The sequence below is a fragment of the Mycobacterium sp. NGS69 genome (assembly GCF_059812165.1).
Genome location: NZ_JCALCD010000004.1, coordinates 401,816 through 456,356, shown reverse-complemented (window position 1 = coordinate 456,356; position 54,541 = coordinate 401,816). Strand labels below are relative to the sequence as shown.

At 67.8% G+C, this 54,541-nt stretch carries 58 protein-coding genes, 1 tRNA gene and 1 pseudogene (1 of these 60 only partly in view); 29 read left to right on the top strand and 31 right to left on the bottom strand.

Going from position 1 to position 54,541, the window contains the following annotated elements; all coding sequences use genetic code 11:
* Positions 1-40: 40 nt before the first annotated feature.
* The 6 genes from AC5Y2S_RS14955 to AC5Y2S_RS14930 all read right to left on the bottom strand — a co-directional run bounded on the left by AC5Y2S_RS14955 (position 41) and on the right by AC5Y2S_RS14930 (position 6,166).
* Positions 41-373 carry a DUF732 domain-containing protein gene (locus AC5Y2S_RS14955; RefSeq protein ID WP_499956872.1) on the bottom strand — a complete coding sequence of 111 codons (333 nt, stop codon included), beginning with the start codon at positions 371-373 and terminating at the stop codon, positions 41-43.
* Positions 374-465: 92 nt separating this feature from the next.
* The gene (locus tag AC5Y2S_RS14950; RefSeq protein WP_499956870.1) at positions 466-1,599 is read right to left on the bottom strand and encodes a BTAD domain-containing putative transcriptional regulator; all 1,134 of its coding nucleotides are present in this window, start codon (positions 1,597-1,599) and stop codon (positions 466-468) included.
* 41 nt (positions 1,600-1,640) lie between these two features.
* Positions 1,641-2,321, bottom strand: coding sequence for a C39 family peptidase (locus AC5Y2S_RS14945; protein ID WP_499956869.1), 681 nt, complete (start codon positions 2,319-2,321; stop codon positions 1,641-1,643).
* Complete coding sequence (locus AC5Y2S_RS14940) at positions 2,318-2,479, bottom strand: hypothetical protein (RefSeq protein ID WP_499956868.1); 162 nt, start codon at positions 2,477-2,479, stop codon at positions 2,318-2,320. Before AC5Y2S_RS14940 ends, AC5Y2S_RS14945 begins: the two co-directional genes overlap by 4 nt.
* Before the next feature lie 55 nt (positions 2,480-2,534).
* On the bottom strand, positions 2,535-4,424 hold the full coding sequence (locus AC5Y2S_RS14935) for an ABC transporter ATP-binding protein (RefSeq protein ID WP_499956867.1): 1,890 nt from the start codon (positions 4,422-4,424) through the stop codon (positions 2,535-2,537).
* On the bottom strand, positions 4,421-6,166 hold the full coding sequence (locus AC5Y2S_RS14930) for an ABC transporter ATP-binding protein (protein ID WP_499956866.1): 1,746 nt from the start codon (positions 6,164-6,166) through the stop codon (positions 4,421-4,423). Before AC5Y2S_RS14930 ends, AC5Y2S_RS14935 begins: the two co-directional genes overlap by 4 nt.
* Before the next feature lie 110 nt (positions 6,167-6,276).
* On the opposite strand from AC5Y2S_RS14930, the gene AC5Y2S_RS14925 reads away from it, so the two are divergent.
* Both AC5Y2S_RS14925 and AC5Y2S_RS14920 read left to right on the top strand, forming a co-directional pair.
* Positions 6,277-6,843, top strand: a complete 567-nt coding sequence (locus AC5Y2S_RS14925; RefSeq protein ID WP_499956865.1) for a DUF3558 domain-containing protein — start codon at positions 6,277-6,279, stop codon at positions 6,841-6,843.
* Positions 6,840-7,397 (top strand): DUF3558 domain-containing protein, encoded by a 558-nt coding sequence (locus tag AC5Y2S_RS14920; RefSeq protein ID WP_499956864.1) that lies wholly within the window; start codon positions 6,840-6,842, stop codon positions 7,395-7,397. Before AC5Y2S_RS14925 ends, AC5Y2S_RS14920 begins: the two co-directional genes overlap by 4 nt.
* A 1-nt stretch (position 7,398) precedes the next feature.
* On the opposite strand, the gene AC5Y2S_RS14915 is transcribed toward AC5Y2S_RS14920, so the two are convergent.
* Entirely contained in the window at positions 7,399-7,911 is a 513-nt protein-coding gene (locus AC5Y2S_RS14915; RefSeq protein WP_499956863.1) for a SixA phosphatase family protein, read from the bottom strand.
* A 9-nt stretch (positions 7,912-7,920) separates the two neighbouring features.
* Positions 7,921-9,318 (bottom strand): HNH endonuclease signature motif containing protein, encoded by a 1,398-nt coding sequence (locus tag AC5Y2S_RS14910; RefSeq protein ID WP_499956862.1) that lies wholly within the window; start codon positions 9,316-9,318, stop codon positions 7,921-7,923.
* A 293-nt stretch (positions 9,319-9,611) separates the two neighbouring features.
* On the opposite strand from AC5Y2S_RS14910, the gene AC5Y2S_RS14905 reads away from it, so the two are divergent.
* The 4 genes from AC5Y2S_RS14905 (at position 9,612) to AC5Y2S_RS14890 (ending at position 15,561) form a co-directional block, all read left to right on the top strand.
* On the top strand, positions 9,612-10,406 hold the full coding sequence (locus AC5Y2S_RS14905) for a PD-(D/E)XK nuclease family protein (RefSeq protein ID WP_499956861.1): 795 nt from the start codon (positions 9,612-9,614) through the stop codon (positions 10,404-10,406).
* Between the two features lie 114 nt (positions 10,407-10,520).
* On the top strand, positions 10,521-11,654 hold the full coding sequence (locus AC5Y2S_RS14900) for a metallophosphoesterase family protein (protein WP_499956860.1): 1,134 nt from the start codon (positions 10,521-10,523) through the stop codon (positions 11,652-11,654).
* Positions 11,651-14,269 carry an AAA family ATPase gene (locus AC5Y2S_RS14895; protein ID WP_499956859.1) on the top strand — a complete coding sequence of 873 codons (2,619 nt, stop codon included), beginning with the start codon at positions 11,651-11,653 and terminating at the stop codon, positions 14,267-14,269. Before AC5Y2S_RS14900 ends, AC5Y2S_RS14895 begins: the two co-directional genes overlap by 4 nt.
* A gap of 38 nt (positions 14,270-14,307) precedes the next feature.
* Complete coding sequence (locus AC5Y2S_RS14890) at positions 14,308-15,561, top strand: alpha/beta hydrolase (RefSeq protein ID WP_499956858.1); 1,254 nt, start codon at positions 14,308-14,310, stop codon at positions 15,559-15,561.
* Here the strand turns inward: AC5Y2S_RS14890 and AC5Y2S_RS14885 are convergent.
* Genes AC5Y2S_RS14885 through AC5Y2S_RS14870 form a run of 4 tightly spaced genes read right to left on the bottom strand, consistent with a single transcriptional unit; the run spans position 15,548 to position 21,003 of the window.
* The gene (locus AC5Y2S_RS14885) at positions 15,548-17,284 is read right to left on the bottom strand and encodes an ABC transporter family substrate-binding protein (protein WP_499956857.1); all 1,737 of its coding nucleotides are present in this window, start codon (positions 17,282-17,284) and stop codon (positions 15,548-15,550) included. The two genes, AC5Y2S_RS14890 and AC5Y2S_RS14885, sit on opposite strands and share 14 nt — an antisense overlap.
* On the bottom strand, positions 17,277-19,118 hold the full coding sequence (locus tag AC5Y2S_RS14880) for a dipeptide ABC transporter ATP-binding protein (RefSeq protein ID WP_499956856.1): 1,842 nt from the start codon (positions 19,116-19,118) through the stop codon (positions 17,277-17,279). Before AC5Y2S_RS14880 ends, AC5Y2S_RS14885 begins: the two co-directional genes overlap by 8 nt.
* A complete protein-coding gene (locus AC5Y2S_RS14875; protein ID WP_499956855.1) occupies positions 19,115-20,029 on the bottom strand; it encodes an ABC transporter permease in 915 nt (304 codons plus the stop codon). The genes AC5Y2S_RS14880 and AC5Y2S_RS14875 overlap by 4 nt, the downstream gene beginning before the upstream one ends.
* A complete protein-coding gene (locus tag AC5Y2S_RS14870; protein WP_499956854.1) occupies positions 20,026-21,003 on the bottom strand; it encodes an ABC transporter permease in 978 nt (325 codons plus the stop codon). Before AC5Y2S_RS14870 ends, AC5Y2S_RS14875 begins: the two co-directional genes overlap by 4 nt.
* Before the next feature lie 136 nt (positions 21,004-21,139).
* Between AC5Y2S_RS14870 and AC5Y2S_RS14865 the strand changes: the two genes are divergently transcribed.
* The gene (locus AC5Y2S_RS14865) at positions 21,140-21,631 is read left to right on the top strand and encodes a beta-class carbonic anhydrase (RefSeq protein WP_499956852.1); all 492 of its coding nucleotides are present in this window, start codon (positions 21,140-21,142) and stop codon (positions 21,629-21,631) included.
* Positions 21,632-21,716: 85 nt separating this feature from the next.
* Here AC5Y2S_RS14865 and AC5Y2S_RS14860 read toward each other — a convergent pair whose 3' ends face one another.
* Positions 21,717-22,136: a PaaI family thioesterase gene (locus AC5Y2S_RS14860; protein ID WP_499956851.1), complete on the bottom strand. Its 420-nt coding sequence runs from the start codon at positions 22,134-22,136 to the stop codon at positions 21,717-21,719.
* Positions 22,137-22,278: 142 nt separating this feature from the next.
* On the opposite strand from AC5Y2S_RS14860, the gene cysD reads away from it, so the two are divergent.
* The 3 genes from cysD to AC5Y2S_RS14845 are packed head-to-tail and all read left to right on the top strand — an operon-like array spanning position 22,279 to position 25,564.
* Entirely contained in the window at positions 22,279-23,208 is a 930-nt protein-coding gene (cysD, locus tag AC5Y2S_RS14855; RefSeq protein WP_499956850.1) for a sulfate adenylyltransferase subunit CysD, read from the top strand.
* Positions 23,208-25,049 carry an adenylyl-sulfate kinase gene (cysC, locus tag AC5Y2S_RS14850; protein WP_499956849.1) on the top strand — a complete coding sequence of 614 codons (1,842 nt, stop codon included), beginning with the start codon at positions 23,208-23,210 and terminating at the stop codon, positions 25,047-25,049. Before cysD ends, cysC begins: the two co-directional genes overlap by 1 nt.
* Positions 25,050-25,081: 32 nt before the next feature.
* Positions 25,082-25,564, top strand: a complete 483-nt coding sequence (locus AC5Y2S_RS14845) for an Rrf2 family transcriptional regulator (RefSeq protein WP_499956848.1) — start codon at positions 25,082-25,084, stop codon at positions 25,562-25,564.
* Here AC5Y2S_RS14845 and AC5Y2S_RS14840 read toward each other — a convergent pair.
* Together AC5Y2S_RS14840 and AC5Y2S_RS14835 are read right to left on the bottom strand one after the other, a co-directional pair.
* On the bottom strand, positions 25,561-25,947 hold the full coding sequence (locus AC5Y2S_RS14840) for a VOC family protein (protein WP_499956847.1): 387 nt from the start codon (positions 25,945-25,947) through the stop codon (positions 25,561-25,563). The genes AC5Y2S_RS14845 and AC5Y2S_RS14840 overlap by 4 nt on opposite strands.
* 93 nt (positions 25,948-26,040) lie before the next feature.
* Positions 26,041-26,454, bottom strand: coding sequence for a VOC family protein (locus AC5Y2S_RS14835; RefSeq protein WP_499904522.1), 414 nt, complete (start codon positions 26,452-26,454; stop codon positions 26,041-26,043).
* A gap of 39 nt (positions 26,455-26,493) precedes the next feature.
* Between AC5Y2S_RS14835 and AC5Y2S_RS14830 the strand changes: the two genes are divergently transcribed.
* Entirely contained in the window at positions 26,494-27,372 is an 879-nt protein-coding gene (locus AC5Y2S_RS14830; RefSeq protein ID WP_499957058.1) for an LLM class flavin-dependent oxidoreductase, read from the top strand.
* On the opposite strand, the gene AC5Y2S_RS14825 is transcribed toward AC5Y2S_RS14830, so the two are convergent.
* Positions 27,369-29,084 carry an NAD-binding protein gene (locus AC5Y2S_RS14825; RefSeq protein ID WP_499957057.1) on the bottom strand — a complete coding sequence of 572 codons (1,716 nt, stop codon included), beginning with the start codon at positions 29,082-29,084 and terminating at the stop codon, positions 27,369-27,371. The two genes, AC5Y2S_RS14830 and AC5Y2S_RS14825, sit on opposite strands and share 4 nt — an antisense overlap.
* A 92-nt stretch (positions 29,085-29,176) precedes the next feature.
* Between AC5Y2S_RS14825 and AC5Y2S_RS14820 the strand changes: the two genes are divergently transcribed.
* Positions 29,177-29,647, top strand: a complete 471-nt coding sequence (locus AC5Y2S_RS14820) for an SRPBCC family protein (RefSeq protein ID WP_499956845.1) — start codon at positions 29,177-29,179, stop codon at positions 29,645-29,647.
* Here AC5Y2S_RS14820 and AC5Y2S_RS14815 read toward each other — a convergent pair.
* Positions 29,634-30,005, bottom strand: coding sequence for a nuclear transport factor 2 family protein (locus tag AC5Y2S_RS14815; RefSeq protein WP_499956844.1), 372 nt, complete (start codon positions 30,003-30,005; stop codon positions 29,634-29,636). The genes AC5Y2S_RS14820 and AC5Y2S_RS14815 overlap by 14 nt on opposite strands.
* Between AC5Y2S_RS14815 and AC5Y2S_RS14810 the strand changes: the two genes are divergently transcribed.
* Entirely contained in the window at positions 29,986-30,579 is a 594-nt protein-coding gene (locus AC5Y2S_RS14810; protein WP_499956843.1) for an NUDIX domain-containing protein, read from the top strand. The two genes, AC5Y2S_RS14815 and AC5Y2S_RS14810, sit on opposite strands and share 20 nt — an antisense overlap.
* Positions 30,580-30,609: 30 nt before the next feature.
* Positions 30,610-31,140, top strand: coding sequence for a DUF447 domain-containing protein (locus AC5Y2S_RS14805; RefSeq protein WP_499956842.1), 531 nt, complete (start codon positions 30,610-30,612; stop codon positions 31,138-31,140).
* 20 nt (positions 31,141-31,160) lie between these two features.
* Here AC5Y2S_RS14805 and AC5Y2S_RS14800 read toward each other — a convergent pair whose 3' ends face one another.
* Both AC5Y2S_RS14800 and AC5Y2S_RS14795 read right to left on the bottom strand, forming a co-directional pair.
* Complete coding sequence (locus AC5Y2S_RS14800) at positions 31,161-31,337, bottom strand: hypothetical protein (RefSeq protein ID WP_499956841.1); 177 nt, start codon at positions 31,335-31,337, stop codon at positions 31,161-31,163.
* An 11-nt stretch (positions 31,338-31,348) separates the two neighbouring features.
* Positions 31,349-32,803, bottom strand: coding sequence for an NAD(P)/FAD-dependent oxidoreductase (locus tag AC5Y2S_RS14795; RefSeq protein ID WP_499956840.1), 1,455 nt, complete (start codon positions 32,801-32,803; stop codon positions 31,349-31,351).
* Between the two features lie 274 nt (positions 32,804-33,077).
* Between AC5Y2S_RS14795 and AC5Y2S_RS14790 the strand changes: the two are divergent.
* The 3 genes and pseudogenes from AC5Y2S_RS14790 to AC5Y2S_RS14780 all read left to right on the top strand — a co-directional run.
* Positions 33,078-33,218: pseudogene (locus AC5Y2S_RS14790) on the top strand (thioredoxin family protein); the annotation flags it as partial.
* Positions 33,219-33,234: 16 nt separating this feature from the next.
* Complete coding sequence (locus AC5Y2S_RS14785; protein WP_499956838.1) at positions 33,235-33,411, top strand: DUF8730 family Cys-rich protein; 177 nt, start codon at positions 33,235-33,237, stop codon at positions 33,409-33,411.
* 114 nt (positions 33,412-33,525) lie between these two features.
* Positions 33,526-34,227: a peroxiredoxin gene (locus tag AC5Y2S_RS14780; protein WP_499957056.1), complete on the top strand. Its 702-nt coding sequence runs from the start codon at positions 33,526-33,528 to the stop codon at positions 34,225-34,227.
* A 26-nt stretch (positions 34,228-34,253) separates the two neighbouring features.
* Here the strand turns inward: AC5Y2S_RS14780 and AC5Y2S_RS14775 are convergent, their stop codons facing one another.
* Both AC5Y2S_RS14775 and AC5Y2S_RS14770 read right to left on the bottom strand, forming a co-directional pair.
* Positions 34,254-34,799: a TetR/AcrR family transcriptional regulator gene (locus AC5Y2S_RS14775; protein WP_499956837.1), complete on the bottom strand. Its 546-nt coding sequence runs from the start codon at positions 34,797-34,799 to the stop codon at positions 34,254-34,256.
* A gap of 11 nt (positions 34,800-34,810) precedes the next feature.
* Entirely contained in the window at positions 34,811-35,800 is a 990-nt protein-coding gene (locus AC5Y2S_RS14770) for an NAD-dependent epimerase/dehydratase family protein (protein ID WP_499956836.1), read from the bottom strand.
* 83 nt (positions 35,801-35,883) lie between these two features.
* Between AC5Y2S_RS14770 and AC5Y2S_RS14765 the strand changes: the two genes are divergently transcribed.
* Positions 35,884-36,696 carry an SDR family NAD(P)-dependent oxidoreductase gene (locus AC5Y2S_RS14765; protein WP_499956835.1) on the top strand — a complete coding sequence of 271 codons (813 nt, stop codon included), beginning with the start codon at positions 35,884-35,886 and terminating at the stop codon, positions 36,694-36,696.
* On the opposite strand, the gene AC5Y2S_RS14760 is transcribed toward AC5Y2S_RS14765, so the two are convergent.
* Positions 36,693-37,481, bottom strand: a complete 789-nt coding sequence (locus tag AC5Y2S_RS14760) for an SDR family NAD(P)-dependent oxidoreductase (protein WP_499956834.1) — start codon at positions 37,479-37,481, stop codon at positions 36,693-36,695. The two genes, AC5Y2S_RS14765 and AC5Y2S_RS14760, sit on opposite strands and share 4 nt — an antisense overlap.
* An 81-nt stretch (positions 37,482-37,562) precedes the next feature.
* Between AC5Y2S_RS14760 and AC5Y2S_RS14755 the strand changes: the two genes are divergently transcribed.
* Positions 37,563-38,105 (top strand): carboxymuconolactone decarboxylase family protein, encoded by a 543-nt coding sequence (locus AC5Y2S_RS14755; RefSeq protein WP_499956833.1) that lies wholly within the window; start codon positions 37,563-37,565, stop codon positions 38,103-38,105.
* A 1-nt stretch (position 38,106) separates the two neighbouring features.
* Here the strand turns inward: AC5Y2S_RS14755 and AC5Y2S_RS14750 are convergent, their stop codons facing one another.
* Positions 38,107-38,484 (bottom strand): DoxX family protein, encoded by a 378-nt coding sequence (locus AC5Y2S_RS14750; protein ID WP_499956832.1) that lies wholly within the window; start codon positions 38,482-38,484, stop codon positions 38,107-38,109.
* 118 nt (positions 38,485-38,602) lie between these two features.
* Here AC5Y2S_RS14750 and AC5Y2S_RS14745 point away from each other — a divergent pair, with 118 nt between their 5' ends.
* Complete coding sequence (locus tag AC5Y2S_RS14745; RefSeq protein WP_499956831.1) at positions 38,603-39,103, top strand: nitroreductase family deazaflavin-dependent oxidoreductase; 501 nt, start codon at positions 38,603-38,605, stop codon at positions 39,101-39,103.
* A 140-nt stretch (positions 39,104-39,243) separates the two neighbouring features.
* Entirely contained in the window at positions 39,244-39,675 is a 432-nt protein-coding gene (gene odhI / locus AC5Y2S_RS14740) for an oxoglutarate dehydrogenase inhibitor Odhl (RefSeq protein ID WP_499956830.1), read from the top strand.
* 5 nt (positions 39,676-39,680) lie between these two features.
* Here odhI and AC5Y2S_RS14735 read toward each other — a convergent pair whose 3' ends face one another.
* On the bottom strand, positions 39,681-39,908 hold the full coding sequence (locus tag AC5Y2S_RS14735; protein WP_499904487.1) for a hypothetical protein: 228 nt from the start codon (positions 39,906-39,908) through the stop codon (positions 39,681-39,683).
* Positions 39,909-40,258: 350 nt separating this feature from the next.
* Here AC5Y2S_RS14735 and AC5Y2S_RS14730 point away from each other — a divergent pair, with 350 nt between their 5' ends.
* Complete coding sequence (locus AC5Y2S_RS14730) at positions 40,259-40,564, top strand: DUF732 domain-containing protein (protein ID WP_499956829.1); 306 nt, start codon at positions 40,259-40,261, stop codon at positions 40,562-40,564.
* A gap of 325 nt (positions 40,565-40,889) precedes the next feature.
* Here the strand turns inward: AC5Y2S_RS14730 and AC5Y2S_RS14725 are convergent, their stop codons facing one another.
* A complete protein-coding gene (locus AC5Y2S_RS14725) occupies positions 40,890-41,429 on the bottom strand; it encodes a PE family protein (protein ID WP_499956828.1) in 540 nt (179 codons plus the stop codon).
* 200 nt (positions 41,430-41,629) lie between these two features.
* Positions 41,630-41,884 (bottom strand): excisionase family DNA-binding protein, encoded by a 255-nt coding sequence (locus AC5Y2S_RS14720; RefSeq protein ID WP_499956827.1) that lies wholly within the window; start codon positions 41,882-41,884, stop codon positions 41,630-41,632.
* A gap of 408 nt (positions 41,885-42,292) precedes the next feature.
* Here AC5Y2S_RS14720 and AC5Y2S_RS14715 point away from each other — a divergent pair, with 408 nt between their 5' ends.
* Positions 42,293-43,369, top strand: a complete 1,077-nt coding sequence (locus tag AC5Y2S_RS14715) for a PE family protein (protein ID WP_499956826.1) — start codon at positions 42,293-42,295, stop codon at positions 43,367-43,369.
* A 357-nt stretch (positions 43,370-43,726) separates the two neighbouring features.
* Here the strand turns inward: AC5Y2S_RS14715 and AC5Y2S_RS14710 are convergent, their stop codons facing one another.
* The 5 genes from AC5Y2S_RS14710 to AC5Y2S_RS14690 all read right to left on the bottom strand — a co-directional run bounded on the left by AC5Y2S_RS14710 (position 43,727) and on the right by AC5Y2S_RS14690 (position 48,353).
* Positions 43,727-44,368, bottom strand: coding sequence for a hypothetical protein (locus tag AC5Y2S_RS14710; RefSeq protein WP_499956825.1), 642 nt, complete (start codon positions 44,366-44,368; stop codon positions 43,727-43,729).
* A gap of 79 nt (positions 44,369-44,447) precedes the next feature.
* The gene (locus AC5Y2S_RS14705; RefSeq protein ID WP_499956824.1) at positions 44,448-45,401 is read right to left on the bottom strand and encodes a hypothetical protein; all 954 of its coding nucleotides are present in this window, start codon (positions 45,399-45,401) and stop codon (positions 44,448-44,450) included.
* A gap of 71 nt (positions 45,402-45,472) precedes the next feature.
* Positions 45,473-46,918, bottom strand: a complete 1,446-nt coding sequence (locus tag AC5Y2S_RS14700) for a PIN domain-containing protein (protein ID WP_499956823.1) — start codon at positions 46,916-46,918, stop codon at positions 45,473-45,475.
* Positions 46,919-47,237: 319 nt separating this feature from the next.
* A tRNA-Arg gene (locus AC5Y2S_RS14695) sits at positions 47,238-47,310 on the bottom strand.
* 74 nt (positions 47,311-47,384) lie between these two features.
* Positions 47,385-48,353, bottom strand: coding sequence for a GlxA family transcriptional regulator (locus AC5Y2S_RS14690; RefSeq protein ID WP_499956822.1), 969 nt, complete (start codon positions 48,351-48,353; stop codon positions 47,385-47,387).
* Between the two features lie 108 nt (positions 48,354-48,461).
* Between AC5Y2S_RS14690 and AC5Y2S_RS14685 the strand changes: the two genes are divergently transcribed.
* The 6 genes from AC5Y2S_RS14685 to thrC form a co-directional block, all read left to right on the top strand.
* Positions 48,462-48,905, top strand: a complete 444-nt coding sequence (locus AC5Y2S_RS14685; RefSeq protein WP_499956821.1) for a tautomerase family protein — start codon at positions 48,462-48,464, stop codon at positions 48,903-48,905.
* Between the two features lie 35 nt (positions 48,906-48,940).
* Positions 48,941-50,047 (top strand): alanine racemase, encoded by a 1,107-nt coding sequence (locus AC5Y2S_RS14680; protein ID WP_499956820.1) that lies wholly within the window; start codon positions 48,941-48,943, stop codon positions 50,045-50,047.
* An 81-nt stretch (positions 50,048-50,128) separates the two neighbouring features.
* Positions 50,129-51,781, top strand: a complete 1,653-nt coding sequence (gene argS / locus AC5Y2S_RS14675; RefSeq protein WP_499956819.1) for an arginine--tRNA ligase — start codon at positions 50,129-50,131, stop codon at positions 51,779-51,781.
* Positions 51,778-53,196 (top strand): diaminopimelate decarboxylase, encoded by a 1,419-nt coding sequence (lysA, locus tag AC5Y2S_RS14670; RefSeq protein WP_499956817.1) that lies wholly within the window; start codon positions 51,778-51,780, stop codon positions 53,194-53,196. The genes argS and lysA overlap by 4 nt, the downstream gene beginning before the upstream one ends.
* A gap of 3 nt (positions 53,197-53,199) precedes the next feature.
* Positions 53,200-54,525, top strand: coding sequence for a homoserine dehydrogenase (locus AC5Y2S_RS14665; protein ID WP_499904474.1), 1,326 nt, complete (start codon positions 53,200-53,202; stop codon positions 54,523-54,525).
* Positions 54,522-54,541 carry the beginning of a threonine synthase gene (gene thrC / locus AC5Y2S_RS14660; RefSeq protein WP_499956816.1) on the top strand. Its footprint extends 1,063 nt past the window's final position, so only the first 20 of its 1,083 coding nucleotides appear in the window; it begins with the start codon at positions 54,522-54,524; its stop codon lies off the right edge, out of view. Before AC5Y2S_RS14665 ends, thrC begins: the two co-directional genes overlap by 4 nt.

Genomic DNA, 54,541 nt, shown 5'->3' with positions numbered 1-54,541 from the left:
CCGGTGATCAGGATCCCTCATTCGGGCGGGGCAGGGTCGGCTACGTCAGCTGGGCGGACAGCTGCGGGCAGTAGACCTGGGCCGCGTCGACGACGAAGTAGGCGGCCTGCTTGGTGGTCAGGTTCGTCTGGCTCAGCACCTCCGTGGCGACGTCCGTCCCGGTCTTGCCGGCCGCCAGCTCCTTGCACACCTGGTGGCCTTCCTGGATGGCCTCCTGCGGCGTGGTGAAGGTGACGCCGAGGCCCCTCATCTCGGTGATGAAGGTGTCGTCGGCGGTGCTGGCACCGGCCGCCCCGGCCGTGGCGATCGCCAGCCCTGCGGCGGCGGCGCCGATGGCCGTGGTGACGACGGCGGTGATGCGGGGAGAGAACATTGTCGTGATCCTTTGCTGTGGGTTCGGCCCTGGATGCGTTCAGCTTCGGGCCGAACCCTTGGAGGATTCTCAACGAATTCTTGATGCCCGCGTTACCCCTGGGTGACCTCGAACGTGAACTCGTGCTCACCGATGCGGATGTGGTCGCCGTCGTGCAGCGGGGTGGCCGAGCGGATGCGCTCCTGTTGCACCTGCACGCCGTTGGAGGACCGCAGGTCGTTGATGACCCAACTGGTGCCCGTGTCGACGATGACGGCGTGGTGGCGGCTCACCTTGGGGGTGTCCAGGACGATGTCGTTGTCGCTGAGACGCCCGATGCGGGTCGCTGCCTCCTGCAGCGGATAGCTGCGCCCCGTGCTTTCGCGCAGATACGCGACGGCGTTGCGCTCGGAAACCCTGGTGTGCTGCTCCATGACCGTCTGCGTGACGGCGGCGGTGGTCACCGCGATCTTCTTGACGTCCAACGGCTCCTGCCGCAGGATCCGGTCGTTGAGCGCCCGCAGATTGGGCCCCGGGTCGATGCCCAGCTCGTCGGCGAGTGTCTGCTTGACGCGGCGATAGGCCGCCAGCGCGTCCGATTGGCGCTCGGTGAGGTAGTAGGCGGTGATCAACTGCGCCCACAGCGGCTCGCGGTAGGGGTGCTCGGCGATCAGGGCCTCGAGCTCGGTGATGACGGCAAAGGCGCGCCCGCAAGCGATTTCGGCCTCCGCCTTGGCCGTGTGGACCAGAATCTTCTCCTCGACGAGGGAGGTGGCGTAGGTCTCGACGAACTGAAAGTCGCGCAGGTCCTCGAGCACCGGCCCGCGCCACTCCGCCAGGGCCGCCGACAGGTGCTTGCTGGCCTGTTCGAACCGGGCGGCGGCGGCCGCGTGCACGCCCGCGGTCTTCTCGGCGATGAACCGCCCGATGTCGCAGGCGTTGTCGGCGATGCTGAGGCGGTAGCCCGGGGGCGCCGCGGCCAGCGCCACCCGCGGGTCGATCCCGACGCCGCTGAGCAGCTTCCGCAGGTTGGACACGTAGGAGTGAATGCTGGCCCTGGCCCCCGACGGAGGCGACTCTTCCCACAGGGCCGTGATGAGCCGGTCGACGCCGACCGGGCTGTTGCGGTTCATCAGCAGCATGGCCAGCACCGCCCGCTGTTTGGGCGTGCCCAGGGGCACCAGGGTGCCCTCGACGCTCATCTCCAGCGGGCCGAGTAGACCGAACTCGAGGCGTTTGTCCACCATCGCGCGTCACACCCTCCCGTCTTCCGCGGCGTTGCGTCTGCCTAGAGCGTAACGACCATCAACTCGTCGCTCGTCTCCCACGCGCGAGCGAAAAGCTCCATGGGAACCTGCTCGTCGCGGCCCTCGGCGATGCCGCTGTCGTTGAGGTGAACGATGTCGCGGGTCGCGTCGACACCGGTCACCACCACCGCGTGGTCGGATTCGGGGTTGCCGCTCTTGTCCTTCGCGTCGATGGGCTCGTGCCAGATGAGTTCCGCGTTGAGGCTGACGATCACCTTGTGACCGCCGCCCAGCGCCTGCTTGAGCCCCGCGATGCCCGGGCGGATTCCGTTCACGGCGCGGTCGTCCCGGTCGATGACCACGGCCGTCACCCGGTAGCGCGCGAGCAGCGCCGGGACGTCCTCGAGGCTGGCGCCGGCGCCCGAATTCGGGTCGTCCGGGTTGGCCGGCTTGGTGTAGATAGGGCCCCCGTGGGCCACGCTCGGAGTCGAGTGGGCCTGCTCGATGATGGCCGCCTCCGAGGGCGCCTCACCGGTTATCTGACCGATGACGTCGGCGCTGGACATGAGCACGCAGTCGTCGTATTGCTGCTGGTGCCAGTACCGGCCGGCGGCGACGGGGTCGCCGTACACGGCCTCCGAGGCGGCATTGGCCGGGGCGGCCAGCCCCAACGCGACGGCTCCGGCGAACAGTGCGAAAGCGATTGTCTTGGCTGCGTTCATGAGAAAGACGTTCCGGCACCGGCCTTGTCGTTCTCTCTGCGAATTCTTGGAGCGTCGACGACGAAGTGATCCGCCTGGGGGGCGCCCAGGTTGGTCTGGCTCAGCACCTGGCGGGCGATCTCGGGCCCGCTGTGGCCGGCGTTCAGCTCCAGGCACACTTCGGACGCCCCCTTGAGGGTTCCTCAACAAATCCTTGGTGCGAATCCTTGGTGGCTAGGCCTGGGTCATCGCGTAGTAGGCGCCGCGGCGGGCCAGCAGCTGGGTGTGGTTGCCCTGCTCCACAATTCGGCCGGCCTCCACCACCAGGATGCGGTCGGCGTCGCGGATGGTCGAAAGGCGGTGCGCGATAATGAAACTCGTGCGGCCCCGGCGAAGCTCGCGCATCGCGCGCTGAACCAGCACCTCGGTGTGGGTGTCCACCGAGCTGGTCGCCTCGTCCAGGATCAGCAGCTGCGGCCGGGCGAGGAACGCGCGGGCGATGGTGATGAGTTGGCGCTCACCGGCGCTGATGTTGGCGCCGCCGCCGCTGACCCGGGTCTGGTAGCCCGCCGGCAGCGTGCGCACGAACCGGTCCACGTACGCCGCCCTGGCGGCCTCGATCACCTCGTCTTCGCCTGCCTCCGGGCGCCCGTAGCCGATGTTCTCCGCGATCGTCCCGTCGAACAGCCAGGTGTCCTGCAGCACCATGCCGATTCGCGATCGCAGCGACTGCCTGCTCACCGCGGTGATGTCGACCCCGTCGATCAGTATCCGGCCCGAGTCGACGTCGTAGAACCGCATCAGCAGGTTCACCATCGTGGTCTTGCCCGCCCCGGTCGGTCCGACGATCGCCACCGTGCTGCCCGGCTCGGCCACCAGCGACAGGTCGTGGATCACCGGCGTGCCCGGCCGGTAGGCGAAGTTCACGTGCTGAAACTCGACGCGGCCGCCGTCGCGCGGGCCTTGCCCATTGGGGAGCGTTCGCGCGGAGTCCGGCGGCTCCTCGGGCTCGTCGAGCAGGTCGAACACCCGCTCGGCGCTGGCCACCCCGGATTGCAGGGTGTTGTACATCCCCGCCACCTGGCTCACCGGCGCGTTGAACTGCCGCAGGTATTGGATGAAGGCCTGGATGCTGCCCAGCGTGATCTGCCCGGTCGCCACCTGCAGGCCGCCGACCACCGCGACCGCGGCGTAGCCGACGTTGCCGATGAACCCCGTCGCCGGCGCCACCAGGCCGGAGAAGAACTGGGCGCCGAAGCTGGCGTGGTAGACGTCGTCGTTGAGACGGCGGAACTGCTCGCGCGCGGCGGCTTGATGGCCGAACGTCCGGACCACCGTGAAGCCGCTGTAGGTTTCCTCGATATGGGCGTTCAGGCGCCCGGTGCTGCGCCACTGGGCCACGAACAGGCGCTGGGAACGCCGCGCGATCGCCCGCGTTGCCAGCAGCGAGATGGGCACGGCCAGCAGCGTGATGCCCGCCAGCGGCGGAGAGATGGACACCATCATCGCCAGCACGGCCACTACTGTCAGGACCGCCGTCAGCAGCTGGCTGATCGTCATCGACAGCGACGACTGGACGTTGTCGATGTCGTTGGTGACCCGGCTCAGCAGCTCGCCGCGCTGCCGGCCGTCGAAGTAGGACAGCGGCAGCCGGTGGATCTTGTCCTCGACGTCGGCGCGCAGCGCGACCATGGTGCGCTGAATGGTGACGTTGAGCAACCGGACCTGCGCCCAAATCAGCAGCGCGGAAACAACATACAGGACCAACGCCAGCGCCAGCGTTCGGGCCACCGCCCCGAAGTCCACGCCCCGGCCCGGCACCAGGTTCATCCCGGACAGCAGGTCGGCGAAGGCGTTCTGGCCCCGGGCGCGGGCGGCGGCGACGGCCTGCGCCTTGCTGATCCCGGCGGGCAGCCCCCGCCCGATGACCCCGTTGAACAGCAGGTCGGTGGCGTGGCCCAGGATCCGGGGGACGACGACCCCGATCGCGGTGCCGGTGACGCCCAGCGCGATCACGGCGAGGCTCAACCGCCGTTGCGGCGCAAGCCGTTTCACCAGCCGGGCCGCCGAGGGCCAGAAGTCGCGGGAGCGCCCCGCCGCCGGTGCCACGGGCGCCACGGTCATTGCTCGCCCCCCACCCCGGCCCCCACCGACTGCGAGTCGGCGAATTCCGCGTAGACGGCGCAGTCGGCCAGCAGCGATTCGTGCGTGCCCGCGCCCAGCAGCTTGCCGTCGTCGACGACGATCACCTGGTCGACCTGGGCCGCGGTCGAAACGCGTTGCGTGACAACGATGATCGTCGCACCGCCGGACGCCCGGCCCAGCGACGCGCGCACCCGCGCGTCGGTGTGCACGTCGAGCGCGGCGAAGGAGTCGTCGAACAGGTAGATCGCCGGCCGGCGGATGACGGCCCGCGCGATCGCCAGCCGCTGCCGCTGGCCGCCGGAGAAGTTGATGCCGCCCTGGGCGACGCGCATCTGCAGCCCGTCGTCGTGGGCGCCCACGAACCCGTCGGCGTCGGCCACCCGCAACGCCTCCCACATCTCGTCGTCCGTCGCGTCCGCCTTGCCGTACCGCAGGTTTTCGGCCACGGTCCCGGAGAAGAGGTAGCCGCGCTGGGGGACCAGCCCGATCGCCGACCAGAGCCGCTCGCTGTGGTAGTCGCGGACGTCGACGCCGTCGACCAGGACGGCGCCGGAGGTGACGTCGTATAGCCGGCAGATCAGGGACACCAGCGTCGACTTGCCCGAGCCGGTGCCGCCGACGATCGCGGTCGTCGTCCCGGGCCGCGCGGTGAACGAAATGTCTTGCAGCACCGGGCGATCGGCGCCCGGATAGGTGAAGCTGGCGCCGTCCAACCGCACCACGCCCGTGATCCCGCCCGGCGGGAATTGCGGGTTCGGCGGGTCCGCGACCGCGGCGCGGGTGTCGAGCACCGCGGTGATCCGTTCGGCGCACACCGCCGCGCGCGGCAACACCACCAGCGTCATCGTGGCCATCAGCACCGCCATCAGGATCTGGGTGAAGTACACCAGGAACGCGGTCAGCGAACCGACCTGCATCTGGCCCCGATCGATCCGCAAGCCGCCGAACCAAATCAGCGCGACGCTGGAGACGTTGATGGTCAGCGTGGTCAGCGGCAGCATGAGCGCCTGCAGGTTGCCGGCGCTCAGCGCGGTGTTCGACAGCGCGGTGCTGGCGCGGGCGAACCGGTCGCGCTCGTATCCTTCGCGGGCGAACGCCCGGACCACCCGGACGCCGGACAGTTGGTCGCGCACCACGCGGTTTATGCCGTCGATCAGGCCCTGCATCCGGCGCAGCAGCGGCAGCATGCGCGACATGACGAAGTAGTTGGTCACGGCCATGACGGGAACGCTGACCAGCAGCAGCCAGGCCAACGCCGCCTCCTGGTGGATGGCCATGACGATCCCGCCCACGCACATGATCGGGGCGGTGATCAGCACGGTGCCGCTGATCTGGACCAGGTATTGGATCTGTCGGACGTCGTTGGTGCTGCGCGTCAACAGGGTTGGCGCGCCGAATCGGTCGGCCTCGCGCTCGGAGAAGGTGGTGACGTGTTCGAAGATGGCCTGGCGCAGGTCGCGGCCGAAGCCCATGCCCGCCCGCGAGCCGACGTAGACGGCCCCGACCGCGCACAGCACCTGCAGCCCGGTGACCGAAAGCATCACCATGCCGAGCCGGACGATGGTGGCGGTGTCGCCCTTGGCGACGCCCTCGTCGATGATCGCCGCGTTGACCGTGGGCAGGTACAGCGACGCCAGCGTGCTGGTCAACTGGAGCATCAGCAGCACCGCAACCAGCCGCCGGTACGGCCGGATGTACTGGCGCAGCAGTGCCAGGAGCATGTCGCTACTGTCGCACACGGTGCGCGCCGCGTCGGTCACCACCGCGCTGAAATGCCTGCTCAGGCGTTGCGTAGGCGGTTGGCCCCCGCGCTGCCGCTACAGTGCATCGTGTGACGAGCAGAAGGCGGGGCGCGCGGGCGCTGGCTCTCGTGGCGTCGGCCTTGGCGATTCTGGTCCCGACGATCGCGGGTTGCTCGGGTTCCGGCGACAACAAGCCGGGAGCGACGGCGTCGTCGACGCCGGGCAACGGGGAGGGCCACCACGGGCCGATGTTTCCGCAGTGCGGCGGCGTCAACGATCAGACCGTGTCGGAGCTGACCAAGGTGACCGGGCTGGTGAACACCGCCCGGAATTCGGTCGGCTGCCAATGGCTGGCGGGCGGCGGGATCCTCGGCCCGCACTTCTCCTTTTCCTGGTATCGCGGCAGCCCGATCGGCCGCGAACGCAAGACCGAGGAGCTGTCGCGCGCCAGCGTCGACGACATCAACATCAACGGCCACGGCGGCTTCATCGCCGTCGGCAACGAGCCCAACCTGGGCGACTCGCTCTGCGAGGTGGGCATCCAGTTCCAGGACGACTTCATCGAATGGTCGGTCAGCTTCAGCCAGAAGCCGTTCCCGCCGCCGTGCGACATAGCCAAGGAACTGGCCCGTCAGTCGATTGCGAACTCCAAATGAGCAGACGAACCGTTCGTGCCTGCGTGGCCCCAGTGCTGGCGACGGTGTTCGCCGCGCTGTTGGTGTTGACCGGATGTTCGAGGTCCATCGGGGGTAACGCCATCAAGGCGGGCGGCAACCCCCCGCGCAACAACAACTCTCAGCAGCAGTACCCGAACCTGCTCAAGGAGTGCGAGGTGTTGACCAGCGACATCCTGGCCAAGACGGTCGGCGCGGATCCGCTTGACATTCAAAGCACCTTCGTCGGAGCGATCTGCCGGTGGCAGGCGGCCAACCCGGCCGGGCTGATTGACATCACCCGGTTCTGGTTCGAGCAGGGCAGCCTGGGCGAAGAGCGCAAGGTGGCCGAGTTCCTGAAGTACAAGATCGAGAACCGTGCGATCGCGGGCATCGAGTCCATCGTGATGCGCCCCGACGACCCGAACGGCGCGTGCGGCGTGGCGAGCAACGCCGCGGGCGTGGTCGGCTGGTGGGTCAACCCCCAGGTGCCCGGGATCGATGCCTGTGGGCAGGCGCTCAAGCTGATGGAGCTGACGCTGTCCACCAACTCGTAAGCTAGCGAGGCACTTCGAAACCGGTCAGCGCGGCCCGGCCCGGTTCCAGCCCCTTCCACGCGCCCGGCACCGCCAGCACCGCGATCGCCGACGTCGGGAATTTCGCCGAAATGCGTTCCAGCACAGCGACGTCGGTGCCTTGGTCGCTTGGGTTGTCGGCCAGAGTGAGCGCCAGCCCCGACATCGTCGGCTCGTGACCGATGACCAGCAGCGTGCCGACGTCGTCGGCCGTCTCGTTGATCTCCTCGATCATCGTCCCCGGGGTGGCGCCGTACAGCCGCGCGCTGTAGCGGACCGGGGCGCCGATCCCGGTCCTGTCCAAGGTCTGCCGCGCCCGCGTCGCGGTGGAGCACAGCACCGCGTCGACGGCGGGGGCGTTGGCGCGCAGCCAGTCCCCGGCCAGCCCGGCCTCCCTGATGCCGCGCGGCGCCAACGGCCGGTCGTGGTCGGGTACGCCATCGGGGTAGTCGGATTTCGCGTGCCGCATCAGCAGCAGCGTGCGCCGTTCGCTCACGGGCTCACGCTACGCCGCATCGTCGTCGTCCTCGTCTTCTCCGTCGCCGTCGCCGGTGCCGAGGAGTTTTTCGGGGTGCCAGTAGTTGTTGGTCCGGGGTTGGCCTCTATCCAAATGCGGCGGCGGGATCCATTCGGTTTCGCCTTTGGTGTTTTTGCGGGTGGTCCAGCCGTCGGGGTCGAGCATGCGGTGTTGGGCGCCGCAGGCGAAGGTGAGGTTGTCGACGTCGGTGCACCCGCAGACGGTGTAGCCAACGACGTGGTGGACTTCGCTGTAGTAGCCGGGCACGGTGCACCCGGGTGCGGTGCAGCCGCGGTCCTTGGCGTACAGGACGATTCGTTGGCCGGGGGAGGCCAGGCGTTTGGTGCTGTACAGCGCCAGGGTTTTGCCTTTGTCGAAGATCGCCAGGTAGTGCCGGGCGTGGCGGGCCAGGCGGATCACGTCGCTCATCGGCAGGATGGTGCCCCCGCCGGTCAGGGCACGCCCGGCGGCGGCTTCCAGCTCGGCCAGCGTGGTGGTCGCGATGATGGAGACGGGAAGCCCGTTGTGCTGGCCCAGGTTTCCCGACGCCAGCAGGGCGCGCAGCGCAGCCAGCAGCGCGTCGTGGTTGCGTTGGGATGCCGAGCGGGCGTCTTTGTCGATGGCTTCTTGGGATGGTGGGCCGTCCACGCACGGCGCGTCGTCCAGGGGGTTGCACATGCCGGGGGCGGCCAGTTTGGCCAAGACGGCTTCGAGGGTGGCGCGCAGCTCGGGTGTGAGCCAGCCGCGCAGCTGCGACATGCCGTCGGCCTGCTGGTTACCCAGGGTCAGCCCGCGCCGGCGGGCGCGGTCGGCGTCGGTGTAATTCCCGTCGGGGTTGAGGCAGTCGGCCAGCGTATCGGCCAGCGCGCCCAGTTGTTCGGGGCGAAACCGGGTGCCCTCCTCGGCCAGCTTGGCTTCGACCTGCTCACGGGTGGCCTCATCGATCCAGCCGGGCAGCTCATGACAGAACCGCCGGATCACCGCGACCTGGCCGGTACCGAGTTCACCGTCGCGCTGGGCCGCGGCCGTAGCGGCCAGCACCGGCGCCATGCGCTCGCCGGTCAGGCCGTGGCGCGGTCCCAGATCGGCGGCCTCCTTGACGCGCCGCGACGCCTCGGCTCGGGTGATCAGCGTCACCTCGGCGATCGCATGCGACACCTTGCCGCCCAACTCCTCCGCGGTGGCCTGCCGGGCAACGGAATTGATGATTGGATGCTCCAGGGCCGGTATCCGCCGGCGCATCCTCTCAAAACGCTCGAGCAACGCCAGTTGCTCGCGGGTCGTCAACGCCTCGCAGTCAAACTTCGCGACCGCGTCGAAGTCGGCGTCCCAACGATCTAGGGCGGCCGACAACGCCTCCCGGTCAACGACGCCGTCCGAACTCATGCCCCCAAACTATCGAGGGGGTCCGACAAAAGACGGCCGCGCAGAAGCCCATGAAACCAAAGTGACAGAAGAGATTTGGCTGGGTGCGACCCGGGGACGAGTCGCGTCGGGCACGGAGTCCGGCGAACAGGGGCCGAATGGCCCTAGGCCGGGATCGCGCCAAGAGCGGAGTCTGTGAAGTCGAATACGCCGAGTCCCAACGCGTTGGCCGGGAGGAAGGTACCGACCCTCATGCCGCATTGCCCGAGCGCACCGGAGAACGGCGAACACCAGCATGGCCAATGCGGTGCACGGTGAAGGCGATTCGGATCTCCGCCAGCCGCCTGGGGGAAGCCATCACGACCGATCTCTGCGAACGCTGCTACTGGTTGAAACTTCATCTCAATCATCAGTTGCCGTTCCAGATATTTCCGAGCATCTTCAGTTCGATCGATTCGTACACAAAAGACGTCGTCCACTCCTGGTTTGATGCCCATGGAGTGCCGCCTCAGTGGCTCGCACCGCTGGGGCCGATTGTCGCCTACCAAGAACCCCGGCACTGGTCCGACTTTCATACCGTCGATCCGGAGTACGGCATCGAGCTAACCGGGGTTGCCGACGCGATTTTCAAGTATGCGGACGGTTCCTACGTAATCGTCGACTATAAGACGGCGCGCTTCAGGGACCGTGAGAACAGGAAGTTGATGCCGCGCTACAACGTGCAGCTCAACGCGTACGCCCGCATTGCCGCTGACCGCGGCCCGCGCCCGGTGTCGCATCTCGCGCTCGTTTACATGGAGCCCGCCACGAAGGGCCACGCCGTAAACCATTGCGGAAACTGTCGTGAAGATGGCTTCGTCATGGGCTTCCGGGCGCGCGTGGTCGAAATCCCGCTCGGTGATGGGTTATTGAAGGACGCGATGGCCAGGACGAGGCGGATTTTCGACCTGGCTGACGCACCCGATGGCGCTCCAGGATGCGGCGACTGCCCGCTCGTGCTCGACTTGGCCGAGACGCTCTGGCCTGGAATCAGCGACGTCGACTTGGTCGACAAGCTGCAGCGCATGCTCGCGGCTCACGAAAAAAGCGCCGCGGCACCGCGACGTTAGGTCGATTCCTCCCACTGGCCCGGAGACCTGCCGGTCCGCATCCCGCGCCTTGTCGGTCGGCAGACCTAGACTTCGCGGTGCCCTGACAGCCACGACTCGAAAGGGGTCCGCCGGATGCGATTCCTGCACACCGCCGACTGGCAATTGGGCATGACCCGGCACTTCCTCGCCGGCGACGCCCAGCCACGGTATTCGGCCGCGCGCCGCGACGCGGTGGCCGGGCTGGGCGCGCTGGCGGCGGAGGTGGGCGCCGAGTTCGTCGTCGTCGCCGGCGACGTCTTCGAGCACAATCAACTCGCGCCGCAGGTGATCGGGCAGTCCCTGGAAGCCATGCGCGCCATAGGGATTCCCGTCTACCTGCTCCCGGGCAACCACGACCCGCTCGACGCGTCGTCGGTGTACACCAGCGCGCTGTTCACCGCCGAGTGTCCCGACAACGTCACCGTCCTCGATCGGGCGGGTGTTCACGAAATCAGGCCCGGAATCGAGATCGTCGCCGCCCCATGGCGCTCCAAGGCCCCGACTACCGACCTGGTCGCCGAGGTCCTCGACGGGCTGAGCCCCGGCCCAACGACTCGCATCCTGGTCGCACACGGCGGCGTCGACGTCCTGGACCCCGACCGCGACAAACCGTCGCTGATCCGGCTGGCAAAACTCGAGAACGCGCTGCAGCAAGGCGCCGTCCACTATGTGGCGCTGGGGGACAAACATTCGCTCACCAAGGTCGCCGACAGGGTCTGGTACTCCGGTTCGCCCGAAGTCACCAACTTCGACGACGTCGAATCGGACCCCGGGCACGTCCTCGTCGTCGACGTCGACGACGACGGCGTCACCGTGGAGCCCCGCGACGTCGGGCGCTGGCGGTTCGTCACCCTGCACTGCCAGGTCGACACCAGCCGCGACATCGCCGACCTCGACCTGAACCTCGACCTCATGACCGACAAGGACCGCACCGTCGTGCGGTTGGCGCTGACCGGATCGCTGACGGTCACCGACCGCGCCGCGTTGGATGCGTGCCTGGACCGCTACGCGCGGCTGTTCGCCCACCTGCGGACGTGGGACAGCCACACCGATCTGGTGGTGGTCCCCGCCGACGGCGAGTTCACCGACCTCGGCATCGGCGGGTTCGCCGCCTCGGCCGTCGACGAGCTGGTGGCGACCGCGCGCGACGCAGGCTCCGAGGAGGCCGCCGACGCGCAGGCGGCGCTGGCCCTGCTGCTGCGCCTCGCCGATCGGGGCGCGGCGTGAAGCTGCACCGCCTCGTCCTGACCAACTACCGCGGCATCGCGCACCGCGAGATCGAGTTCCCCGACCACGGCGTGGTGGTGGTCTGCGGCGCCAACGAGATCGGCAAGTCCTCGATGATCGAGGCGCTCGACCTGCTGCTGGAATCCCGGGACCGCTCCACGAAGAAGGAAGTCAAGCAGGTCAAGCCGACGCACAGCGACGTCGGCTCCGAGGTGAGCGCCGAAATCAGCTGCGGCCCTTATCGTTTCGTCTACCGCAAGCGGTTCCACAAAAAGTGCGAGACGGAGCTGACGGTGCTGACCCCGCGCCGCGAACAGCTCACCGGCGACGAAGCCCACGAACGGGTCCGGGCGATGCTGGCCGAGACCGTCGACAACGACCTCTGGCACGCCCAACGGGTGCTGCAGGCCACGTCGACGGCCGCGGTGGACCTGTCCGGGTGCGACGCGCTGTCGCGCGCCCTCGACGTGGCCGCGGGTGACGCCGCCGCGCTGTCCGGCACCGAGCCCCTGCTCATCGAGCGGATCGACGCCGAATACGGCCGCTACTTCACCCCGACCGGACGCCCCACCGGCGAGTGGGCGACCGCGATCAAACACCTCAACGACGCCGAGGCCGCGGTCGCCGAATGGGCGGCGGCGATGGCCGAGGTCGACGACCGGGTGCGACGCCACGCGGAGCTGACGGAGCGGGTGGCCGAGCTGTCGCAGCAGCGCGCCGCCGCCGGCCCCCGGCTCGAGGCTGCTCAGCAAGCCGCCGAGCGGATCGCCGAGCTGATCAACCAGGCGCGCGAGGCCAGGCTGCTCGCCGACGCCGCGACCGCCACCAGTTCCGCGGCCAGCGCCGCCCACAGCGGACGGGTGCGCCTGCTCACCGAGATCGAGACCCGGACGGCGAGCGTCGCCGCCGCCGAGGCGGAAGCACAAGAGGCCGCAGAAGCGCGCAACATGGCGGCGGCTGGAGCGCAGGCCGCCCACGAAGACGTCGAGCAAGCCGCCCAGCTCCTGGCCGACCTGCAGCTCCGCGCCGAATCCGCGCGCTGCGCCGTCGACCAGCTCGCCGCCAGCGAGGAGGCCGACCGGCTCGCCGCCCGGTTGGCCAAGATCGCCGCCCTCCAGCGCGACCGCGCCCGCGTCTGCGCGGAGCTCGCCACGGTCAAAATCACCGAGGAATCACTACGGCGAATCGAGGACGCCGCAGCCGCAGTCGACCGCATCGGCGGGCAGCTGGCGTTGATCTCGGCCGCGGTGGAATTCACCGCCGTCGCCGACATCGAGCTCGGCACCGGCGACCAACGGGTGTCGCTCCCTGCCGGCCAGAGCTGGTCGCTCACCGCGACCGGCCCCACCACCGTCGAGGTGCCCGGCGTGCTGACCGCGCGAGTCACTCCCGGGGCGACGACGCTCGACATCCAGGCCAAATACGCTGCGGCACAAGACGAATTCACGAAAGCGTTGAAGGCCGCCGACGTGCCGGACCTCGCGGCGGCGCGATCCGCCGACCAGCGCCGCCGCGAACTGCAGGGCGGCCGCGACCAATTGGACGCCACCGTGTCCGGGCTGCGCGGCGATGAAGACGTCGACCAACTGCGGGCGCGGCTCGCGCAGCTGCGTGCCGACCACCCGGCCGACCCGGACCAACCGGCGGACCCCCACGCCGCCAGGGCCGAACTCGATGCCGCCGAGGCCGCCCGGCAAGCCGCGGCCACCGAATGCGACCAGCGCCGCCGGGCCGTGGCCGCCGCCGACGCCGCGCTCGCCGAGTCATCCACGCGCGCAACGGTTTCCCAGAACCAGCTGGACACCCACCGCGCCGAGCTGAACGCCGCCACCGACCGGCTGGCCCGGGAGCGCGCGGAAGTGAGCGACGCAGACCTCGCGTCGGCGGCGCAAGCCGGGCTCAACGCCGCACAAGACGCCGAGCGGCGCATGACCGAAATCGCCGGCGAGCTCGCGGCCGCAGCGCCGGACGCGGTCACCGCCGAATTGGCCGCGGCCACCGAGGAAGCGGACACGCTAAGCAATCACTACGAACAAGCCAACCGCGCCTTGCGCGAAATCGGCATCGAGCTCTCGGTTTTCGGCAGCGAGGGCCGCCAGGGCAAGCTGGACGCCGCGCAGACCGAGCGCGAGCACGCCGCCAGCCAGCACGCCCGGGTCGGCAGCCGGGCACGGGCCGCGCAGCTGTTGCGCTCCGTGATGACACGCCACCGCGACACCACCAGGCAGCGCTACGTCGAGCCCTATCGCACGGAACTGCAGCGGCTGGGCCGGCCGGTGTTCGGCCCCAGCTTCGAGGTCGACGTCGACAGCGGTCTGTGCATCCGCAGCCGCACGCTGGACGGTGTCACGGTGCCGTACGAATCGCTGTCCGGCGGCGCCAAAGAGCAGCTCGGCATCCTCGCGAGGCTGGCCGGCGCGGCCCTGGTCGCCAAAGAGGACACCGTCCCGGTGGTGGTCGACGACGCGCTGGGTTTCACCGATCCCGACCGCCTGGCCAAGATGGGGCAGGTGTTCGACACGGTCGGCGAGCACGGCCAGGTGATCGTGCTGACGTGCAGCCCCGACCGCTACGACGGCGTACACGGCGCGCACCGAATCGACCTCAACGTTTAGCATGTAGCGCTCGACGGTATTTGTCTCGGTGGAGCGCTATGACAATGAACTCGAAACGGCGTCGGCAGCAGGAAAAGCTGGCGGCATTGCCCGGTGTGCGGGCGGTGCGTCGGCCTGTCTCGCCGGGTAGTGCCGAAGAGTTCGATCTCTACTACGTGCGCGGCGGCCGCAAGTCCGCCCACCCGCTGGTGATCATCCCGGGAGGCCCGGGAGTCGCGTCGGTCCAGATGTACAAGGGGCTGCGGCGCCGGGCCGCCGCCGCGGGCCTCGACGTCATCATGATCGAGCATCGCGGCGTGGGAATGTCGCGCCACGACGACTCCGGCGCCGACCTGCCGCCCGAGGCCCTCACCGTCAATCAGGTCGTCGACGATGTGGCCGCGGTGCTCGACGACGCCGGCGTGGACTCGGCGGTCATCTACGGAACGTCGTACGGCACTTACATCGCCGCCGGGGTCGGCGTGCGCCACCCCGGCCGGGTGCGGGCGATGGTCCTCGATTCGCCGCTGCTGTCGCGGCACGACATCGTGATCGTGCGCCGCGCGATCCGCCGGCTGTTACTCAGGGGGGACAGCCCCGAAACCGCCCCGCTCGCACCGAAAGTCCGCAAACTCGTCGATGCCGGCGTGATGACGGCGTCGGCCACCCAGGTGGTCGCGACGATCTACGGCCACGGCGGGGCCGCCCTGCTCGACCGGCAACTCGACCTGCTGCTCGACGACCGAAGGCTGTTGTGGTGGGCGCTGTCCCGGTTCGCCACCCTCGGCAACCTTCCGTACCGGTACGAGGAAGATCTGGTGAGCCGCATCGCCTTTCGCGAACTCGACTACGCCGCCGCGCCCGACGGCCTGCCGCTCGACCCCGCCGTGGCCGAGCGTGAAAACCGGACCCACACGGCGACTTTCGAGGACGAACCATACGACCTGCCGGCCGAGATGCCGAATTTCGGCTGGCCCACCGCGGTGATTTCCGGCGGCCGCGACCTCATCACGCCGCCGCCGGTCGCCCAACGGGTGGCTTCGCTGCTTCCCAACGCGCAGCTGCTCAAGCTGCCCACCATGGCCCACAGCGCGCTGGACTTTCGCGAGCCCGCGGCCCTGGCCGTCGCCGGCGCGGTGTTCCGCGGCGAGTTCGAGGGCCTGGCCGCGCAGGGGCCGGCGCTGGACGCGCTCCCGCCGCGGCCGTCGGTTCGCTTGCTGTGGAAGGCGATCGAACTCGCCGCCATCGCGGAGGGCGCGCTGCCGGTGCTGCGGCTGCCCGCGATGTTGCGGCGGCGGATCAGGTCCGCATGAACCCGATCGCGGTGTAGTTCAGGTCACCGAGGCCGGCCGCGCCGAAATTCGCCAGCGTGCTGCGCACCGCGACGTCGCCGGGTGACTGCGTCAGTGGCAGGCTGAACCCCTCGGCCCAGATGAGCTTGTCGAGGTCGTTGGCCAGCGCCTGCGCCTTGACGGGATCGAGTTCTTCCAGCGTGCGCTCGATCGCCTCGTCGATCTCCGGGCTGCCGATCTTCCCGAAGTTGCTTGCCCCGTCGGACTGGTAGATCTGCGTCAGCGACGAGAGCGGGAACGCGTCGCCGAGCCAGCCGAACTGCGCGATGTCGAAGGCACCGACGTTGACGTAGTTGGTGAAGAAGCCGCTGCCGGACCGCGCGACGAGTTCGAGCTTGACGCCGATCTGCGCGAGGCTGTGCTGGGCGATCTGCGCGAACACCTTGCTGCCCTGCGCGTCATAGAACAGGTCCCGGATGACCAGCTGGCGGCCGTCGCGCTCCCGGAACTGGCCGTTGAGCTTCCACCCCAGGGCATCGAGCTCCCGGCTCGCCGCGGCCGGGTCATAGGGGACGATGAAGCTGTTGTCCTGATAGCCCTGCTGCCCGGCGACGTAGATGTGATTGCCCAGTGCCACCGGGTTGCTGGTGAGGCCGTACTGGACCACCTTGGCGATGGTCTGCCGGTCGATGCCCTTGGAGACGGCGACCCGTAGAGCCTTGTCTTCCAGGATCGCCCCGTGGGCGCCGTTGAGGGTGAAGTGAGACCAGCTCGGGGCGGGGGCGCGCCGTATCGAAATGCCCTTGGTCCGTTGGGCGATGGTCAGCTGGTCGACGGTGCCGATCCCGGCCGCGTCGATCGTGTTGTTCTGCAGCGCCGGGATCCGGGCGGCGTCGTCGAGCACCAGGTAGGTGATGCTGTCCAGCCGCGGGCGCGGCCCCCACCATTTCGGGTTGCGGGTCAACACGATTCGCTGTGTGGTCCGGTCCAGCGAGGACACGATGAACGGGCCCGCCGTCGGGCCGGGCCCGTCGAGCTGGCCCTTGTTGAACGCCTCGGGCGTGGACGTCATGCTGGCCGGGAGCAGCATGCCGTTGCCGGCGAACATGCCGCGCCATTCGGCGTACGGCTTGGCGAACGTCATGACGGCCTGCCGGTCGTCGACCCCGCGGGTCACCGACGCGACGCGGTCGGCGCCGCTGGGCCCGGCGATCTGGAATTCCCTGTCGACGCCGGACAGCGCGTGGATCTGACTGGCGATGTCCTGCCAGGTGATCGGCGTCCCGTCGGACCAGACGGCCTTGGGGTTGATGGTGTAGGTGACCACCTGCGGGTTGGTCCCGGTGAGTTCGACGCTGGTGAAGTAGTCGGTGTCGACGGTGGTCGAGCCGTCCGGCCCGATCACGAACGCCCGGGGCAACGTCGCCTTCATCATCGAGGCGACCTCGGCCGAGTTGCCGTCGATGCTGAGGATGTTGAAGTTGGGCGGAAAGTCGCTGAGCGCCAGCCGCAGGTTGCCGCCGTCCCGCAGGGTGGCGGGGTCGCGCGGGTTGAGGTCGCTGGTCGTGCCGATCGAGGCGGTGTTGCCCGTCGGGGGCGTCAGGTCGATGGCCGGCGAGCATCCGGTGAGCACCAACGCCGCGACCACCACCAGGCTCAGCCACCGCCGAGACTGCGTCCAGCGCGTGAAAACACCCCCAACCGGCGCTCTGAGCGCAGACTCGGCGCCAAAGACCCTAGACATACTTGCCCGGATCCGGTTGCGGCACCGCGCCCAGCAGCCGGCGCGTGTAGTCGTGCTGCGGATTGGCGAACAGCTGCTCGCTGTCGCCCTGCTCCACGATGGCGCCGGCGTACATCACCGCCACCTGATGCGCCAGGTGCTTGACCACCGAAAGGTCGTGGGAAACGAAGAGATACGACAGCCCAAACTGCTCCTGCAGGTCGAGCAGCAGGTTGATGATCCCGGCCTGGATGGAGACGTCCAGGGCGGACACCGGCTCGTCGAGGGCCAGGATCTTCGGCTGCAGCGCCAGCGCCCGCGCGATGCCGATGCGCTGCTTCTGGCCACCGGAAAACTCGGCGGGGTAGCGGGTCGCGTCGGCCCGGCGCAGGCCCACGATCTCCAGCAGCTCGGCGACCCGCGCGAACGTGGCGCTCTTGTCGAAGCCGTTGGCCCGCAACGGTTCCGCCAGCAGCTCGTAGACGGGCAGCCGCGGATCCAGCGACGCCACCGGGTCCTGGAACACGACCTGGATGTCACGGCGCAGCTCCCGCCGCCTCGCCGGACTCAGCGCGGCGACATCCTCGCCCAGCACCTCGATCGAACCGGATTGTGGGGCAACCAGTTCCAGGATCTCGTGCAGCGTGGTCGACTTGCCCGAACCCGACTCGCCCACGATGCCCAGCGTCCGGCCCTGCCGCAGCTCGAAGCTGATGCCGTCGACGGCGCGGACCTCGCCGACGGCGCGGCGGAACACCACGCCCTTGGTCAGCCGGTAGGTCTTGACCAGATCGCGCACCCGCACCACGACCGGCGAGTCATCGGGAGCCGCCTCGATGCGCGCCAAGGTGTTGACCCCGTAGATGTCCGCGGCGCTGCGGTCGCCGACCTGATCGGTGCGGATGCATGCGGCCCGATGATCGACAGAGAGTTCGATCAATTCCGTTTCGGCGGCGCGGCATTCGTCGATGGCCAGCGGGCAGCGCGGCGCGAAGGGGCATCCGGGATCGAGCCCGGCCAGCGACGGCGGCGCGCCGGGGATGGGTACCAGCCGGGTGCCCTGCGCGGCGTCCAGCCGGGGCACCGACCCCAACAGGCCCACCGTGTACGGCATCTGGCGGGCCCGGTAGAGGTCGCTCACGCCGGCCGACTCCACCACCCGGCCGGCGTACATCACCAGCGCCCGGTCGGCGAACTCGGCGACCACGCCCAGGTCGTGGGTGATGATGAGCACGCCTGCGCCCGTGACGTCGCGGGCGGTCTTGAGCACCTCGAGGATCTGCGCCTGCACGGTGACGTCCAGGGCGGTGGTGGGCTCGTCGCAGATCAACAGGTCGGGATCGTTGGCGATCGCGATCGCGATGACGACGCGTTGCCGTTCGCCGCCGGAGAGCTCGTGCGGAAACGCCCGGGCTCGCCGCTCGGGCTGCGAGATGCCAACCAGCTCAAGCAGTTCGACCGCGCGCCGGCGGGCGGCCCCGCGGCCGACGCGCGGCTGGTGCACCTCGATCGCCTCGGCGATCTGGTCGCCGACGGTGTACACCGGCGTCAGCGCCGACATCGGATCCTGGAACACCATGCCGACCGTCTTGCCGCGGAACCGTGACATCGCGTCGTCGCCGAGCCCCAGCAGCTCGGTGCCCTGCAACCGGACCGAACCGCGTACCCGCGCGTACTCCGGCAGCAGCCCCACCACCGCCATCGCAGACACGGACTTGCCCGATCCCGATTCGCCGACCATGGCCACGACTTCGCGGGGCTCGATGCGGTAGCTGATGCCGCGCACCGCCGTCACCGGCTGGCCGTCGGTCGGGAACGTCACGGCGAGGTCGGTCACCTCCAGCAGCGGGCTCATCGGGCGCCGCCCCGCCCCATCCCGCTGCCCGGGTCGAGCGCGTCGCGCAGCCCGTCGCCGGTCAGGTTGGCGCACACCAGGATCAGCACCAGCACCCCGGCCGGGAACAGGAACACCCACGGGAACGTGGTCGCGGACTGGGTGCCGTTGGCGATCAGCGTGCCCAGCGACACGTCGGGCGGCTGGATCCCGAAACCGAGGAAGCTCAGGCCGGTTTCGGCCAGGATGGCCGAGGCGACGTTGAGCGCGGCGTCGATGATCAGGATGGACGCCACGTTGGGCACCACGTGGCCGATGATGATCCGGCGGCTCGAGACCCCCATATACCGTGCGGCGCGGATGAATTCGCGCTCGCGCAGGCTCATGGTCATGCCGCGGACCATGCGCGAGCTGATCATCCACCCGAATGCGGCCAGCAGCAGCACCAGCAGCAGGACGCTGGACGACTTCTTCACCCGCGGCGTGAGGATCGCGATCAGGATGAAGCTGGGCACCACCAGCAGCAGGTCGACCACCCACATCAGCACCCGGTCCCGCCAGCCGCCGAAATAGCCCGCGACCGACCCGACCGTGGCGGCGATGCCGGTGGAGATGAACGCCACGCACACGCCGATCAGCATCGACTTCTGCATGCCCCGCAGGATCTGCGCCAACAGGTCCTGGCCCATCGCGTTGGTGCCGAGCCAGTGCCGGGTGTTGGGTGGCTGCAGCAGCGCGTTGAAATCGAGGTCATCGTAGGAGTAGGGGAGCAGCGACGGCAGCGCGTAGCAGCCGACGAACAGCAACACCAGCAGCGTCAGCGACGCCACCGCGAGCCGGTTGCGCCCGAACCGGCGCAGCACGAGCGTCCGGCGCGACGTGAACCCTTCCGGCGTCGAAACCCCTTGCGCCGCAGACACTTGGGCCGTCATGACACCCGCACCCTCGGATCGAGCGCCGCGTAGAACACATCGGACAGCAGGCCGGCCAGCAGCACCACCGTGCCGGAGAACAGCGTGATGGCCGCGATGATGTTGGTGTCCTGGGCCGAAATGCCCTGCACCAGCCATTCGCCCATGCCGTGCCAGCCGAAGATCTTCTCGACGAACACCGCCCCGGTGACCAGCCCGGCCACCCCGTAGGCGAACAGCGTGGCCAGCGGTATCAGCGCGGTGCGCAACCCGTGCTTGAACAGCGCGCGCCGGCGGGTCAGCCCCTTGGCGCGGGCGGTGCGAATGAAGTCCTGCCCGAGGACGTCGAGCATCGCGTTGCGCTGATACCGGCTGTATCCCGCCGCGGCCATCAGCGCCAGGGTCAGCGTGGGCAGGATCAGGTGTCGCAACCGGTCGAGCGACTGCGCCCAGAACCCGCCGGGCACGCCCGGAGACGTCTCACCGGTGTAGTCGAACAGGTGCATGCCGACGGCCCAGTTGGTCCGCAGCGCACCCAGGATCAGCAGGTTGGCGATGACGAACGACGGAGTGCTCAGCACCAGCAACGCCAGCAGGGTGACGACGCGGTCGCTGAGCCGGTACTGGCGGATCGCGCCCCACGCCCCGGCGACGATGCCCAGCACGGTGCCCACCACGGAGCCGACCACCAGCAGCCGCAGGCTGACCCCGACCCGGCGCCACAGCGTGGCGGCGACGGGCTGTCCGGTGATTGTCGTGCCGAAGTCGCCGCGGGCGACGTGCGAGGCCCAGTTCGCGTACCGGATCGGGATCGGCTTGTCCAAGCCGAGCGCGTGGGCCTTGGCGTCGATGACGGCCTGCGGCGGGCGCGGGTTGCGCTGCAACAGGCTGTCTAGCGGCGAGAAGGCCACCGAGGTCAGGCAGTAGGTCAGAAACGACGCCAGCGCCAGCAGCACGATGTAGTTGAGCAACCGGCGCGCGAGGAAGCGAATCATGCCCGACCGAGCCGCCCGTTCCGCATTGGGACAGGTTAACCAGCCGTGATCGTCCTTGTGATCCGGCTGATTTTCATGGCTGAATTACGGGTGGCTCGCTGCTACTTTCAGGCCGCCACACCCAGAGGAGGCTTGCGTGACCGTTACCGATGACTACCTGGCCAACAACGCCCAGTACGCGAGCACCTTCAAGGGCCCGCTGCCGATGCCGCCGAGCAAGCACGTCGCGGTCGTCGCGTGCATGGACGCGCGGCTCGACGTCTATCGCCTGCTCGGCCTCAACGAGGGCGAGGCCCACGTCATCCGCAACGCCGGCGGCGTCGTCACCGACGACGTCATCCGCTCGCTGGCCATCAGCCAGCGGCTGCTGGGGACCCGGGAGATCATCCTGATCCACCACAGCGACTGCGGCATGCTCACCTTCACCGATGACGACTTCAAGCGCGGCATCCAGGACGAGACCGGGGTCAAGCCGCCGTGGGCGGCCGAGGCGTTTCCCGATCCCGCCGAGGACGTCCGGCAGTCGCTGCGCCGCGTCGAGAACAACCCGTTCGTGACCAAGCAGGTCTCGCTGCGCGGCTTCGTCTTCGACGTCGCCACCGGCAAGCTCCAGGAAGTCACCCTCTAGCGCGCTCGCCTTCCCCGCGCGAGCAGACGCAGAATCGCACGGAAAGCCGCGATCTGATGCGATTCTGCGTCTGCTCGCCGCAAAACTAGCCCACCTTGTAGGTGGCCAGCGCCTTGGCGACCAGCGTGCCGGACGGGTCGACGATCTCGGCCTCGCAGTTGACCAGCGACCGGCCGCGCCGCAGCGCCCGGCCCACCCCGATCAGGTCGGTGGCGCGTGCCGGCGCCATGAAATCCAGCGCCATCGACACCGTGACGCCGCGCAGCGATGGGGGAGCGTCGGCGCCGCACCACGCCGCCGCCATGACGGTGAGGTCGGCGAGGGTGGCGATGGCGCCGCCGTGCACCAGGTCGCCGACGGTGACGTTGGAGGGATCCCACGGCAGCCGCAGCCGCACCTCGTCGTCGCCGAGCTGATCGGCGACGATCCCCAGCTTCGCGACGAACGGCGATTGGGGGAGGAATTGCGAGATGACATCGCGGCCGCTCTGCGTTTCAGTTGCCATGCGTCCATGCTTTCGCACCGGCGAGTCCCCGCAAATACCCGACAGGTCATTGACACCGGCGGGACCGGCTGGTTCCATATAGGACAATGACCATAAAGATGGTCAGTTCGACCAAGTTTATCGGGAATGCAACGAGGTGCCTATGACCAGCGTTGTCAACGCGGCCCCCGCGGCCGGCCAGTACGAGTTGAGCCATCTGCGCTCGCTCGAGGCCGAGGCGATCCACATCATCAGGGAGGTGGCCGCGGAGTTCGAGCGCCCGGTGCTGTTGTTCTCGGGCGGCAAGGACTCCATCGTCATGCTGCACCTGGCGCTCAAGGCGTTTAAGCCCGGGCGGCTGCCGTTCCCGGTCATGCACGTCGACACCGGACACAACTTCGACGAGGTGATCGCCGCCCGCGACGAATTGGTGGCCGAGTCGGGGGTGCGGCTGGTGGTCGCGTCGGTTCAGGAGGACATCGACGCGGGCCGGGTCGTCGAGACGATCCCGTCGCGCAACCCCATCCAGACCGTGACGCTGCTGCGCGCCATCCGGGAGAACAAGTTCGACGCCGCGTTCGGCGGCGCGCGCCGCGACGAGGAGAAGGCGCGCGCCAAGGAGCGGGTGTTCAGCTTCCGCGACGAGTTCGGCCAGTGGGACCCCAAGGCCCAGCGGCCCGAGCTGTGGAACCTCTACAACGGCCGGCACCACAAGGGCGAGCATATCCGTGTCTTCCCGCTGTCCAACTGGACCGAGTTCGACATCTGGTCCTACATCGGCGCCGAGAAGATCAAGCTGCCGTCGATCTATTTCGCGCACCGGCGCAAGGTGTTTCAGCGCGACGGCATGCTGCTGGCGGTGGACCGGCACATGCAGCCACGCGCCGACGAGCCCGTGTTCGAGGCCACCGTGCGGTTCCGCACCGTCGGCGACGTCACGTGCACCGGGTGCGTGGAGTCCGAGGCCGCCACCGTAAGCGAGGTCATCGCCGAGACGGCGGTGGCGCGGTTGACCGAGCGGGGTGCGACCCGCGCCGACGACCGCATCTCGGAAGCTGGAATGGAAGACCGCAAACGGCAGGGTTACTTCTGATGACAACGTTATTGAGGCTCGCAACCGCCGGCTCTGTCGACGACGGCAAGTCCACCCTGATCGGGCGCCTGCTCTACGACTCCAAGGCCGTGATGGAAGACCAATGGGCGTCGGTGGAAAGGGCGTCCGAGGAGCGCGGCCACGACTACACCGACCTGGCGCTGGTGACCGACGGCCTGCGGGCCGAGCGGGAACAGGGCATCACCATCGACGTCGCCTACCGCTATTTCGCCACTCCCAAGCGGAAATTCATCATCGCCGACACGCCGGGACACATCCAGTACACCCGCAACATGGTGACCGGCGCGTCGACCGCTCAGCTCGTGATCGTGCTCGTCGATGCCCGCCACGGCCTGCTGGAGCAGTCCCGACGGCACGCCTTCCTGGCGTCGTTGCTCGGCATCCAGCACATCGTGCTGGCGGTCAACAAGATGGACCTGATCGACTGGGACAAGGAAAGATTCGAGTGGATCCGCGACGAGTTCCACGCCTTCGCGGCCCGGCTCGACGTGCAGGACGTGGCCACCATCCCGATCTCCGCGCTCAACGGCGACAACGTGGTGAGCAAGGGGGACAACTCGCCGTGGTACGAGGGCCCGGCGCTGCTGTCGCACCTCGAAGAGGTCTACATCGCCGGTGACCGCAACCTGGTCGACGTGCGCTTCCCGGTGCAATACGTCATCCGGCCGCAGACCCACGAGCATCGGGATCACCGCAGCTACGCCGGCACGGTGGCCAGCGGGGTGATGCGTCCCGGCGACGAGGTGGTGGTGCTGCCGATCGGCAAGACCACCCGGATCACCGCGATCGAGGGCGCATGCGGCCCTGTGCAGGAAGCGTTTCCGCCGATGGCCGTCTCGGTGAGTCTGGCCGACGAAATCGACATCTCGCGCGGCGACATGATCGCCCGCACCCACAACCAGCCCAGGGTCACGCAGGATTTCGACGCAACCGTGTGCTGGATGGCCGACAACGCGGCCCTGGAGCCGGGCCGCGACTACCTCATCAAGCACACCACCCGGACCACCCGCGCGCGGGTGACCGCGCTGGAGTACCGGCTCGACGTCAACACCCTGCACCGCGACAAGTCCGCAACGGCGTTGCAGCTCAACGAGCTTGGCCGCATCTCGCTGCGCACCCAGGTTCCGCTGCTGCTCGACGAGTACACCCGCAACTCCAGCACCGGCTCGTTCATCCTCATCGACCCGAACACCAACGGCACGGTGGCGGCGGGCATGGTGTTGCGTGACGTCTCGGTGCAGACGTCCAGCCCCAACACCGTGCGGCACAAGTCGCTCGTCGGCGAGGGCGCCCGGACCCGCGGCAAGACGGTGTGGTTCACCGGCCTGTCGGGCTCCGGGAAGTCGTCGGTGGCGATGGAGGTCGAGCGGACGCTGCTCGAAAGCGGTATTCCCGCTTACGTTTTGGACGGCGACAACCTGCGCCACGGCCTGAACGCCGACCTGGGCTTCTCCATGGCCGACCGCGCCGAGAACCTGCGCCGGCTGGCGCACGTGGCGGCGCTGCTGGCCGACAGCGGCCAAGTCGTGCTGGTGCCGGCGATCAGCCCGCTGGCGGAGCACCGCGAATTCGCCCGCAGGGTCCACGCCGACGCCGGCCTGGAGTTTTTCGAGGTGTTCTGCGATACCCCGCTCGACGAGTGCGAGAAGCGTGATCCCAAGGGGCTGTACGCGAAAGTGCGCGCCGGTGAGATCGAGAACTTCACCGGCATCGACAGCCCGTATCAGCAGCCGGAGAACCCGGACCTGCGGCTGACGCCGGATCGCGACGTCGAGGAGCACGCGCAGAGGGTCATCGACCTGCTGGAGTTGCGCCCGTAGCCAATCCATAGGCCAATGGCACAATCCTCACCATGCGGATGTCGGCCAAGGCGGAGTACGCGGTGCGGGCGATGGTCCAGCTCGCCACCGTCGACGGCGGCACGCTGGTGACGACCGACGAATTGGCCCAAGCCCAGGGCATACCGCCGCAATTTCTCGTCGACATCCTCACCAACCTGCGCACCGATCGCCTGGTGCGCAGCCACCGCGGCCGCGAGGGCGGCTACGAATTGGCCCGGCCCGGAAACGAGATCAGCATCGCCGACGTGCTGCGCTGCATCGACGGGCCCTTGGCCAGCGTCCGCGACATCGGTCTCGGCGACCTGCCGTATTCCGGGCCCACCGCGCCGCTGGCCGACGTGTGGCGGGCGCTGCGGGCCAGCATGCGCTCGGTGCTGGAGGAGACGACCCTGGCCCACGTCGCTGCCGGCGCCCTGCCCAAGCACGTCGCGCAGATGGCCAACGACTATCGCGACCAGGAACACGTGCGGCACGGCTCGCCGCGCGGCGATTAGCCCGAGCCGTAGGGGCGAGTCAGGATCTCCATGGCATGCCCGCAGGGATCGAGGAAGTAGACGCCGCGCCCGCCGTCGCGTTGGTTGATCTCGCCCGGTCGTTGTTGGCGAGGGTCGGCCCAGTGCTCCAGGCCGCGCGAGGAGATCTTGCCGTAGATCGCGTCGAAGTCGTCCTCGGAGACGAGAAACGCGTAGTGCTGACGCCGCACTTCCTCACCCTCAGGGACGTCGGCGTAATCGAGGCTGGCGCCGTGATCGAGCTCGACGACCATGAAGTGGCCGAACGGCTTGGGGCTGGGCAGGCCGAACAGGTCGGCGAGGAATTCCGCGGACTGCCGCTTGTCGCGGGCGGCGACGATGGTGTGGTTGAAACTGATGGGCATAGTTCCTCTCTACCCCTCCGCGGGCGTGCGTGTTTGTCCGGCGACACGCCGCGCGGGCTGGCATTCTGCGCACCCTCGCGAACGGGCGAATCGCTACTTGGGTGCCGTCAGCTCCAAGGCGATGTTGTCCGGGTCGCGGAACTCCAGGATGTACGACGGGCCGATGTCTTTGACCGGCTCGTGCGGGACGCCTACCTCGTCGAGATGCGTTGCCGCGGCGTCCAATTCGGCCCTGCTGCCGAGCCGGAACGCGATGTGGTCGAGACCGCAGCGATCCTCGTGGAAGCGGTCCGTGGCGACCGGCCGCAGGCCGAGCAGCGTGCCGCCCAGGTCGTAGATGACGCCGCCGAACAGGAAGGCGAACTGGTTGCGGGTGGCCTCGTCGGCGTTCTCGGGAACCTCGAGCAAGACCGGCCAGCCGAACACGCTCTCGTAGAACCGCCGCGATCGCTCGATATCGGTCACGGTCAGCCGGACATGCGCGATGGAGGTGCTGGTGAAACCCATCTTCCTCATGCTGCCAGAATCGCGTCTGTGCAGATAGCGATGACCATGCCGGTGATGGAACCCGACCTGGACGCGGCGGTGCTCGAAAGCTGGGCCCGCGCCATCGACGAAGGCCCGTTCTCGTCGCTGTGCTGGGGCGAGCGCATCGCGTTCGAAAACCCGGACAACCTGACGCTGCTGGGCGCGCTGGCCGCGTGGACCACCCGGGTCCGGCTGATGACCACGGTGATCGTGCCGCAGCTGCACGATCCCGTCATGTTGGCGAAGGGCCTGGCCACCGGCGACGTGCTGAGCGGCGGCCGGCTGACGGTGGGCATCGGCGTGGGCGGCCGGCACGAGGACTATCACGCCGTCGGCGCCGACCCGGCGACGCAGACGATGCGCGGCATGGCCGAACGGGTGGCGGTGATGAAGCGGGTGTGGGCCGGCGAGAAGATCACCGAGTCGGTGCTGCCGGTCGGGCCGGCCCCGGTACAGCCCGGTGGTCCGCCCCTGTTCGTCGGCAGCATCGGGCCGAAGACCGTCCGCAGCGCCGCGGCCTGGGCCGACGGGCTGGCCGGCACCACGCTGGACCTCGACGTCGCCAAGCAGAATGAGCTGTTCGACGTGGCGCGGGAGGCGTGGACCAACGCCGGCAGGCCCAAACCGCACCTGGTGACGTCGTTCTGGTTCGCGTTCGGCCCACCCGAGCAGGCCCGCGCCCAGGTTCGACGCCACCTGCTGCACTACATGAACTGGATCCCGGCCGAATACGTCGACGCGATGGCGCCCATGACCGGCTGGGCCGGCAGCGAGGACGAGTTGCTGGCGGTGCTGCGCAAGTTCGAGGGAATCGGCGCCGACGAGGTGCAGCTCATCCCGACGAGTTCGGACCTCGACCAGCTGCGCCGCGCGGCCGACGTCGCCGCGAAGCTTTAGGCCGACGCGCGCTCATCGTCGGCGGCAGGCTCCTGCGGCGGCTGGCCCTTGCGCAGCGTTGCCAGCAGCTCGCGGTACGGGCCGACGAGATAGACGGTGTCGCCGCCGCGCAGCCAGGCGTCGCGGCGCGGGTGCAGTTCGACCGGCATGTCCTGGCGGGTGATCGCGATGACCCGGGTCTGCGTGGACAGCTCGAACATCTTCAGCCCGTCGAGTTCGCTGCCGGCGGCCACGTGCATGGCGCCGACCATGAAGGAGCGCTGCCCCACCCAGAACGTCCCCAGCACCTGCAGCCCCATCGCGGCGCCGATGAACCACGGCGCGGCCAGATCGACGGTCGAGCGCACGTTCTCGAAGCCGAACCGCTGCGCCACCGCGGCGCCCAGCGCGCGGTCGTAGATGCGCAGCACGACCGGCACGTCGGGGCGGACCAGCTCCGGCATCACCCGCGGGCCGAGCATCTCGCGCAGCACGATCCCGGTCTCGATGTTGGTCATGTCGTCCTGGGTCAACACCGCCACCGCGCGGGCCCGGTCGACCCGGGCCGAGGCCAGGGTCTGGCGCAGCGTCGCGTCCCCGAAGATCACCGGCACGTCCAGGTCGTCCGCCGCCGACAGGAACCGGTTGTTGTCGTCGCGCTCGATGACCGCCACCTCGTACCCGGCGCCGGCGAGGTCGGCGATGACGCGGCTGCCGAACGAGCCCAGCCCGACGACGATGACGTGATTGTGCAGATGGCGGGCCCGCCGGCGGCCGGCCGAATGGGCGAAACGCCGCGATAACAGCAGGTCCGCCATGAACGCGACGAGTAGCGCCGTGGTCGTCACGCCCGCGAGCATCAGCATGATGCTGAACAGCCGCAGCCAGGTGGGCTGCTGCAGGAAGCTGAAATCGCCATAACCGACGGTCGCGATCGTCTCGGTGCTGAAATACAACGCGTCGAGCCAGGTCATCTTCTGGTGCGGCTGATAGGTGAAGCGCAACACGACCGTCGACCCGATCAGCAGCAGCGCCACGGCCAGCAGGGCGCGCGGCAGCATGGGGTTGACGTCGTCACGCAGGCCGCGCGCGGCATCGAGCAGTCGGCGCAGCCAGGCCCGGTGCGACCGCCGTGCGGTCGGTTTCGGGACCTTGATGCCGCGGGCGGCCAGCTCGTCGGCGGTGCCGATCATCGCGGTCCAGTCGCCGGCGTGCACCTGCAGATCCCGGCCCGGGCAAGGCTCCACCTGGCCCGGGGTGGCGCAGTTCTCGCCGTGAATGACCGCGACGGGCGCCAGGTCGCCGTAGATCTCGCGCAGTGTCGCGTCGCGCGGCGCCTCGGAGCCCGAGACGACGAACCTGATGCCCGCCGCCTCGAATGGGTGCACGGTGTGCGCCAGGCACGCCTCGACGACGGACGGCGCCGCGAGGTCCGCGACGTCCAGAATCGCGCCGGGGCGCTTGTCGGCGGCCATCGCCGTCCGCAGCACGTCGTTGGCCAGCCGTGCCACCACCCGCACGTCGGGATTGGCTTTCCTTGCCAGCAGCGCGATTTCGAGATTTATCGCGTCGTCGTCCCCGGCGCAGATCACGGCGCGGGCGCGGGCGATCCCGGCGGTGGCGAGCTCGGTCGGGCTGGTGAGCTTGACGATGTGCACGCCGGCGTTGTTGAGCTCCTCGACGATCGTCGTCGCCAGCGCGTCCTCGCCGCTGACGATGATGTGGCTACGCATGCCGGAGCGGCGGATCTCCCTATCTTCAGGGGCCATCGCTGCATTATTGCGGTCGCGGTGGCATCGCACGAGTCCACTGCCATACTCGGGCCATGCCCACAGCGCGGCGCGGCCAGAGCAGCATCGACATCGCCGCACCGCCCGAGGTCGTCTACGACCTGATCGCCGACGTGACACGGATGGGCGAGTGGAGCCCGGAGTGCTACCGCTGCGAGTGGCTGGACGGAGCGACCGCGGCGGCCCCGGGCGTGCGCTTCCGCGGGCACAACCGGCTCGGACGCATGCGCTGGGCGAGGACGGCGGTGATCGAGACCGCCGAGCGGGGCCGCGAATTCGGCTTCGCCACCGTGAACGACGGCGCCGGCCGCGAGGAAACCCGTTGGCGCTACACGATGGAGCCGTCGGCGTCCGGGACGCTGCTCACCGAGTCGTTCGAATTCCTGTGGTGCTCGGTCGCCAACAGGCTCGCCGAGGCCCTCGTCCCGCGGGGACGTCAGGTCAACCGTGGCATCGAGGAGACGCTGCGGCGCATCAAGCGCGTCGCGGAGGCTACAGGACTTTGAAGTCCGAGGGTGACCAGAACGCCCGCATCGACGTGATCTTCGCGTCCTCGTCGAACGACATCGTCGAGATGGGGGAGAGCCGGCTGCGGCTGTCGCCGCCGTCGAGCGTGAGGTTCCACAAGAACGCGGCTTCGCTGCCACCGACCCGGATCTCGAGGAGTTCGGTCTCCTTCTTGGCGTCTTGAAAGCCCGCATAGAACTCGCGGATCGCGTCGTGGCCACGGCGGAGGTCCGCGCCGATCGGGTCCTCGAGGATCGCGTCGTCGGCGTAGAGCGCCACGATGTCGTCGGTCTTGCCGTCGGCGACGAGCGCGAGGTAGCTCTTTACGGTCTCGGTGATGGCTTCGGGGGATGGCATGGCTCCGGACGCTACCGCACCGGTGATACTGGGCGACGTGCCCTTCATCGAATGCGTCGCGTCCCGCGAGATCTATCGGAACCGATGGCTGGCGGTGCGTGAGGATCAGATTCGCCGCCCCGACGGCAGCGCCGGCATCTACTCCGTGATCGACAAGCCGACCTACGCGCTGGTGATGCCCTACGACGGGCACCGTTTCCGGCTGGTCGAGCAGTACCGCTATCCCCTCGGCGCGCGGCGCTGGGAGTTCCCGCAGGGCAGCGCCCCCGATCACGCGGAGGTCGACCCGCACGAGCTGGCCGAGCGCGAGCTGCGCGAGGAGACCGGGCTGCGCGCGACGTCGATCGAGGCGCTGGGCCTGCTGGACGTCGCCGCCGGCATGACGAGTCAGCGCGGGTGGGTGTTCCTGGCCACCGGCATCGTCGAGGGCGAAGCGGACCGCGAGCACGAGGAACAGGACATGCACAGCGAATGGTTCTCGCGCGCGGACGTCGAGGAGATGATGCGCACCGGGGTGATCGCCGACGCGCAGTCGATCGCCGCGTACGGCCTGTTCCTGCTGCGCGAGCGATGACTTCTGCATGCGGCGTCGGTCAATACCGGTATGACGATCACAGAGCGCAACCTCGACGGGTACGGCGCACCGCCAATTGAATGGGACCGCGTCCAGGCGGCGCTGGACGGTGAGCTGCCGCAGGCGCCGGGCACCGGCGGCCCGCAACGCCACACCGTGTGGCTGAGCACGATCAATCCCGACGGCAGCCCGCACGTGATGCCGGTCGGGGTCGTTCGGTGCGGCGACAGCTGGTATTTCACCTCCGGGCCTTCGACGCGCAAGTCCCGGAACTTGGCGCGCGATCCCAGATGCGTCGTCAGCGTCGCCACCGAGCCGTTCGACCTCGTCGTCGAGGGCGCCGCCGAGCGCGTCACCAACGAGGGCGAATTAGCTTCCGTCGCGGCCGCTTTCGTCCACGACGGCTGGCCCTGCCGGGTGGCGGGCGACGCGGTCACGGCCGAGTTCAGCGCCCCGTCGGCCGGCCCCGCGCCGTGGCACGTCTACCGCGTCGAAGCGTCGACGGTGTTCGCCCTCGGCACGTCGGAGCCCTTCGGCGCCACCAAGTTTCAGCTCGACTGAGCTCGTTCACTATGCGCGACTCAGCCGTGTCCGCTGTTAACGATCCGCATCATCTTGAGGTTGAGCCGAACAAAGCGCCAAAACTGGACGAACAGGTTCTGCCGCATCCGCAGCGTGGCGCGGGTGGGCAGGGGAGCGCCAGCGATGCGTTCGGCGGTGCGCGCGTCCACCTCGGAATAGATGTTGCCGTCGCCCATGGGATCGCCTTTCATTCCGGGATCAGCCACCAGAACGGTCTGGCCTTGGCTTTGTAGATGAACAGGTAGTGCAGCATCACTTTGATCCAGTGCCCGGCCAGGCCCAGCTCGCCGGAGGTGCCGGCCACGTCACGGCCGGTCTGCGGGTACTTCACCGGATTGGGGACGACCGGGAACATGGTCATCGCCGCCGCGGAGCCCTTGCGCAAGCCGGTACCGGCGGAGGCGACGCACGCGGCGCCCATAGTCGCCATCGACGCGCGGTGCGCCGCGGCTCCGGGGTTTTTGATGCGGTCTCGGATGGTTTCGGCGACTGTTTTGGCCATGATGCCCGACGGCATGCCGGTGCGCGGCGGGCTGGGCGTGATGACGGTTCCGCTGCGGCTCTTGCGCGGCCGGGAGATCGGGTGCGGCGGCGCAAACGCGATGCCCGGCGCGAAGATGTTCGGGTATGCCGGCGACTCATAGGTGTGCGGCCAATCCTCCGCGGACCATTCGTCGTATGGCTTGCCCGAGTAGTCGGCGTCGACCTTGAGGAAGCCCGACGGCGCGAACAGGACGGAAGTGATGTCGTTGCCGTCTTTGTCGTAGGCGGCGAGCGCGACGCCCTTGAACGGCGGCAGCAGCATCGCGAAGTCAAAGTCCAGGTCGTGCTCCTTGCCGTCGAGCTGCTCGTAGCGCAGTTTGCCTTCCATCACCTCGTGCACGGCCGCCTGGGTGATCGCCTTGACGCCGCGCTCGCGGAAAAGCGACTCCGTCCACAGCCGGCTGGACTGGACGAAGCCCTTGTCGACGAAGCTCATTCCGTCTACGCCGAAGTCGCCCAACTCGTATTCGTTGGTGAGGTAGACGATCTCGGCAAGGTCGCGCACGCCGGCGGCCCGCAACACGTGCTCGACATTGAAGGTGTATTCGAACGCCGCACCCTCGCAGGTGCAGGTGCCGTGCCCGACGCCGATGACTAGGCGCTGCTTTTCGCCGGACTTGAGCTTGGCGATGACCTGATCGAGAGCCCTCGCCGCCTCGACGGCGTGGGCGGCGGTGCACACGGAATGGGAGTGGCCGTCTGGGCCCAGGCCGGGTGTGGCCGCAAAGTTGAGCTGCGGGCCGGTCGCATTGATGAGGTAGTCGTAGGTGATGGAGGCGGTCTGGCCGCGGCGCTCGTCGTCGGTGTAAGTGAAGTCCACCGAGGGCGCCGCCTGCTCGGCCGTGCCTTCGGGGCGGATCGCGGTGGCGAACCCCTGGTGGAAGACGATGCCCTTGCGCCGGTAGATCGGCCTCAGAGGGATGAGGACCTTGGTTTCATCCATCCGGCCGACGCCGACCCATATGTTCGACGGGATCCAGTTCCAGTCCGGATTCGGCGAGACCACGACGACCTCATGGGCTCGCGGTAGCCACCGGCGCAGGTGCAGTGCGGCGGTATGTCCGGCGATACCAGCACCGAGAATGACGACTCGTGCCATTGCTGCTCCTCAGTGAGACGGGCCGATGGGTTTCAGATGAGAACATCATATACCCGGCGGGGTATCTGTGAGCCCCACGCCTCCAAGCCATGACTATGCGGCCGGTGACGTCCGGGGATTAGGGCCGAAGGTCCCGCGCGCGTGGGTCGAACGGAAGGAAGCGCCTCAACCAACGGCTAGTCTTCGCGGGTCGCCAATACCCATGGGGGTATCTGTATACTAGCGGGTATCAAAACTCGGCATTGACGCCGGTGCGATCGAAAGGATGCGAGCGATGTCCGTAAAAGCGCTCACCGCGACCGATTTCGAGACGACGATCGCGGAAAACCCAATCGTCCCCGTTGACTTCTGGGCGCCGTGGTGCGGCCCTTGCCGGGCTTTTGCACCGGTTTTCGAACGGTCCGCCCAGGACCACGCGCAGGCGTAGCGGCGTGTGCTACCCCGTGCGTTGCCCTCGTTGCGGCAAGACCACTTGGGCGGGCTGTGGCTGGCACGCGGACTCCGTCATGAAATCGGTTCCCCCGGGCCAACGATGCACCTGCCGAAATGACGCCCCAGGTGACGCATCCCAGGGGCGGTGGGACGTGACCATCGGCCCTACGCACTGAAGGCGGATCAGGTGCACGCTTACCAAGACGCGGCAACTACGCGAGTTGAGGTTTATTCAGGAAGGACGGATTGCCATGAGCACCGATTCAGATGGAGCCGTCGCGACAACACAGATGCCGCGCATCGGTGACCCGGCCCCCGCGTTCACGGCCCCGACCACCCAGGGTGAGATCAACTTTCCTGCTGACTACCAAGGAAGATGGGTGATCCTGTTCTCGCATCCGGCCGACTTCACCCCCGTCTGCACCACCGAGCTCATGACCTTTGCTTCGATGCAGCAACAGTTTGCGACCTACAACACTGAACTGGCGGGACTGTCGGTTGACGGGTTGTACAGCCACATCGCCTGGCTACGGACGATCAAAGACAAGATCGCCTTCCGTGGACTCAAAGACGTCGAAATCGATTATCCCGTAATCGAAGACGTCTCGATGGAGGTAGCCAAGAAGTACGGGATGATCATGCCTGGCGAAGACTCGACCAAGGCGGTACGAGCGGTTTTCGTCATCGATCCGCAGGGCACCATCCGTGCGATCATCTACTACCCGCTCAGTCTCGGCCGTAACTTTGACGAACTGCTGCGCGTGGTCAAGGCGCTGCAGACGGCGGATCATTTCGGCGTCGCAACCCCCGCCGATTGGCGCCCCGGCGAACCGGTGATCCTGTCGGCTCCCGGCTCCGCGGGCACCGCCGAAGAGCGCATGCGCGGGCGCGTGGATAAGACCCATTGCGAGGATTGGTTCTTTTGCACCAAGGAACTCACCGCTGACGAAGTTGAATCCGCGATACGAGCCACCAGCGACGCGGGCCGGTAACGACACAGCTGCTTTGCCGCGCCTCGTTACTGGCGACCACCCGCGCCGGAAAGGCCGGCCGCCGCCCGGATCTCCCGGCGCGCCGCGGCGCGGTCGGCGTCGGGAAAGATGTAGTGGCTCAACGCGGTCCGGGCGATCGCGCCGGCGAGTGCGCGCGGGTCCACCGCCGTGGCGAACGCGCCCTCGCGGGCGCAGCGCCGTAAAACCGTCACCAGCCCTTCGGCGAGCATGGGCAGCGCCTGGGCCATCTGGTCGTGGGCGAATGTCGGCTCCAGGTCGAGCAGCCGCCCGGGCGGTTGCGCCTCGACGAAGGTCGCGACGACGTCGACAGCCGCCTCGAGGCGGGCGACGCCGACGACCCCGGACGTCGCGTCGTCCATCGCGGCGGCGAAGCGGTGGCGCTCCCGCTTGCCCAGCGCGTCGATGAGTTCTTCCTTGGAAGCGAAATAGCGATAGATGGTGGGTCGCGAAACCCCGGCGAGCGTCGCCACATCCGAGAGCGATAGCTTGCGGGCGCCCGTCCGGAACACCAGCCGTTGGGCCGCGTCGAGGATCCGATCGGACAGATCCACCGCGGCGGCCCCTACAGTTTGCCGAGCTCGCGCAGCCATGAGATCAGCAGCCGTAGGCCGTCATCGAAGGACATGGGCGCATAACCGAGCCGCCGGGTGGTCAGGTTGGCGGTCGCCCGGGGCTTGCGCTCGCTCTTGGCCGCGGCCTTCGCGATCGCCATCAGGGTGGGTCCGAACTCGGCGGTCAGCGCCTCGGGGTCGCTGCGGTAGTCGAGATCCTCGACGCGGTGGTCGATTCCGGCGATCTCGCAGGCGCGGTTGATGCCGCCGGCGGTGCTGAAGGTGTCCTCGGGGCGGCCGACCAACAGGTAGCGTTCCCCGGCCACGCCCTTGTCCAGCGCGGCGATCGAGCCCTTCGCGACGTCCGCCCCCGCCACCCAGGTCACGGGAAAAGCCAGATAGCGCTTGATCTTTCCGCGCATGCCGGCCAGCAGCACCCGGTTGAAGCTGGTGCGGTGCAGGGCGCGCGCGACGACCAGGCCGGGACCGAAGATCGCGCCCGGGTGGCACGTCAGCACGTCGTCGCCCGCGGCCGCGCGCCGGTGCGCTTCGAGAAAGGCGGCGAGCTTGGTGACGGTGTAGGGGTCGCCCGGCGGGTTGCGCAGCACGGGCGCCTCTTCGAAATCGACGCCGGTGCTCAGGTCGAGGAAGGTGGCGGTGCTCAGGGCGACGACCCGGCGCATGCCGTGGGCCTTGGCGGCGTTCAGGACGTGCGTGGTGCCCATGGTGTTGACGGCCTTGAAGTCCTCGAGGTCCTGGCTCGCGCCGCCCAGCAGTGCGGCGCAGTGGATGGCCGCCTCGGCGCCCTTCGCCGCGGCCAGCACGTCGTCGGCGTCGGTGATGTCGCCCTTGACCAGCTCGACGCCGATCGCGGCCAGCGCCGCGGCGTCGTCAGGTTCGCGCACCAGCGCGCGGACGTGGTCACCGCGCTCGATCAGCTGCTGGGCGACGTTGCCGCCGGTCTGACCGGTCGCGCCGGTGACGAAGATCGTGCTGGCCATGGCGACCCTCCCATGCATTACACATCGAACATATTCAGTTCAGACCGTAAACCTTGACGTGCGGATATTCTATAGTCATCGTCATGGCACTCGATCCCTCCAGCGTTCTTCTGACCGACCGCGTCGCGGTCGTCACCGGCGGCGGCGCGGGCATCGGCCGCGGCATCGCGGCGGGGCTGAAGGCCTTCGGTGCGCGCGTCGCGATCTGGGAACGCCACCCCGACTCGTGCGCCTCGGCCGCCGAAGAGATCGGCGCGCTGGGTCTCACCGTCGACGTGCGGGACAGCGCCGCGGTGGACGCCGCGCTGGCGCAGACCTCCGCCGAACTGGGGACGGTGTCGATCCTGGTCAACAACGCCGGCGGGGTTTTCTGGTCGGGCATTCTCGACACCAGCGAGAACGGTTGGGACGCGCTGTACAAGTCGAACCTGCGCCACGTCTACCTGTGCACGCAGCGGGTCGCGCGCGCCCTCGTCGAGCAGAAGCTGCCCGGCAGCATCATCAGCGTCACTTCGATCGAGGGCGTGCGGGCCGCACCCGGGTACGCGACCTACGCGGCGGCCAAGGCCGGCGTCATCAACTACACCAAGACCGCCGCGCTCGAGCTCGCGCCGCACGGCATCCGGGTCAACGCGCTGGCGCCCGACATCACCCTGACCGAAGGCATCAGGGCGATCGCGCCGCCCGGCTCCGAGCAGCGATTCGGCCTCACCGTCCCGATGGGCCGGGCCGGTCACGTCGACGAAATGGCGGGCGCGGCAGTCTTTCTCGCGTCCGAGATGTCCAGCTACATCACCGGCCAGACGATCCACGTCGACGGCGGCACGCATGCCGCCGGCGGCTGGTATCACCATCCGGAGACCGGCGCGTACGCGCTCGGTCCGACGAGCGGTTAGTCACCGGTGTCGAGGCCGACATGAGCGGACATCCCGCCGTCGATCGCAATCATCTGCCCGGTGATGTATCGCGACGCGTCCGAGGCCAGGAAGACGACGAGATCGGCGACGTCCTGCGGTGCCCCGAGGTACGGCGTCAACGTGGCCCGGCCGAGGCGGCCGATGATCTCCTCGGACAGGTGCGCGCGCACGGCGTCGGTGAGGATCAAGCCGGGCACGATCGTGTTGGCCCGCACGCCCGCCTTGCCCTCGCTGGTCGCGACGTACATCGTCAGGGCGTGCACCCCGGCCTTCGAGACGCCGTAGGCCAGGCGGGTGCGGTCGCCTTTGAGTGCGGCCCCCGACGACATATTGACGATGGAACCGCCTCCACCCCTTCGCATTTCGGGAACCGCGTACTTGCACATCAGCAGCTGGCTGCCGAGATTCACCTCCAGGGACCGCTGCCACACATCCAGCGACATCTCGGTGACCGTGGTGTCCCGCGACAGGAAGTCGCTGGCGGTCAGGGCCGCGTTGTTGTGCAGGACGTCGAGGCGCCCGAATTCCGCGACCGTCGATTCCACCACGTCTCGCGCCGTCGCCTCCCGCGCGAGATCGCCGCCGAGCGCGATCGCCCGGGCCCCCGTGCGCCGGATCTCGTCGGCGACCCCGGCGGCCTTCGCCTCGTCGACGTCGACGACGGCGACGGCGGCGCCCTCGCGGGCCAATTCGCGCGCCGTCGCCGCACCGATTCCGCCCGCACCCCCGGTCACTATCGCGACCTTTTCGGCAAGTCTGGACATCGAGTTCTCCCACTCATCGGGGCTTTTCGGCCACGCACAAGAAAGTTAGCCTGATTTATGCCGCGTATTGCGCCAATCCCAATGGAACAGCTCAGCTCGCGCTCCCGCGAGATCGTGGAGGCCGGCGTCGCCGCCGGGCTCTACGCCACCCCGGTGCCCCTGCAGATATTCGCGTATCGCAGCGCACAGCTCGAACAGATCAACATGGCCAGACACCAGCTCGGTGCCGGCACCCTGCTCGGCGGCCGGATCCTGGAGTTGCTGCGCATCCGCAGCGCCCAACTCGGCGAATGCGAGCCCTGCAGCCAGTCGCGCAAGCACGACTCGATCACCGACGAGGACGTCGCCTGCCTGCTCGCCCCGGGCCACGGCGACCTCACCCCGCAGGAACAGATGGCCGTCGAGTTCCTCGATTTGCTGTCGGCCGACCATCACGCCATGGACGACGAGTTCTACAAGCGGCTGGGGGAGCACTTCACCGCCGCGCAGATCATCGAGCTGGGCTTCACCTGCGCCGGGGTGATGGGCGTGCACCGCTTCATCCACACCCTCGACGTCTACGGCGACTCGCCGCCCGCCATCGAATACACCCGGGATCAGGTCGACGCCACCAAGCCGGAATGACTTAAGTAAGCGGGTAGGGCCCGAAGCGGCCCCACGCGACGAAGACGGCGAGCACCAGCAGCACCGCGTTCATCGCGACGAACGGTGTCTCCTTGCGCCGGGCGTGCACCACGGCCGCGCCGACCATCACCGCCGCGAGCCCAATCGCGGCCAGTGGCACCAGGATTGGCGCGATGTGCATCAGGGCCGGCACGATCAGCCCGATCGCGCCGAGGATCTCGGCGACGCCGATGAGCCGGATCGTCGTCGGGGCGTAGTCCTCTGCCCAACCGAAGCCCGAGCCCACCAATTGGTCCTTGGTGCGCACGAGTTTCAACAGCCCGCTGCCGACGAAGGTGACCGCCAGAACGATCGCGACGATCCACAGCGCCATGTTCATCCAGACCTCCTCAGAGAAGGGCGATCTCGCGATCATCCAACGACGGGCCGCCCGCGGCAAGGGTGTCACTCATTGGCACCCACTAGAGCCGGCGATACCGTTGCGCAAGAATGACACCATGTCCGACCGGTCCTTCGACGCCACCAACCCGTTCCATCGGGTGATGCGCACCTTCGCCGCCACGAAGGTGGGGGCGGCGTTCATGCGCCCGGCGGCACACCATCTGGACCGGCTCGTCACCAAGGTCACCGGCGGCCGAAGCAGCTTCGCTGGGATCGTGACCGGGGTTCCCGCGGTCATTCTCACCACTACCGGCGCCAAGTCGGGTCAACCCCGCACCGTTGCGTTGTACGGAATCCCGCACCCCGATGGCGTGGGCCTCATCGCGTCCAACTGGGGCGGCGAAAAGCACCCGGCCTGGTACTACAACCTCAAGGCCAACCCGAAAGCCACGGTGTCGATCGGGCGCGACACGTGGCAGGCCACCGCCCGGCTCGCCACACCGGCGGAACGCGACGAGATCTGGGCGAAAGGGGTCAACATGTACCCCGGCTGGCGCAAGTACGAAGTGCGGGCCGGCGACCGCCACATCGAGGCGTTCATTCTCAGCCGGACGTGAGGGCATAAGACCGCCGGAAGGTGGGTATTTCTCTTGGGCTAGCGGGCATCTGAGCGTGCCCGCGGTCCAGGTAAGAGGAGCCGTCCACTGGGCCGGCAACCGGCGAAGCGGGCCAGCGCGCCCGGCGGCGGGAGCAACACATGAATCGCGGCGACGACGACCAACACCTCACCGAAGCGGTGGGGGAGACGACCGCGGATTACGGCGCCCAGTTCCTCGACGAGCCGGATGACGGTTCGATCGCCACCGAGGCGGAAACCGCCGAACGGCTGCCGAGCGGATCCGCGCTGCTGATCGTCAAGCGTGGCCCGAACGCCGGTTCCCGTTTCTTGCTCGATCGACCCGTCACCTCGGCGGGGCGCCATCCCGACAGCGACATCCTGCTCGACGACGTCACCGTGAGCCGCCGTCACGCGGAGTTTCGGCACGACGAGGACGGCAACTGGGCCGTCGCCGACGTCGGTAGCCTCAACGGCATCTACGTCAACCGGCAGGCGGTGGACTCAACGGTGCTGGCCAACAACGACGAGGTGCAGATCGGCAAGTTCCGGCTGGTTTTCCTGACTGGATAGCCGGGTCAGCCCTTCATTCCCCGCTCGCTTCGGACGAGCAGGGCGGGGCCGCCCAGCATCAGCGCCAGCGCGAAGCCGGTGACGTCGGTGCTGGTGGGTTGATGGGTGCTCATGTCGAACGCGGTGATCCCGAAGGTCGCGAGCAGGGTGAGCACGAAGATCATGCCGGTGTAGCGGGTCGGCGCGAGGGCGAGGAAAACGAGCCCGACCAAAGCGATGAACAGCGACAACATCAGGTCGGCACCTGACCTTCGCGTCGCACCAACCTAGCCTCCTCATCCGAGCCGCCCGGTCGCCAGGCACACAGCGTAGCCGCGGCGTGTTCGCCCGTTGAGGCAAACGGGAGACTTGTATCGGCTGCTAACTCTCAAAGCCTCCGCTCGAAGACGGAGACCCAACGACGGTGGTCGGCGCGGGGGGACCCGCACCGGCCGGCCCGCCGGAAGCTCCGCCGAGACGATCGGCCGCAAAGGCCCCGCCTTGGTCGATCATTGCCCCGTTGCTCGAGTACGTGGTTTTCGGGCACCGACCCGCGCGGCCCAGCCCCATGCGCGATGACTGAGCCGGGCTACCATGCAAACTCATGACGCGCACTGCCGCGCTGCTGGCAGCGGCCCTTTTCCTGACGGTTATTCCGCCCGCTCGCGCGGACGACAACGACACCGCGTTCCTGAACGCGCTCCACAATCAGGGCATCTCGAGCGCCAAAGGCGATCAGGGCCTGATCAACATGGGCCACAAGATCTGTGCCCTGTTGGCGCAGGGCCGGAACATGGATTCGATCCTGGGCATGTTTCAGTCGCACGAGCGCAACGGTATGACAGACGACGACGTGAGGTTTTTGGTGCGAACTTCGGCCACGTCGTATTGCCCCGAATACGCGCCTTAAGCGGTTAGCTGTGGTTGAGATCCGGACAGAACTCGTTGGGACTAGCAGTACCGAGGACGTGGCGACGCCTGCTGCTGTCAGCAACAGGGTTATCACCCCATCCGGGGCGGCTCTGCTGTGGGGGATTTCGTTCCGTGAGAGAGAAAGAATCGCCGCGATCCTCGCATCTCATACTCGGCTTGGCCCCGTAGCAGGGGGGTAAGCGGTAGGGGTAAGCGTTATACCAGCGCGGCTATTTGCGTGGCGCTACGGGCTAACCCAGTGGTGAAACGAATCCTTATCTCTGTGCGGACTTTTTGAATGCTGGTCGGTCGTTGACACGCGTCTAAAGAGCCGCACCAAGTTGCGCCAAAAGCGCGAGCAAAATGATTGGACCGAATATGTACACGTCACCGGCGATGCCGAGTGGCAGCACAACGGCGAAGACGAGTGGCAGCGCAACGGCAAGAATTGGAGGGACAACGAGTAGAAGTGCAATGAAAATAGCGAGTACAAATATTAGAATGGCAAGAGAGGTGAATAAGTTGGTTGCGCTCGCAGACAAGGAATTGGCCCAAATCGGGAAGTCCTGCAAAAACGCGGCGTTGGCGGCCTCAGCACTGGCATACGCGCCCGCACCCGAGGTCAAGTTGTGCACAAACTGGCTGTTGAACGCCGCCGCCTGACCGGCCAGCGCCTGGTAGTTCGCGGCGTGCTGAACGAACACCTTGGCGATGGCACCGGACACCTCATCGGCCGCCGCCGGGAGTATCGCCGTGGTCTGCGCCGCCGCCACCTTGTGCGCGGCCTCGACGTTCAGGCCGATATTGGCCAGATCTGCCGCCGCCGTGTGCAGCGCCTCCGGGGTCACCATTACCTGCAACATTGGCCAACCTTCGGAAAACTAGCCCCTGGTTGTCACGAGCCCCGGCGGTCCTCCACCCGTCAGAACAGGATGGCCTTAGCGTACGGCGCTGCTGCGGCGCGGCATTGAGTAACCGGCTACTCACTTTCGTTTCCGGCTCGTGGCAGGTGGAGCAGGCGGGGCAACAGTTGGTGTGGATCGCTAACGCTTCTTTAGAGCTGCTACATGCGAGTTACCCGAAGCCTGGCTGACCGGGGAATCTTGTCGGGCAGGACAGGTCGCAACAGCTTGTCAAGATCGGCGGCGTTAATCCGCACCAATTTGTTGCCGACTTTGTACGCAGGCAACTTGCCGCTTGCGATGAACCGGCGGACGGTGCGCTTGTTAACCCGCAGCCGCTCAGCAGCCTCATCTAGCGTGATGAATTCGCGCCGCTTACTCAAGGTATTCAACCTCCCTTGGGAAAAGACCTGCATAAAAACGCTCTTTCCAGGGAGTGTTGCCAACGATAGGGCATCATCGCCACCACGGGGGATGGGGGGTGCCCCGCCTGGCAACCACCGGCCCGCATCCGCATGTGCGCGTCACTGGTGAGGGTGGGGGGCACCCCGCCGACGCAACCGGCGCCGCATCCCACGCATTGCTTCGTTTTTACCCCCAGGGGTAATTTCCACATAGGCCGGAAGGGCTCCGAAACGACTCGGTAGACCTCTCCGCCCCCGGTGAGGTCGCCTCTTGCCTGCACACCACCCCCCTGCTAGGTGACCAAAGCCACTAGTGCAATGGCCGGGCCGACTCGATTCTTTACGCATGCGTAGTTCGTTGTTTGCACATACATAGTTTGTTGCTCCCAGATTCACCAATCTTTAGCGAGAGGCAAAACGATGTCGTTTGTGATGGCGGCCCCAGAGTTCCTGGCTTCGGCGGCGACGGATTTGTCCAACATCGGCTCGGCGATGACCGCCGCGAATGCGGCGGCGACGGGCCCGACTACCAGGGTGCTGGCTGCGGCTCAGGATGAGGTGTCAGCCGCAGTGGCATCGCTGTTTTCCGCATACGGACAGGCCCATCAAGCACTCAGTGCCCAAGCCGCAGCGTTCCACTCGCAGTTCGTGCAAACCCTCAACTCGGGTGCGGCGGCGTATGTCAGCGCCGAGAGCACCAACGCCCAACAGGGCCTGCTTAACGCGGTCAACGCTCCTGCCCAAGCCGCAACCGGACGCCCGCTGATCGGCAACGGTGCCGACGGGACGACCGTGAACGGAGTGGGCACGAACGGCGCGCCCGGTGGATGGCTGTTAGGCAACGGCGGCAACGGTGGGAATAGCACCCTTGCCGGCGCGGCCGGCGGGACCGGCGGTGCCGCCGGATTATTCGGCGTCGGCGGCATCGGCGGGCAGGGTGGCGCCGGCGGGGTCGGCGGGACCGGCGGCAACGGTGGGCTGCTGTTCGGCGTAGGCGGCGCGGGCGGGACGACCCTCAGCGGCGGGATTGCCGGTACCGGCGGCATGGCCCCGCTGATCGGTATTGGCGGGGACGGTGGCACTAGCGTTTTGCCCGGTACCAACACTGTTACCGGGACGGGTGGTAACGGCGGCAACGTCGGGCTGTTGGGCATCGGTGGGCACGGCGGGCAGGGCGGCGGTTTCGCCAACGGCGGCAATGGCGGCAACGTCCCGTTTGGCATAGGTGGGGGCGGTGGAATTGGTGGGAGTTACTCCATCTTGCCCGGCTCCACCACCCCCCCCGTCGGCGGGGGTAACGGCGGCGACGTATGGCTCGGCCTTGCCGGGCATGGTGGACGCGGTTACCCGAAGGCCCTCTTTCTGGGCAGTACCCAAATCTCAGCGAGCGACGGTGGGAACGGTGGCAACGCCCTTTTCTTGCTGCCCGGCGCTGGCGGTGCCGCCCCGTTTGGGACCCCTGGCAAACTAGGAACCTTCTTTTTCGGCTTCGCCTAAGTGTCGCATTTATTCAAACGCGTGTTGTGAAAAGACCATGCTCGCAGTCAGCCGGGGCTGCGGATTTGGTGACTTTCGACGACCCGAGGCGGGCCGTTCGGCCCTGGCCAACTGCGCGCCAGCAGCGAACCATCTCCGTTCCATGAGAATCAGTCGCTCATGGTTCGCCCGCATCGGAGTCGGCGCAATAATCTTCGCCGTCAGTCCAGGCTTAGCGCACGCCGACATCGATCCGCATATCCCCGATCCCATCCATTTGTTTTGTTGGGGCTCCACTGCCAATTCGTGGAATTGGCTAGGTGTCTGCGATGGCCAACGCTACGCCGACGGGACGTATTGGCACGTCCAAGGCGTCGGTTACACAATCCTGAACGTGATGTGCGCCGCTGGCACACCAGGGGACCTGAACCCGCCACCAGCGCCTCCGGGCGGGTGCGGCGGCCAGCCGCCCCCGGTCATCAACATGCAGAAATGACCGCGCGCAGGCGGCTGCCTTCGAAAATTTCCCGTCGCTACAGCGGGTTGAGGAACGGCTTGCCTGGCGGACAGCGCACCTCGCTGCACGTCTCGTTCGAGGGCGAACGCTTCCGCGCCATCTCGGAGGGTGACGTACCGGTAGTCGAAGTTGTCGTGGATGTATTTTTTCGTCAGTGCTTCGAGAGACAACAGCTCGTCGCCGATCTCGCGCTGCTGCCCGCTGGTGAGGTGCGGCACGACGAACCGGTCGCAGACGTACACACAAAACTGGTCGCCGCTTCTGCGGCCTACCGCGTGCGAATTCAGCCGCGTCCAAAGCCCTTTCGCCCGTTTTGGCTCATCGGGTGATTCGGTGCCTTCGACGGTCATCGCCCTGCCCGACATTCCGACGTAGACGAAGCGGCGGTCCTGCCAGATTGTGTAGACACCGGCGGCTACCTTCGGCACCAAGGTATTGCGCCAGTCTGAGAAGCGATGTGACGGGCCACTTTCGAGTACCTGCAATAGCTGCGCGTTCGACATCAGAATGCGGAGTCCAATTCTTCGGGTGCGACCCACTGTGCCCTGGCACCCCCGACTGACACGTGATCCAACGCCCGTTTCAGGGTCGCTGCTGGATCACCCGGAGTGTCGCCGGTCTGCGCCATGAGGGTCGGGCGCAGCGGGTGATAGCTGCTGATGAGATATTCGTTTCGGGTTTGTAGCCGCTCGACGTACCGCTGATGCGGTGGGCGGTCGGATTTTTCGTGCCAATTGTTGCAGCGGGCGCATGCCAAGACCAGGTTCCATACTCGTCGGCGGGTGCGCCACCGATCAGTGGCCCAGTCGACCAGGGGAAGACGTGGTCCACCTGGCATGTCGAGACTGAGCCGCTGGTGATGTCAATGGGCGCATAGCAATAGAAGCAGTGGCCTTTCTGGTAACCGTTGAGCGCGGCGCGTGCCCCCGTGATGTTGGTGCGCCGGCGCGGCACCACCAGCATGTCGGTGACGGGTTGAAACTCGACGGTCAGCAGTAGGCGGGGAAGGTTGAGTTCCCAGGCGGTTTCCACGAGTCGCCAGCGTGCCTCGACCTCCTCAGTAAGAGTAGGGCCGTGACCTTGGTCGAGAAGGCCTCGCAGGCCGTCGGTGAGACGGATGCCCGACCCTTGACGCCGTTCGTCGATGAAGAAGCGTTCGGGTACGTCTTTGCTGTCGACGACGTGGAAGGCGTCGATAACGTTGTTGAAGCCGAGTTGCACCGTCTTGGCGCGGAGGGCGTCCGAGTCGATTTCACCGTTGTTGTATGCGCGGCAGGCGTCCAGGAATCGGCTTTTCTGGAAGGTGCCTTGCTTGTCGTGGGATCGCAGGTGGTCGGCGACGCGGGTGGCGAACGGGAGGGCAAGCTGGTCAAGGGGGATGGCCTCATCGGAGCCGCCGCCGATTTCGAGGAGCGCCCCGGCCAGGGCGAATTTGTAGGAGGCCACGTTCTGGCCGAACAGGATGATGGCGCGCCAGTAGGAGTCCAGCGACGGGATGTCGTAGGCGAACCGCGCGACGGCGTCACCGCGATCCACGTGGCCTCCTTTCTCGTCGGCAACCTCGAGCGGCATCCCTCGCGGGCGGACGCATTGCTTCCGGGGCGCAGCTATTTTTTCCGTTCCGCTTTAGAGGTTTTGGGTTGCGTAGCGTCTCCGTGCGCCTCTTGGGCGGATGTCTTCGCCGACTTGCGCGTCGGCGTTTTCCCTCCACTGCTGGGCGACAACTTGGCCCCCGAGGCCGGCTCGAAGACGGTGGAGTCTTGCGGATAGGACGTCAATAACCGCATTATTCGCGTTAAGTCGTTCACGCTTAATGCGTTCAAAAATCTTTTGGCGTCATCCGTGGGTGTCGATGGGGGAGCGCTATTCCGCTGAAGGATGTTCAACAGCTCTAGTAACGCGTCAACCCCTTTTGGGCTTAATTCGCGTATCAGCTTTTCGCGCTCAGCATCGGTAGGCGTTTGCATCGCGCGGAACATCGTGCTGATCTCGCTCGGTTGTAACTTGCGCAGCACCTCGTCGACATCACCGGATACGAGCGGAGCCGGCCCGAAGACTAAGCCGTCAATGAAGCTTCCGGGCGCTGGCCGCATGATCAAGCTGCCAAAGTCTATGCCGGATGCGGATGGGGAGGGCTCGGGTCGCGAAATGCTCCGAACCGTCTCGATTGTCTCTTCCTCGACGGACGTGTTGAGGTATGCGTTCGTTAGGTCCAGAAATAGGTCTAACGGTACCTGGTGATATGGCTGATCCGTTAATACTGAACCCATCTCCGCTATCAGTTCAACGCGCGGTCCTAACCACTGACCACGCACGGGGGCGCGGTACCAGTCCTCTTTCTTATCGCTAGTTACGAACAATAGTGGTCGCTGGGCGGTTTTGGCGTGCTCTAGTAATTCCCACCAGACAAGGTAATCTCCTGTTGGATCTTCTTTCGTCTTAACGTCAAGGTAGCCCGGCGGAATGGATTCTTCGTATCGTTCGAGTGCTATGGCCTTGAGCTCTTTGAGTTCTTGATCTGTAGGGCGCTTTCCGAACGCTTGGTCATCTAGTAGTTCGTCGAGTGCATGTAGAACCGGGTCGTTTTTCCTTACCTCATCGAATGGAATCACGTGTTCGTCACGCCATTCTGCAAGCCTGGTTGCGAGATCTTCCTTAACCGCGTCGACTATCTCCCTGACCTCCGCCTGGAGCTCCCCACGGATTTGGTTGAGATGCTTTTCGTCAAGGACGACCGTGATGGAGCTAAGGAGCTGGGCGTACGCCGACACACTCGTTCCCGCTGTTTTCAGGCGGCTTCGCTGAAACTCAAGGGCTACTTGATACGGAACGAAGATCCGCTCCCGAACCGACTTGAGCGCAGAAATTATCTGTTCTCGCTGGTTCTTTCCTACACGATATAGGTCGAGCATCACATTCGCATCGAGCGCGATCGTTCCGGTAGTAATCATGCGACTGATTGTTTCGTCGTCGTGGCTATACCACTCCGGCAGAATCGATTTCATCCCCAACGCACGCACCTCCATGTGACCGCCCAGTTGGGCTTGCGTCACGCCCCAGTCTTGTGCTCGTAGCCCCTCTACCTCTTGACGGAACCGATGCACAGGCTACATATCGAGCGTGGAGACCGGGCGGACATTGGGCCAATCCCCCTTGCGTCCGGCGGCGCTCGTTGCTGCCGCACGACACCACAGCTTGCCGGTGCTGCGGCGGGGGAGTAGTCCCTCGGTCGCCACCGGTGACGCCGCCCCGCCACGCCGATCCCGCAGCAAAACAAATCGCGCGTGAGAAAGCCGAGGTGGATCACACATAGATCACACGGTGCCCGTGGGTGAATTCGAAAAACAGGCTGTGAACTGCATAAATGCTGGGTGCCCCCGGCAGGATTCGAACCTGCGGCCTTCTGCTCCGGAGGCAGACGCTCTATCCCCTGAGCTACGGGGGCGCAAAACAACATGATGCGCCAGCGGGCCCAGCCAGAGTAACGCATCGACGTGACGGTCGTGACCCCGCCAGGGCTCAACTGGCCTTCGCCTGGGCACTCGGACGCAGCGCCCCGGGTGATCGCCCGGTGTGTTTCTTCACCAGTCGGTGCAGCGTCGCGGGATCGGCCAGCCCCACGGACGCGGCGATCTCCTCGAGCGGCATGCGGGTGGTGCGCAACAGATGCAGCGAGCGCTCGAGGCGAACCCGCTGCACCAGCTGGAGCGGGCTGAGCCCCACGGCATTTCGCGTCCGGCGCGCCAGGGTCCGGGTGCTCAGGCCGCAAAACCGGGCCAGCGAGTCGAGCGTGTGCGGCTCGTCTAGCCGGGACCGGACGAAACGCTCCAGCGTCGCGACCGTTTCGTCGCGCGCCGCCAGGTGCGAGGGAATGAGGAAGCTCGCCTGCGACGTCCGCTGATCGGCCACGAGCCGGTTCGCGAGCTCGTCGGTGAGCGCGGCGCCGCCGAGGTCGCGCATCAGCGCGAGCATCAGGTCGATGTGCGCGAAGGCGCTCCCGGCCGTCCAGATCGAGCCGTCGCGAACCACCATTTCGTCGATGACGACGCGGGCCGCCGGCGCGACCCCGGCGAGGTCGGCCCCGAGCCACCACGTCGTGACGCAGCGCCGTTGATCGAGAAGCCCGGCCGCGGCCAGGACGAATACCGCCGTGCACGACGCCGCGATTTCCGCGCCGCGGGCGTCCGCGCCCGCCAGCCACTCGGCAGCGACGGCGACGTCGGCGCCGCCGAGCCGCTCGGCGATCTCCTCCGGCTGTGCGGCCCCGAGCCCGGGCACCACGACGACTTCTCGCGCGCCGGCCTGCGCCAGGGGTTGCGCGGCGACTGCCAGGCCGCCGCGCAGTGCGACCTGGCTTTCCGGGGAGACGAACCGAAGGTCGAACGCGGGTTTGCCGAGGATCCGATTGGCCGCCGAGATTACGTCGATCGTCACACCCACGGCGCTGGCGCTGGCCCCGTCGAGCACCAGGACATCGAAACCGATCATGTGGCGAATTATGCAAGAAAGCTGTCTGTCTCGCCACTGGATTTTGGCCCGCGGCCGGAGCAGATTACGAGAGCAGGAAGCCGCTTGAAAGGACATGACATGCCGCTGATGCGCGTAACACTGACGCCGGGCGCCTTCGACGAGGCGGGCAAGGAGCGCCTGGTCACGGGCCTCACCGAGGCGGCGTGCCGCGCCGAGTCGGTGCCCGACCAGCCCCAGCACCGGATGCGGGCCCTGGTCCTGCTGCACGAGCTCGCGCCCGGGTGTTTTTACTCCGCCGGCGTGCCGGCGGACGCCGCGGTCGCCGGCGTCTTCATCGATTGGCAGGTCAGCACCGGGGTCCTGGACGGGGCCCGCAAGGCGCGATTCGCCGGCGAGATTCAGGAGGTCGCCGAATCGGCGGCTCAAACCAACGGCGACAGGATGGTCGTCACGTCGTGCGTCATCCACGAAGTGCCCGAAGGCCAGTGGGCTCAGAACGGCGCGATCCGCCGACTCCCGGACATCGCGCCGATTGCGGGATTCGAGCACCTGGCCTCCGTCGCGTCCTGATGCCGATGCGTCCGGCGGACCGCTTGGCGCAAGCCATGATTGGCGAGCCGAACTCCCGCTTCCGCCTGCCCACCCCGGCACTGATCCTGGACGAGGCGGCGCTGGACGCCAACATCGGTCGAATGGCCGACCGCACGCGCGGCAAGGTCGCGCTGCGCCCGCACGCCAAGACACACAAATGCGCCTGGATCGCCGGAAAGCAGATCGCCGCCGGCGCGGTGGGGATCTGCTGCGCCAAAATCGGCGAGGCCGAAGCACTTTCGGCGGCCGGCGTGCGCGGCATCCTCCTGACGTCGCCGGTCGCCGATCCGCTGATGCCGAAGCGGCTGTGCGACGTGGCGGCGCTCGACCCCGATTTTGCCTGTGTGGTGGATCATCCCGACCCGGCGACCGCGCTCAGCGCCGAAGCGTGCCGCCGCGGCATGCGCGTCGGTGTCCTCGTCGACGTCGACGTGGGGCTCGGCCGCACCGGCGTCTCCGGCCCGCACCAAGCGGTGGCGCTGGCCGACCATATCGATCGGTGCGACGGGCTGACGCTGGCCGGCGTTCAGGGCTACGGCGGGCATTGGCAGCACATCCCCGGCTTCCAACACCGTTGCGACGCAGTCAAAATAGGCATGGAAACCCTATCGGCAGTGGTCGACGAGCTGCGCACCGCCGGCCACCGGGTCGGCATCGTCACCGGCGGCGGCACCGGAACCGTCGCGGCCGATCTGGACTTGGGCGTCCTCAACGAATTACAGCCCGGCTCTTACGTCTTCATGGATGCCGAATATTCCGACGCACTGGGCGGCGACGACGACGGAGCCTTCCAAACCAGCCTGTGGGTTGCGAGCCAAGTCGTGAGCGCCAACGCCGACGCGATCGTCACCGTCGACGCCGGCCTGAAGGCTTTCGCGACGGACGGACCCATGCCACGCCCGGCCGGTTCCCGGTTCGACGGCTCGACCTACGCCTTCTTCGGCGACGAACACGGCGCACTCACCCGGCCCGCTGGCGCGCCCGTCAGCCTCGGGGAGCGCGTGGAGTTCGCCACCCCGCACTGCGACCCCACCGTCGATCGGTATGACGCCTATCACGTCGTCCGCGGCGACCGGCTGGTGGACATCGTGCCGATCGAGGCCGCCCGCGCCAGTCGGTAGCGGCCCGGGCCCCGGTGCGGCCGCGCTGCCCCCTGCAATAGATTCGGGGACGGGGGGCCCTAGCCAATAGGATGGACGCTCGTGACCCCCGCCGACCTGGCTGAGCTGCTCAAAGTCACCGCCGCCGCGGTGCTTGCCGAGCGCGGGCTGGACGCTGCCGCGTTGCCGGCGACGGTTACGGTCGAACGGCCGCGTAATCCCGATCACGGTGACTACGCCAGCAACCTGGCGCTGCAGCTGGGCAAGAAGGTCGGCGCCAACCCGCGTGAGCTGGCCGGATGGCTCGCCGAAAAGCTGGCCGGCGCCGACGGCATCGCGGCGGCGGAGGTCGCCGGGCCGGGCTTCATCAACATGCGCCTCGAGGCGTCGGCGCAGGCGGTGGTCGTCACCAACGTCATCGACGCCGGCGACGAGTTCGGGTACTCCGACGACCTAGCCGGGCAAAAGATCAACCTGGAGTTCGTCTCGGCCAACCCCACCGGGCCGATCCACATCGGCGGCACCCGGTGGGCCGCGGTCGGCGACGCGCTGGGCCGGTTGCTGTCCACCCAGGGCGCCGACGTGGTGCGCGAGTACTACTTCAACGACCACGGCGCGCAGATCGACCGGTTCGCGAACTCGTTGATCGCCGCGGCCACGGGCGAGCCGACGCCGCAAGACGGCTACGCGGGCGCCTACATCAACGACATCGCCGCGCAGGTCCTGCAGAAGGCGCCCGAGGCGCTGAGCCTGCCCGAAGCCGAAATGCACGAGACCTTCCGCGAAATCGGCGTCGACCTGATGTTCACCCACATCAAGGAGTCGCTGCACGAGTTCGGCACCGACTTCGACGTCTACACCCACGAGGACTCGATGCACACCAGCGGACGCGTCGAGCAGGCCATTGCCCGGCTTCGCGGGACCGGCAACGTCTACGAAAAGGACGGCGCAACCTGGTTGCGCACCAGCGCTTTTGGTGACGACAAGGACCGCGTCGTGATCAAGAGCGACGGCAAGCCGGCCTACATCGCCGGCGACATCGCCTACTACCTGGACAAGCGGCAACGCGGCTTCGACCTGTGCATCTACATGCTCGGCGCCGACCACCACGGCTACATCGCCCGGCTGAAGGCCGTAGCCGCCGCATTCGGCGAAGACCCGGCCAGCGTCGAGGTGCTCATCGGGCAGCTGGTCAACCTGGTCCGCGACGGCCAGCCGGTCCGGATGAGCAAGCGGGCCGGGACGGTGCTCACGCTCGACGACCTGGTCGAGGCGATCGGCGTCGACGCCGCGCGCTACAGCCTGATCCGCTCGTCGGTGGACACCCCGATCGACATCGACCTGGCGCTGTGGTCCTCGGCGTCCAACGAGAACCCGGTCTATTACGTGCAATACGCGCACGCGCGGCTGTCGGCGCTGGCCCGCAACGCCGCCGAGCTCGGCCTGATCCCCGACACTGGCCACCTCGAGCTGCTCAGCCACGACAAGGAGGGCGCGCTGCTGCGCAGCATCGGCGAATTCCCGCGAGTGGTGAAAACCGCCGCCGCGCTGCGGGAACCGCACCGGATCTGCCGCTACCTGGAGGACCTCGCCGGCGACTACCACCGGTTCTACGACTCCTGCCGCGTCCTGCCGCAGGGCGACGAGCAGCCCACCGACCTGCACACCGCGCGCCTCGCCCTGTGCCAGGCCGCCCGCCAGGTCATCGCCAACGGCCTGACGATCCTCGGCGTCACCGCACCGGAGCGAATGTGAACGTCCATCCCGCCGGTCCCCGGCATGCCGACGAGACGCGCCACGCCGAAAGCCCGCCCCGGCCGCAATCCCCCGAGGAGCTGCTGCTGCTGGCGCCGAACGTGTGGCCGCGCAGCACAACTCGCGACGAAAACGGAGCCGCCGTCATCGGGGGAGTCGCGGTCACCGACCTCGCCCAGGAGTACGGGACCCCGTTGTTCGTCGTCGACGAGGACGACTTCCGCTCCCGCTGCCGCGACATGGCGGCGGCGTTCGGCGGCGGCCACAACGTGCACTACGCCGCCAAGGCGTTCCTGTGCACCGAGATAGCACGCTGGATCAACGAGGAGGGCCTCTCGCTGGACGTGTGCACGGGCGGGGAACTGGCGGTCGCGCTGCACGCGGACTTCCCGCCGGAGCGGATCACGCTGCACGGCAACAACAAATCCGTCGCCGAACTGACCGCCGCGGTCAAGGCCGGGGTGGGCCACGTCGTGCTGGACTCGATGATCGAAATCGAGCGCCTCGACGCCATCGCGGGCGAGGCGGGCATCGTCCAGGACGTGCTGGTGCGCCTGACCGTCGGGGTCGAGGCGCACACCCACGAGTTCATCTCCACCGCGCACGAGGACCAGAAGTTCGGGCTGTCGGTGGCCAGCGGCGCGGCGATGGCGGCGGTGCGCCGGGTGTTCGCCACCGATCACCTGCGGCTGGTCGGGTTGCACAGCCACATCGGCTCCCAGATCTTCGACGTCGCCGGCTTCGAGCTGGCCGCGCACCGCGTCATCGGGCTGCTGCACGAGATCGTCGACGAGTTCGGCGTCGACAAGACGGCCCAGCTGTCGACGGTCGATCTCGGTGGCGGCTTCGGCATCTCGTACCTGGCACCCGACGATCCCCCTCCGGTGGGCGAGCTGGCGGCCAAGCTGGGCGCCATCGTGCGCAGCGAATCGGCGGCCGTCGGGCTGCCCACCCCCAGGTTGGTCGTCGAGCCGGGGCGCGCCATCGTCGGACCGGGCACCATCACGCTGTACGAGGTCGGCACCGTCAAGGATGTCGACGTGAGCACGACGGCGCACCGGCGCTACGTCAGCGTCGACGGCGGCATGAGCGACAACATCCGGACCGCGCTCTACGACGCGCAGTACGACGCCCGGCTGGTCTCGCGGGTCAGCGACGCGCCGGCGGAGCTGGCCCGCATCGTCGGAAAGCACTGCGAGACAGGCGATATCGTCGTCCGCGACACCTGGGTCCCGGGGGATCTGCAGCCGGGCGACCTGCTCGGGGTCGCCGCCACCGGCGCCTACTGCTATTCGCTGTCGAGCCGCTACAACATGATCGGCCGTCCCGCGGTGGTGGCCGTGCGCGGTGGGCGCGCCCGCCTGGTGCTGCGCCGGGAGACGGTCGACGATCTCTTGAGTCTGGAAGTGAGGTGACCCGTGCCCGGTAACGAAAAGCCCGTCGGCGTAGCAGTACTCGGGTTGGGCAACGTCGGCAGCGAAGTCGTTCGCATCATCGAGGACAGCGCCGCCGACCTGGCGGCCCGTATCGGTGCCCCGCTGGTGCTGCGTGGCGTCGGGGTGCGTCGCGTCGCCGCCGACCGCGGCGTCCCCATCGGGCTGCTGACGGACAACATCGAAGAGCTGGTGTCCCGCGCGGACGTCGACATCGTCGTCGAGTTGATGGGGCCCGTCGAGCCCGCCCGCAAGGCGATCCTGGCCGCGCTCGAACACGGCAAGTCCGTGGTCACGGCCAACAAGGCCCTGCTGTCCATCTCCACCGGGGAGCTGGCCCAGGCGGCCGAAAACGCGCACGTCGACCTGTATTTCGAGGCGGCGGTCGCGGGCGCGATCCCCGTCATCCGCCCGCTCACCCAATCGCTGGCCGGCGACACGGTGCTGCGGGTGGCCGGCATCGTCAACGGCACCACGAACTACATCCTGTCCGAGATGGACAGCACCGGCGCCGACTACGCCAGCGCCCTGGCCGACGCCAGCGCGCTGGGCTACGCCGAGGCCGATCCCACCGCCGACGTCGAGGGCTACGACGCCGCGGCCAAGGCCGCGATCCTGGCGTCCATCGCCTTCCACACCCGGGTGCATGCCGACGACGTCTATCGCGAGGGCATCACCAAGATCACCCCGGCCGACTTCGCGTCCGCGCGGGCGCTGGGCTGCACCATCAAACTGCTGTCCATCTGCGAGCGCGTCACGGGAGACGACGGCCAGCAACGGGTTTCGGCCCGCGTCTACCCCGCGCTGGTGCCGTTGTCGCATCCACTGGCCACGGTCAGCGGGGCGTTCAACGCGGTGGTGGTCGAGGCCGCGGCCTCGGGGCGGCTAATGTTCTACGGCCAGGGGGCCGGCGGCGCGCCCACCGCGTCGGCGGTCACCGGCGACCTGGTGATGGCCGCCCGCAACCGGGTGCTGGGCAGCCGCGGCCCCAAGGAATCCCGGTACGCCCAGCTTCCCATCGCCCCGATGGGTCTCATCCCCACCCGCTACTACGTCAGCATGAACGTCGCCGACGAGCCCGGCGTATTGGCATCGGTGGCAACGGAATTCGCCAAGCGCGAGGTGAGCATCGCCGAGGTGCGCCAGGAGGGCATGGTCGACGAGGGCGGCCGGCGGGTCGGGGCCCGCGTCGTGGTGGTCACCCACACCGCCACCGACGCGGCGCTGTCCGAAACCGTCAGCGCCCTGGCCGATTTGGACGTCGTGCAGGGCGTGACGAGCGTGCTGCGACTGGAAGGAAACGGCCTGTGAGCATCCCCCGGACGGC

Coding starts and splice junctions, on each gene's coding strand:
- AC5Y2S_RS14955 (WP_499956872.1), bottom strand. CDS start 373: ATGTTCTCTCCCCGCATCACCGCCGTCGTCACCACGGCCATCGGCGCC.
- AC5Y2S_RS14950 (WP_499956870.1), bottom strand. CDS start 1,599: ATGGTGGACAAACGCCTCGAGTTCGGTCTACTCGGCCCGCTGGAGATG.
- AC5Y2S_RS14945 (WP_499956869.1), bottom strand. CDS start 2,321: ATGAACGCAGCCAAGACAATCGCTTTCGCACTGTTCGCCGGAGCCGTC.
- AC5Y2S_RS14935 (WP_499956867.1), bottom strand. CDS start 4,424: ATGACCGTGGCGCCCGTGGCACCGGCGGCGGGGCGCTCCCGCGACTTC.
- AC5Y2S_RS14930 (WP_499956866.1), bottom strand. CDS start 6,166: ATGCTCCTGGCACTGCTGCGCCAGTACATCCGGCCGTACCGGCGGCTG.
- AC5Y2S_RS14920 (WP_499956864.1), top strand. CDS start 6,840: ATGAGCAGACGAACCGTTCGTGCCTGCGTGGCCCCAGTGCTGGCGACG.
- AC5Y2S_RS14910 (WP_499956862.1), bottom strand. CDS start 9,318: ATGAGTTCGGACGGCGTCGTTGACCGGGAGGCGTTGTCGGCCGCCCTA.
- AC5Y2S_RS14900 (WP_499956860.1), top strand. CDS start 10,521: ATGCGATTCCTGCACACCGCCGACTGGCAATTGGGCATGACCCGGCAC.
- AC5Y2S_RS14890 (WP_499956858.1), top strand. CDS start 14,308: ATGACAATGAACTCGAAACGGCGTCGGCAGCAGGAAAAGCTGGCGGCA.
- AC5Y2S_RS14885 (WP_499956857.1), bottom strand. CDS start 17,284: ATGTCTAGGGTCTTTGGCGCCGAGTCTGCGCTCAGAGCGCCGGTTGGG.
- AC5Y2S_RS14880 (WP_499956856.1), bottom strand. CDS start 19,118: ATGAGCCCGCTGCTGGAGGTGACCGACCTCGCCGTGACGTTCCCGACC.
- AC5Y2S_RS14875 (WP_499956855.1), bottom strand. CDS start 20,029: ATGACGGCCCAAGTGTCTGCGGCGCAAGGGGTTTCGACGCCGGAAGGG.
- AC5Y2S_RS14870 (WP_499956854.1), bottom strand. CDS start 21,003: ATGATTCGCTTCCTCGCGCGCCGGTTGCTCAACTACATCGTGCTGCTG.
- AC5Y2S_RS14860 (WP_499956851.1), bottom strand. CDS start 22,136: ATGGCAACTGAAACGCAGAGCGGCCGCGATGTCATCTCGCAATTCCTC.
- cysD (WP_499956850.1), top strand. CDS start 22,279: ATGACCAGCGTTGTCAACGCGGCCCCCGCGGCCGGCCAGTACGAGTTG.
- cysC (WP_499956849.1), top strand. CDS start 23,208: ATGACAACGTTATTGAGGCTCGCAACCGCCGGCTCTGTCGACGACGGC.
- AC5Y2S_RS14845 (WP_499956848.1), top strand. CDS start 25,082: ATGCGGATGTCGGCCAAGGCGGAGTACGCGGTGCGGGCGATGGTCCAG.
- AC5Y2S_RS14840 (WP_499956847.1), bottom strand. CDS start 25,947: ATGCCCATCAGTTTCAACCACACCATCGTCGCCGCCCGCGACAAGCGG.
- AC5Y2S_RS14835 (WP_499904522.1), bottom strand. CDS start 26,454: ATGGGTTTCACCAGCACCTCCATCGCGCATGTCCGGCTGACCGTGACC.
- AC5Y2S_RS14830 (WP_499957058.1), top strand. CDS start 26,494: ATGACCATGCCGGTGATGGAACCCGACCTGGACGCGGCGGTGCTCGAA.
- AC5Y2S_RS14825 (WP_499957057.1), bottom strand. CDS start 29,084: ATGCGTAGCCACATCATCGTCAGCGGCGAGGACGCGCTGGCGACGACG.
- AC5Y2S_RS14820 (WP_499956845.1), top strand. CDS start 29,177: ATGCCCACAGCGCGGCGCGGCCAGAGCAGCATCGACATCGCCGCACCG.
- AC5Y2S_RS14810 (WP_499956843.1), top strand. CDS start 29,986: ATGGCTTCGGGGGATGGCATGGCTCCGGACGCTACCGCACCGGTGATA.
- AC5Y2S_RS14815 (WP_499956844.1), bottom strand. CDS start 30,005: ATGCCATCCCCCGAAGCCATCACCGAGACCGTAAAGAGCTACCTCGCG.
- AC5Y2S_RS14805 (WP_499956842.1), top strand. CDS start 30,610: ATGACGATCACAGAGCGCAACCTCGACGGGTACGGCGCACCGCCAATT.
- AC5Y2S_RS14800 (WP_499956841.1), bottom strand. CDS start 31,337: ATGGGCGACGGCAACATCTATTCCGAGGTGGACGCGCGCACCGCCGAA.
- AC5Y2S_RS14795 (WP_499956840.1), bottom strand. CDS start 32,803: ATGGCACGAGTCGTCATTCTCGGTGCTGGTATCGCCGGACATACCGCC.
- AC5Y2S_RS14780 (WP_499957056.1), top strand. CDS start 33,526: ATGCCGCGCATCGGTGACCCGGCCCCCGCGTTCACGGCCCCGACCACC.
- AC5Y2S_RS14770 (WP_499956836.1), bottom strand. CDS start 35,800: ATGGCCAGCACGATCTTCGTCACCGGCGCGACCGGTCAGACCGGCGGC.
- AC5Y2S_RS14765 (WP_499956835.1), top strand. CDS start 35,884: ATGGCACTCGATCCCTCCAGCGTTCTTCTGACCGACCGCGTCGCGGTC.
- AC5Y2S_RS14760 (WP_499956834.1), bottom strand. CDS start 37,481: ATGTCCAGACTTGCCGAAAAGGTCGCGATAGTGACCGGGGGTGCGGGC.
- AC5Y2S_RS14755 (WP_499956833.1), top strand. CDS start 37,563: ATGGAACAGCTCAGCTCGCGCTCCCGCGAGATCGTGGAGGCCGGCGTC.
- AC5Y2S_RS14750 (WP_499956832.1), bottom strand. CDS start 38,484: ATGAACATGGCGCTGTGGATCGTCGCGATCGTTCTGGCGGTCACCTTC.
- AC5Y2S_RS14745 (WP_499956831.1), top strand. CDS start 38,603: ATGTCCGACCGGTCCTTCGACGCCACCAACCCGTTCCATCGGGTGATG.
- odhI (WP_499956830.1), top strand. CDS start 39,244: ATGAATCGCGGCGACGACGACCAACACCTCACCGAAGCGGTGGGGGAG.
- AC5Y2S_RS14735 (WP_499904487.1), bottom strand. CDS start 39,908: ATGTTGTCGCTGTTCATCGCTTTGGTCGGGCTCGTTTTCCTCGCCCTC.
- AC5Y2S_RS14730 (WP_499956829.1), top strand. CDS start 40,259: ATGACGCGCACTGCCGCGCTGCTGGCAGCGGCCCTTTTCCTGACGGTT.
- AC5Y2S_RS14725 (WP_499956828.1), bottom strand. CDS start 41,429: ATGTTGCAGGTAATGGTGACCCCGGAGGCGCTGCACACGGCGGCGGCA.
- AC5Y2S_RS14720 (WP_499956827.1), bottom strand. CDS start 41,884: ATGCAGGTCTTTTCCCAAGGGAGGTTGAATACCTTGAGTAAGCGGCGC.
- AC5Y2S_RS14715 (WP_499956826.1), top strand. CDS start 42,293: ATGTCGTTTGTGATGGCGGCCCCAGAGTTCCTGGCTTCGGCGGCGACG.
- AC5Y2S_RS14710 (WP_499956825.1), bottom strand. CDS start 44,368: ATGTCGAACGCGCAGCTATTGCAGGTACTCGAAAGTGGCCCGTCACAT.
- AC5Y2S_RS14690 (WP_499956822.1), bottom strand. CDS start 48,353: ATGATCGGTTTCGATGTCCTGGTGCTCGACGGGGCCAGCGCCAGCGCC.
- AC5Y2S_RS14685 (WP_499956821.1), top strand. CDS start 48,462: ATGCGCGTAACACTGACGCCGGGCGCCTTCGACGAGGCGGGCAAGGAG.
- AC5Y2S_RS14680 (WP_499956820.1), top strand. CDS start 48,941: ATGATTGGCGAGCCGAACTCCCGCTTCCGCCTGCCCACCCCGGCACTG.